This window comes from Flavobacterium sp. 316, from assembly GCF_000967805.1.
In the GTDB taxonomy this organism is placed as follows: Bacteria; Bacteroidota; Bacteroidia; order Flavobacteriales; family Flavobacteriaceae; genus Flavobacterium; species Flavobacterium sediminilitoris.
Window position 1 is genome coordinate 1 of the sequence record NZ_JYGZ01000001.1, and the last position, 57,671, is coordinate 57,671.

Here is a 57,671-nt window from a genome sequence, read left to right on the forward strand (position 1 = left end):
TTTTTTGTTTTTAAAATTTATTGGATCGATTCTTGTGCTAATTTTATTTTCATAAAGTACTGTTTTTATGCCTCTTAGGGTATACATATTTTGGTGTTATTTCACCTCTATCTGAATAAAATATATGATATAGAGTTGTTTTTCTATTATTCTTAGCTATTACCAAGTTTACACATATTATTGTTGAGTAATTTCAACGATTATTTACTATAACATAGGTAGGTAAAATAGGATTAAATAGCAATTGAGAAAGCATTAAAGATGAAATAACCACAAAAATTGTGACTAATTTTGTGGTTATTTCATTCAGAGCTTTTAATAACTAGTGAATGCTTTTTAATAATAAGTCTTTTTACTTATTTATAGGTTTTGTATAAACTCACTATGCTTTTTAGAATACTTCGTTCTAATTTAGTATTTTAAGGTTTATTTGGAGTTATTTTATAAGTTTTATTCTCAAGTATACTATGAATTTTTTTTAATGATGATAATAATGAAGAGTTATTTTTTTATGAATTGTTATTCTATGGTAACATATTATTATATAAAAAAAACAACTTATTTATAAGTTGCTTTTAAGTTTTGAAAGTTAAAATTTTAGAATTGTATCGTAATATTCATGATGTTTTTTGAATTCTTTTATTCCCTCACTAAAAGTTAAATATCTGACACCATTTTTTTTGTTATGTGCGCTTATTTGATACATATATTTAAAATGTCTAGTAAGTTCTTTCCATCCATATAATAATGAATGTTTTGGATCATACATGTGTGTAGGTTCACTAATAGCTCCATTAATCTCTACTATTTGAAAGTTAATACCATTTTCTAAATCTTCATAATTATTGAACATTATATCCATTCTGCCAAAATGAAACCCATTTATTTCATCACAAATTTTGTTAAAGGTATCAATCATTTTGGGCGATATTTTATCACTTGCATCAACAAATTTTGTGCCTCTACAATGATTTCCATAAGGAACTAAATTGATGCTTTTATTTTTAGGTAATAGTTCGTCTATTTTATTAGGATATTCTTTTTCTAGAGCTTTTATTTGGAATTGATATCTTGGATCTTGGTTTAAAAGTTCTCTAATTGTATTTTTTCCATTTCCAGTTATAATTAAAAATTCTTTTTGCACTATTCCAGTAATCGTTCCTGTTCTTTCGTTTGGAAGTTTTACGTAAAATAGTCCTATTTCATTTTGAAATGGGATAAGATTTTGTATCAAAAAGTTAAAATCAGCTCGTTTGATATAATTTGTGAGTTCGGTTTCATTATCTATTTTTTTAACAGCAGTACCTCTTAGTCCAATATCTGGTTTACCAATCAAAGGATAGTTTAATTGATTATTTTCTATTGATTTTTTTACAACTTCAATTGATGTGTTTTTGATGAAAAGTAACGTTTTTGGATAGTATTTTTGAGGTATTAAATCGTAGATCTCTTTTTTTGACTCCATAAAGAATCCTCCATTTTTGATAGTGGGATTTGAAGCATTAAAGAAGAAAAAGGATCTAGCTTTTACTGCATAATATAAATATTGAAAATATACAGGAAAGTATACAATTTGGTAAGGCCAATACTCCCAATTAGTTAACTTATGGAGGAATAATTTTATTTTTTTCATTAATCGAATAAATCAATATATTGTAACGAAATAGTTTCGTTTTTAATTTCTACTTGAGTGATACTAACGGTTTTTAAAATATTATTTCGGTTAATTTGAAGACCAAAATCTTTGTTTGTTGGCTCTGTAAATTGATGGAAATTTAGAAGAGAATTAGCTTTTATTTCTGAGTTTGTTACTAGAAATTTGTTGAACCAGTTATTTCGTTTTTCTCTTATTTCTTCTTCATATAGAGTTGATGAAGACCAAATGTGATTTTCATTACTGTTTAATTCAAGAGTAGTTTTTTCAATTTCATTCCACTGAAATTGATATAGTTTTATTCCGTTGAAATATATTATTGTAAATGGTTCAATGTTGTTTAAATCAATTGAATGCCATTCTTTTAAAGGGTTATCAGTAATTATTAAATCAATTAAAATAAGCCCTCTACTTTTTCTGTAATTCGTTTTTGGAATATGTTTTTCTTTTGCTCCGTTCAGTAGAACTAAGATGTTTTTTTTATCATGGGCAAACCATGTTCCACCTGCTTTTGGATCTTTTGGAAAAACTATTTCTTTATTTTTTATTATGTATTTTGTAGGATGAATAGCTCTTTCTCTAGCAACTTTCTCATCTCGACTTGATGTAATACAAAAACTATCTTTTAGACGGACAAAAGTTACTGTGCACATTGTGTTTTAAATTCTATTGTAGATTTAGCAACACCAAAGTTATGAGAAATTTCAATATTTTGGTTTTTTATTATAGCTACTTTTATTAAGGCTTGATGATGTATACTGTGTTCTAGGTTATATAGAAGTTCTCTAAAATAGTTTGTATCAACACTAAAACGTATTTGTAAAGTTCCTTGTTCAAGAATTAGCTTTTTATTTGGGAGTTCTATTTTTGATAAAATACTATTTATTGCTCTTTTTGCTTCTATAATAGAAGTTTGAATTAATATGTTTCTTGCTCTTTTATCATAATTTATAACTCCAGTATTATAATTATCAATTAAAGCTTGATAAAGCTCAATTATATGTCTAGTATGCTCTCCAATTGTAGCATTACTTAATTCTGGGTGACAAAATATATAGTCTTCATCATTAAGTTGATTAAGTAATTCTATAATTTCTGAAAAATTTTCTCTGATTGAAGTTATTAGCATATTTATATAATATAAGTTTAGATGTTTTTGTTTTGGGCTATTTATTATTTTTGGGAATGAATTTTATAGATACAGAATTTGTACAGAATCGTTTTCCAGTAGTTTCTTTTGGACCATCATCAAAAACATGTCCTAAATGACCACCACATTTTGCACACATTACTTCTGTACGTATCATTCCAAAAGTTAAATCTTCTTTATAAATTACAGAGCCTTTTATAGCCTGATCAAATGATGGCCAACCACAGTGTGATTCATATTTTGTATCTGATGTAAAAAGTTCATTTTCACAAGCAGCGCAGACATATTTTCCTTTTTCAAAATGATTCCAATATTTACCAGTATATGCTTTTTCAGTTCCTTTGTTTCTAAGTACTTCATATTGTTTTTCGGTAAGTTGAGATTTCCATTCAGAATTACTCTTTATTATCTTGAGTTTTATTTCTTTTTTTGTTTGTGATTGACACGATTGTAATGCAATTAAAATTAGAATAAGATAAATTTTCATAATGTTATAATTTTAATACTCAAATGTAATAATTAAAAAAATGAGAAAATGTTACATATCTAACATACAAAAGCGCTATTTATGTGTTCGTCTCTAAGTCATTTATATATTCTTCATGTTCATAAAAAAACCTTTCAAAAGCATCCATTTTTTCATTAAAAAAATCAAATATTTCGTTCCAAGTATTTTTATTATTAATGCTTATATTTCTTTTTTCAACCCAGATTCTACTAACAATTTTACCTGATTCTAAATGATAATCTCGTTCAAATATAGCATCATTTATGAAATCTTCAAAGAGTATAGTCTTTAAAGACTCTATTTTCTCATAATATATTATACGTTTTTTTTCTTCTTTTGGTTCTATTTCTAATAAAACTTGAGCTTTTTTATTGTCTACAAAGAATTTAAATGATACATCTTTAATTTTTGTGTTATATAAAAGCCATTTTCTAGGATATTCTTCGGCAAATTGTATCCAAAAGTCTTTTTTTATTCTTTGTGCTTCTTCTTTACTGTACATTATTCTTTAAAATATTAATTTATATTAAAAAATTGAATTAACTTTATCTGTTCAAAAAAAGAAAAATGTTATTTCAGAATTTTATTAAATATGTTCCAAAAATAGAAAAAGAAAAGTTGTTATCAACAGAAGCTCACTTAAAAATGGCTCCTCTTGAGAGAATTTCTTTTTTGAAAGAAATGGATTATCTTGAAAAGGAACCAAGAGAAGCGGCTGTATTAATGCTTTTTTATCCTAAGAATGCCCAAACACATTTAGCTTTAATTGTTCGAAATACTTACCCTGGAGTGCATTCTTCTCAAATTGGATTTCCTGGTGGCAAGGTAGAAACAGAAGATAAAAACTTAACGGAGACGGCTCTAAGGGAAACACATGAGGAGGTTGGAATTTCTCCAGATAAGATAGAGGTAATTAGACCGTTTAGTAAAGTTTATATCCCGCCAAGTAATTTTTTAGTTTCTCCTTTTATGGGAATTTCTAATGAAGAGTTAAAGTTTATTCCTGATTTTGATGAAGTAAAAAGTGTACTTGAATTTCCTTTATCTTTATTTTTAGATGAACGAACAATTACTAAAGTAAAAATGACTACTTCTTATGCAACTGATATTGAAGTACCTGCTTTTATGGTAGAAAAGTATGTAGTTTGGGGAGCTACAGCAATGATGATGAGTGAATTAAAAGAAGCAATTAAAAATGTAATTCAATTTTAGTAATTGTAATTTAACTTTTAGTTGTTTTTTAATAAATAAGAGATAGGTTTTATTACATTTGTAGCCCTATTTCTAGACTTAAATACATAAAAAACTATGGGATTGATAAAAAGAAATCCTTTTGGACATATATTATTTTTGAAAAAATGGTTAATTCGTATAGCAGGTGTTTTTACTCATAAACGCTATAGAGGATTTAATAAATTACATATTGAAGGATCTGAAATTATTAGATCATTACCAGATACAAACGTATTATTTATATCAAATCATCAGACTTATTTTGCAGATGTTGTTTCTATGTTTCATGTTTTTAATGCCGCATTGAAAGGAAGAGAAAACAATATAAAGAATGTAGGGTATTTGTGGCAACCAAAAATGAATATGTATTATGTAGCAGCGAAAGAAACAATGACAGAAGGATTGTTGCCAAAAGTTTTAGCATATGCAGGAGCTATAACCGTAGAACGAACATGGAGAGCGAAAGGAGAAGATGTTAAAAGGGATGTAAACCCTAATGATACTGAAAATATTAAAATTGCTTTAGAAGATGGTTGGGTTATTACTTTTCCACAAGGTACTACACGCTCTTTTAAGCCTGTAAGAAAAGGGACAGCTCATATTATAATGCAACATAAACCAATTGTAGTTCCTATTGTAATTGATGGCTTTAGACGTTCTTTTGATAGAAAAGGACTTAGAATAAAAAAGAAAGGAATTCTGCAATCTTTTGTTATAAAACCACCTTTAGATATAGATTATGAAAATGACACTGTTGATAGCATTGTAGAAAAAATTGAATATGCAATTGAGCAACATCCATCTTTTTTGAAAGTTATTCCAGTAGAAGAATTAGAAGAACAAGCAAAACTTGATAAAGAAAGAATGTGGAGATATTAATAGAATATCCCGTTATTTTTTGATAACGGGATATTGTTTTTTTATTTAATAGGCTCAACATTATAACCTTGCTTTTGTAATAATTTAATAACACCATTATTACCTGCTAGATGACCTGCTCCAACTCCTATAAATGTTGGTTTTTCTTTTACTACTTTTTCAATAATAGGAATCCAGTTTTTATTTCTTTTTATTAATAATTCTTCAGAAAATTTAGAAGTTATTTTATTATCTGAATCTTTGGTTAGTTTTAGCATTTCTTCAATGTTTTCACTTTTGTAAACCGTTAACATCTTTTGAATTTCTTTTTTATCATTAACTAACCCATTTTTTGCTACTTTCATTAGCTCTTCAATTTGTACTTTATAAGGTATTCTATCAAAAACAGCTAGCTGATCTTCTACAGTTTCTAAACCAAAAGTTTCTTCATTTTGTTCCTTAGATATTTTCATTAGTTCTAAATCTACTGCTTTCATTGGGCAATCGAGTAATTTAGGTAAATACATTGTTGAGACCATGAATGGTTTAAATGTATTGATTAGGCTTAATGAGTATCCAACATTTTTAATTAAAAAAGCATCTAATAGTTTTGCATCATCTTCAGATATTAAAGAAGTAATTGTAATACCATCTTTCATCATAAGCCCATTCATCATTGAAGCTTGTAAGTTTGGATCATCCATATCTAATTCTAAATATAATTGATCGGTTTCTTCAAATGCTTTCATTACATCTTCATCTATATTTGTTTCACAAACAGCATGCATTGTTCCGTATAAGTAAGAAGGTTTTTCTAATCCATTTCCAGAAATTTTCCATAGGAGGCTATTGTCTAATTTCTGAGCATTAGTAACCAAGGCAATAATAAAAGAAGTTATTGTTAAAATGATTCTAGTTGTCATAAGTCTAATTTTTTAAGTTCTTTATAATTGTTGTTTAATCGTTTTAGTAAAATGCCATAAATTAATTTATAGAATAGCCATATTAAAGCTATTATTATTAATGCAATAATTATATAGAAAGCGAATAATAATATATAGAAAATATTTGGATTCATACTTTGTGACGTTTTTTCAATAAGGTTATTTAAATTAGCGTCATATTTAATTTGGAAAGAAAACACTAAAATAAACATCAAAAATGTCATAATAAGGTTGTACCAAACATAGTATGTAACAGTTTTTCGGGTTTTTAAAATAGATTGCATTAATTTTTTTACAGTTTCAGTAGTATTAATATTTTTGAAATTTTTATAAAATAAAAAGATGAAAAATAGTATTACTGAATAATTAATAATGCCTATAATAGGTATTATAATATTTAAATGATATGTTTCAAGTGTTTTAAAATAGTTTTCATCGGATGTTATAAAGCTTAAAGTAGTCCAAAATAAAATTTCTAAAATACTTATAATCAAAATCCATTTCACAATAGAAGAAGACTTCTTGTGTATCATCTTATAGATGTCTGTTTCCGTAAGTTGGTTGAAAGAATGATCTCTTTTTTTCCAATCTTTTTTTAATATATCTAGTTCATCCATTGGTTACGGATTTAATATTTTTTTTAATTTTCCTTTTACTCTGTTCATTTTCACTCTAGCATTTACCTCACTAATACCAAGTGTTTCTGATATTTCGGTATAATCTTTATCTTCAAGATATAAAAAAACTAATGCTTTTTCAATATCATTCAATTCACTTATGGCACTATATAGGAGTTTAAGTTGCTCTTCCTCTTCAAAATTGTAATCTTCTTGTTTTACTTTATGAAAAGTATTATCAAATTCAATTGTATTTAATGTTTTTTTCTTCTTACGATATAATGTAATAGCTGTGTTTAATCCAACTCGATATGCCCAAGTTGTAAATTTAGAATCTCCTCTAAACTTTGGAAAGGCTTTCCAAAGTTGAATAGTTATTTCCTGAAATAAGTCCTTATGTGAGTCTTCATCAGTAGTATATAACCTACAAATTTTGTGGATTATATTCTGATTTTCTTGTAATTGTTTTACAAAATGTTCTTCCGATGTTGAATTCATATTCTATAAGTAGTTATTTTATGAATGTTGTTACAAAGTAACATGAAAAAAAATATTCTTAATTTTAAAATTTAAAAACTTTGTATCTTTGGGACACATAAAGAGTGACTCAAAAATGAATATACCACGTAGTAGTTTCCCAAGAATTGTTATTATTGGAGGAGGATTTGCTGGCATTGCTTTAGCCAAAAAACTAAGAAATAAAAAGGCTCAAGTTGTATTATTAGACAAACATAATTATCATAATTTTCAACCGTTAATGTATCAAGTAGCAACAGGAGGTCTTGAGCCAGATTCTATTGCATACCCTATTCGAAAAGTTGTTCAAGAACATAATGATTTCTACTTTAGATTAGCAGATGTGAAGGAGATTGATGCTAAAAAAAATAGGATAATTGCAGATATTGGAGAATTGAAATATGACTATTTAGTATTAGCTACAGGTTCTAAAACTAATTTTTTTGGTAATAAAGAAATGGAGCGAAATTGTATGGCGATGAAAACAATTCCTCAATCTTTGAATATTAGGAGTTTAATTCTAGAAAATTTTGAGCAAGCATTGTTAACTAATGATATAGAAGAACGAAATAGTTTAATGAATTTTGTTCTAGTAGGTGGTGGACCAACAGGTGTGGAGTTAGCAGGAGCTTTAGCAGAAATGAAAAAAGCAATTTTACCTAAGGATTATCCGGATTTAGATGTTCGAAAAATGGAAATTAATCTTATTCAAAGTGGTGATAGAATTTTGAATACCATGAGCGAACATGCTTCTAAAAAAGCAGAAGAATTTTTAGTAAAACTAGGAGTAAGTGTATGGAAAAATGTGCGTGTTACTGGATATGATAGTAAAACAGTTAGCACAAATTCTGATTTGTCATTTGATAGCGCAACAGTAATATGGACAGCAGGTGTTCAAGGAGCTTTAATAGGTGGTTTAGATGCTAATTCTTTAATTGAAAGAGCAGAAAGAATAAAAGTAAATCAATATAGTCAAGTAGAAGGTTATGATACTATTTTTGCGATAGGAGACATTGCAGTTATGGCTTTAGAAGATTTTCCACAAGGTCATCCTATGATGGCTCAACCCGCAATGCAACAAGGAAGACATTTGGCTGATAATTTAGTTCGTTTGCTTAATAAAAAAGAAATGATTCCTTTTGAATATAAAGATAAAGGATCAATGGCAACTATTGGAAGGAATAAAGCAGTTGTAGATTTACCAAAATATCATTTTAGTGGTGTTTTTGCGTGGTTTGTTTGGATGTTTGTGCATTTGTTTTCATTAATTGGTTTTAAAAATAAAGCAGTTGTATTTTTAAACTGGGTTTACAATTATATTCGTTTTGATAGAGAAGCAAGATTAATTATAAGACCTTATAAAAAGAAGCAAATAGCGAGTTTTACAAGTGATGAAATATAATTTTTATTATATTTTTATAGCTTTACTTTAATTAAAGAATTAACAATATTATATTTTATAAAAAAATCCGATTATGTATAAATCATAATCGGATTAATGTTATTTAATTACCTAAAATTATTTTTTATCACTCCTAGTTATAGGGTTATAGTTTGGATTAGGGTTAGGATTTGCGACATTGTCATCTCCGACAGGACTACTTGATTCCGGATCATTATTAGGATCTGTTATTAAACCTTTACCAGTTATAGTATAAAGTTGATTTTTTTGAATTAGCTTTTCATTGAAATCGCTAATTTTTTTTAGATTTTTTTTCATGATTATTATATTTAAATGTTTAAGATTAAAAAAGTTATTGATATCATTCTTTAATAAATTGCTTTTTATAATTCCCTTTGTCAGTTTCTATATTAATTATGTAAAGTCCTTTTCTTAAATTGCTTAAATTTATTTTTTGCGTGTTAGATTCTGAATGAAATTTACTATTTAGATCAACTGTAAATCCTGTGCTATCATAAATTGTATAGGAAATTATTTTTTCAAATTCACCTACTGTAATTGTGATATTATCTTTAGTTGGATTTGGATAAATGTTTATCGTAGTATTTGTTTTATCATCTTTAAAATTTTCTAAACTAACGCTTATGCAATTTTGTACTCTAAAAAATTGAGCTGGTGCAGAATGCCAAGTTGGACCAACATCAAAAGTTACAATATATAATTTAGTAGGGTCAAATGATCGAGATGTCCATCCATTATTTGCAGAAGGTGTAGAAATTAAGCTTGTTAAGTTTATTGAATTAGGAGCTGTTCCTGAACCAACCCAACCACTGTAATAATCTGCTGGTATAAATTGCCAAGAGTTAAGATTGAACTCAGCAATTCTTATATGATAGCCTTGTTCATTTGTGCTGCAACTTCCATCAATTTCAATTTGAGGTAAACATAATATTTTTACGGATGTAGGTCCATACAAAGATGGTTCAGTTTGTTGACTATAGATGTTTTTAATGGAAAAACAAGCTCTTGGACAGTTTTTTACTGTTATCGTAGTACTCTGTGTTGTTGAGCAACTATATTTTGCACCATTAGTAACTTTGAAAGTATAATTGGTTGTTAGAGTAGGAGAAAGAGTTATAGGATTGGAATAAAAAGTTCCTACTAACGAAGCTCCATTATACACTTGCACAGGCCAATTACTAGTTGAAATGGTAAAAGAAGCACTATCTCCATTACAAATAGTCTGATTAGGAATAGGATTTAAAGTTGGTGCACAATTTAAATAGATTACTTTCGAAGATTCTACCCATTCACAAGAAACATTATTGCTGGTTGCTAGCTTTACTCTATAATATTTATTACAAGGTAAATTTAGACTACTAGGAAAAGTGTATGGAGACGGATTTCCCCAAAGCCATTGATTATGTAAAGGAGAGCCTATTAAAATAGTTCCATTGTAATTACATTCTTGTATTTCCCACATGTGAGTTAATGAATTTTCACCTGAAGGTATTGATCCAGAAAAAGTTAGAGGAGTATTTGAACAATAAAATTTGGAAACATTAATTATTGGATTTATATCTACTTTTTTTAAGGAAACATCATCTAAAAATATTCCATTAACTCCGCTTTGTGCTTTGATTCTAAATTCTATTCTATCATAGTTTTTTGCAGCAGCAGCACAATCAATAACAAATGAACCACCAGACTGTTGCCAGCTTCCCAATGTGTTAATTTGTGTAGAAGTCCACATTACAGCAGAAGATGAATTACATAGATCTGTTGATTTTCTTAAAATAACTTCAATAGTGGCTCCGGGATTGTTTGATGGATATGTTGTGTTAGATCCAGCACAGTATCCTTTTCCTTGCACTTTTGAGCCATAGAATGAAACGTTATATGTTCCTGCGGTTAGAGGTTGATTTAACTCACCAATTATAGACTCCTTTAAATTAAGATTTTGACTATAACCACAATAAACATATCTTGTTGTTCCTGCTGTTCTTACAGGTAAGTTTAATGTATGGTCACTGTTTGGAACTTTCCAATAACAAGCTGTTGCTCCAAGAGTTAATATGTCTGGAGTGAGAAGATTACCTAGAACATTATCAGTGTCACAGCCCTGTCTCCAATAAGGAACATTTTCAGGGAAATTACCAATATAATCTGGAGAATAGGTAGGGATTGTTCCTTGTTCAAAGCCATTATTTTTTATTAATTCTTGACTATAGGTATAATTAATAAAAAGTATAATTGCTATAAAGTATAATATTTTTTTCATCAGTATAATGTATTAAAAGCACTCTCTTTTTAAAATAGAGTGCTTTATTGTTATTATTTTTTTATTATTTTTTTGGTAGTTGTTATTGTATCAGATGTGATTTTTACCAAATAAATCCCTGAATTGTTGTTTTCTAAACTAAGTTCAAAATTCTTTTTACTCTTAAACTCTTCTGTGTAAATTATTCTTCCAGTAATATCTATAATTTCTAGTTTTCCATTACTTTCATTTTGTAATTGAATTGAGAAATCACTTTCTATAGGATTTGGATAAGCGGTCATAAAGTTTTCACCTATTGTATTCTCATCAGATTTACTTACAAATAATTGTGAGCTACGACATGTTTTTACTGTAAAGAATACATCTGTTGAATGCCAAATAGGGCCAACAGCAAGTCTGAAACGATAAACGACACCAGTTTGTAAGTTAAGATTTGTACCTAAGAGTGTGCTAACATTTAAATAATTTGGGACTGTTGTTCCTCCTGGAACCCAACCAGAATACAATGGAGATCCAATATCTGACCATGTTGTTAAATCAAATTTTGCTAATTCTACAAAATATGAGTTCTCATGATGACTTGCTGAACCGTCAATAATAGCACCAGGTAAACAAACTTCAGGAACATTAATTGGACCATACTTTGATGACATTGAATTAATTCGTTCACCGTTAGTAATTGACATTATAGCAGTTGGGTTACAATCTTGTATAGTAACTGTTATGCTGTTTGATGGAGTTTTGCATCCTGACTTTGATATGGTTACAGTAACCGTACTTCCATTTCCAGGAGACATTTGTAATGTAGTGCCACCATTTTGAACAACAATACCATTTATATACCATGTAATTGTATAACCAGAGTTTCCAAATATTTCATAAGGAATTGAAATTGTAGGCATTCTTTCTCCTTTACAAACAACAATGTTACTTCCTAAATTTGGTTGAGGGATAGAGTTTGTAACACTAAAATGATGTGTTTCAGAACAGCCATATTGATTTGTAACTTTTAATAAAAAACTACCATGCACGTTAGGAGTAAAACAAGAACTAGTACTAAGTAATGTTGAACTATTACTTCCTGCTGATGGTCCCCACCATTGATACGAATAATTAGAACCTACAGGTGCTAATGGAGCACAAATCTGTTCAAAATTGTTGCACATTGAAAAGATAGTAGGAAGTGGTATTTTAATACTTTTTAATAAATTAATAGTATAGGTTTTAGAACATTCTTCACCCGAATAGGTCATATAGGTAACAGTAATATTATATATACCAGAAGAGTTTAGTTTCAAATAATAATTACTATCAAAATAATTATTATTTGTTATATTATAATTATCAAAAACAACCAAATTATTAATTGTTATTTTTTTATAATTATAATCAAAAACGCTAATGTCACTTAAATAGGGTAAATTACCTCCACAAACATAGTTGTCAGAAATTAATTCAAATTCAGGTTTAATTATTTTTATTGAAAAACTGCAATTAAAAGAACATGTACCATTACTTAAGGTAACACTGTAATTTGTGTTTTGAGTAGGAGTATTTATTCTAGGATCATTTGGAAGCCAATTTGAAGCTGTTATTCCAGATTCTATTCCTAAAAGCATATTAGTTATTGATTCTCCTTCACAAATGTTCTTATTTGTAATGCAAATAGGTGCTTTTTTTACTTTAATTTTTAATGCTATAACTCTTTGACAACCAGAATTAGAGTTGTAAACTCCAGCAAAATGTCCATTGAGTACAGGCGCAATTAAAATAGTATGATAAGCATATTGTCCGGAACCAGTTGAGTTCGGAATTGTATATGTTATTCCAGTATTATTATTCCATATTTGATTATCAATAATTGTCCCAGAAGTACTCCATGCATTATCAAAAGATAAATTAGGATTTGTTTTATAAGTATATCCTGGTTTAACATCCCATAATGTAGTAGAAGTTAAGCTATAATTCCCAATTGAAGGAAGTAAAGACCCATTTGAAAAATTTTTAATAGTTATTTGATCTCCTTCACAAACAGATTGTGATAAGTCTATTTGTTGAGTATATAAATACCAACTATTTGCATTGTCATATTGAATAGGTGTATTCACTCCTATTTGTGTATTATTTGTATTATAAAATTTAAAACTAAAATTAAATTGAGCAGAAGCAAATAATACTGAGAACAAAAAAAAGAGAAGGACTGTTTTTTTCATGTTAAAATGTTTAAAAGTTTGTAGGATAAAAGTAGTACCTATATCGCATAAAGAAGCTTATTTTAAAGCATTTGTGATTAAACAGTATCTAAATAGTGATGAACAAATTAAGAAATGTGACGAATTGGTATTATAATGTGATAAATGTTTTATATTAAAAAAAGAGCTTTTCAATTTCTATTTCATAACTATTACTTACAGGAAGTTTTTCATCTTTAATTACAATCTCAGTTTTAGATTTTGATTCTACTTTGTCAATTCGGATAATGTAAGAACGATGAATTCTTAAGTATTCTAATGGATCTGGTGTTGAAGAAATGAAATCGCCTATTTTACATCTTATTGTATAGGTTTTGTTCTCTGTTTTAAGGTCAATATAGTTCCCAGAAGACTTAACATATAATATAGTATCTGTTTTGATTCTAATTTCTTTTCCAGCTTCTTTAAAAGCATAATATTTTTCTTTTCTTTTAATTTTTTTCATTAATAATCTTAATAATTCTCTAATAATATCTTGATTATAAACCAGAACTCTTGTTTTGAAAAATAGATAAATTAGAGTAATCAATGAAAAAATAGATAAAATGATAAACCAGCTTGTTTTCCAAAATGGGGCTTTTATTGAGATTGGAATTTTTAAATATTTAATGTTTTTATCTTTAAGAGATGTTAATACTGCAACTTTAAAAATGTAATTTCCGTTTGGTAATGAAGGAAAAGTAATTTTTCTGTTTTTTGTATAATACCATTTTTTATCTAATCCTTCTAAAGTATATTTATATGTTAATTCATTATTGTTTTTAAAAGATATACCTTCAAAAAACAATTCAATTCTGTTTTCATAATAGGAAAGGTTTTTTAAACTTTTTATGGATGAAAGAGAATCATTTACATATACACGATTAATTTTTAAATAATTGTTTTTATCTTCTTTTACATTTTCAAACAATGATTCTGGAGCATAGACTAATCCTTTTTTTGATGCAATCCAAACGGTATCATTAAGAATCTCAACATCATTTATACCATCATTTAGAAGACCATTAGAGCTTTTTAATCCAGTAATCTTATAATGTCCATTTTTATCAAAAAATATTTTATTCAAGCCTGAATTTGTGCAAACCCAAATCTCATTTTTATTTTCAATATGAATTTCATTAACAATATCGCTTAAAAGACCTTCTTTTTTAGAAATTGAATATACATTTTCATTATTCTTGTTATATACAATTAATCCATTACCAATTGTAGCAAAGTACAATTCGTTTCTTTCTTCATTATAATCAACATCATCAACTCTATTTTTAAATAGACTATTTATTTTGGAAAGATCATGGAGTTTTTCATTGCTATAAATGTATGAACCTTCAAAAGTACCAAGATAAATGTCATCATTCCAATAACAAGCATCATGAACCCTAAATGGGAAAGCTATTAATTTATAAGTATCATTATCTTTCCCGCTAACTAATGTTATTCTATTTATATGAGAAAAAATCAATCCTTTTTCACTGGGTTCTGAAACTTTTAATACATAAGCTATATATTTTTGCTTGTTTGTGAAATTTTCATTAATAATTAAATGATTGTGTGATTGCAGATAAATGTTATTTGTTTTAGCATCAAATTCTACAAATGCTCTTAGTTTTTCTTTTGAATTATAAATAATAGAAGAATTCCCTTTAGAATCAATTTTTAAGACTTTTCCATCATTATATCCTACAAAAATTTCATTTTTATTGTTTTTTGTGAGTGAGTTTATAGGTTTTCTTAATGGACTTTGGCTATATACTTTTATTTTGGGCTCTTTTATATAATAAACACCTGAATGAAGAGTTGTTAGCCAATAACCTCCTTCATGATCGATTAAAAAATTACTAATAGATTCATTTTCTAAGAAACTTTCAATGATATTCCCTTTTACATCAACAATTTTCCCACCACCATACAAATATCCAATGAAAAAATGTGTTTCATTCAATGCCTTTATATATAGTGGATTATAATTGGTTTTAATTTCTTTAACCTTGTCTCCATTTTTGTTAAATATAGAAATGGAATTAAGACTTTTGTGAATTAAATAATTATCATTTTTAAGTAGAATAACCTGATTTTTAACATTGTTCTCATTTTTAATAAAATTAAAGTCTTTATTTTTTACTTGAGAAGAATTATTTGATAAATAATAAAAAATAGCATTATTAGGTTTTTTTTCAAAAACAGTATATGTTTTTTCAATTGATAAATATGTGTTTTTTACCGTTTTAGTAGTAACTTTTCCATTATTTGAAATGGATAGTTTTCCATTCATAGATTCACAACCTATGTTTATAGTGTTATTATCATCTATATATAAATTTAAAATGGTTTGATTATTTTTTAAATATTTTGATAATAGGTTATTGTATTTATAAGGTTTAAATCCTGTAAAATTTTCATTAAAATAGAAAAGCTGGTTGTTAAAAGTTGAGCAGTAAACAACACCGTTTTTTTGCGGATAAAGGTTCAGAACAACATTATTTAGAACTCCATCTTTTATTCCAAATGTCTTTATTTCATAGCCATTGTAATTTGCAATACCTCTATCAGTTGCAAACCAAATTATCCCGTTTTTGTCTTGGTAAATATCATAAACTTGAGAACTAGGTAACCCTTCATTTAATCCAAACTCTTTATAAATATAATCCTGAGAGTAACCGAATAGATGTAAAAAAAATAAAGGAAGAAAAGCTATTCTAAAACTCATGTTAAGTTAAAATTTTTCATCATACCTAATCATTAATCCAACAAATTTACTATAGCTTTCTAAACCATCTTTTTGCTGATTTAATTTTAAGAAATTATCATAAAAATATTCAAAAAAAGTATCAATAGGAGTGTGGTGATCTTTCCAAAAAGTTTCATTTTCATCAAAATTTTTTAAAACACCTTTATTTAATTTTGTTAAAAAAATATCGCTTTTACCTTCTTGAATTCTTTCCAGATTTCCTAAGCAATATCGAGTGATGAAATTATAAGCTGAATATTGAAAATAAATGTCATCATTATTAATAGCAGCAATAAAACCAATAAAATTGCATTCACTTTCGCTTCCTATTCCTGTTTGATGTGCCATTTCGTGACAAGTAGTCATTGGGGAGTTAAATTTTGGCTTTAGAACATTTACTTGTGCTTCATTAGTAAAAGGATTTAAATATCCTCCAAAACCCATATAACTTAAAGGATAACTTAAAAGAGAAGCTTTAATACTTTTGTTTGTATATTGAAAACATTTTAAATTTTCAGGCAAATTTTGATACCCATTTACAGCTAAATTAAAGATTTCTGTATCAGAATAAGGTATTTTTACAGCAATAGAATCATTCCCTGTGATTAATTTTTGTAAAGCATTTGTTTTACTAATCATTTTATAGGTAAAAGCTTCTAGCTCATCAATACTATACTCTTTTTTGATATTTAATTTTTCGTTTAGTGGAATTCTATAATAATTCATTCCCCATAAAAAGTGGAATAGAAAATAGAAAATAGAAAACCAACTTAATACTGTTAATCCATTTGTTTTCCAGTTTTTAAAAAATCCTTTTCTATGCTTCCAAATTGAGCGAATTAAAAGAAAAATCAAAATGAAATAAATTATATCTCCAATAGAGAAAGGAATCCAGCCTAATATTCTTCTAGAAAGAAGAGCCATTTTAGGGTATAATCCATTACTATACCATTCTTCAATGAATGTTGGAAATTGTGCTAATGTTTTTACAAGAACAATTTGAAGTACTAATAATAAGGGAAGTATGTGTTTTTTTTGCAAAGCTGTAATATTAAAACGTAAATATAATTAGAAATCATTTATTAAAGAATTTAAACTTTGTAACTTTGGCACTTTATAACTTTTGAAACTATAAAACACAATGAGCCAAGAAGTAAGAAACCTTGAACCAAAAGCCCTTTGGAACAAATTTGCCGATTTAAATGCTGTACCACGTCCATCTAAAAAAGAAGAACGAGTAATTGCCTTTATGATGGAATTTGGTCAAAAATTAGGCTTTAAAACTATAAAAGATCATGTTGGAAATGTTATTATAAAAAAACCAGCTACATCAGGAATGGAAAACAGAAAAACCATAGTAATGCAATCGCATTTAGATATGGTACATCAAAAAAATAACGATACTGTTTTTGATTTTGATACACAGGGTATTGAAATGTATGTAGATGGAGATTGGGTTAGAGCAAAAGGGACAACACTTGGAGCAGATAATGGATTAGGAGTAGCTACTATTATGGCTATTTTAGAAAGCACAGATATTCCTCATCCAGCTATAGAAGCATTGTTTACTATTGATGAAGAAACAGGAATGACAGGAGCAATGGGCTTACAAGGAGGAATGCTTGAAGGTCAGATTTTATTGAATTTAGACACAGAAGAAGATGATGAAATAGATATAGGATGTGCAGGTGGAGTAGATGTAACGGCTGTTGCCGAATATGATGAAGAAGATACTCCTGAAGGAGCGGTTGGATATACAATTACTGTAAAAGGATTGAATGGAGGACATTCAGGAATGGATATTCATAAAGGTTTAGGAAATGCAAACAAGATCATGAACCGTTTGTTATTTGATGGATTTGATGATTTCGGATTGCAAATAGCTTCGATTAATGGTGGAAGTTTACGAAATGCAATTCCTAGAGAGAGTGTAGCTGAGGTTGTAATTGCTAATGTATATGATGAAGCATTTGTATTTGATATGCAAGATGTTATCAACGAAATAAAAACAGAATTAAAAACAACAGAACCAAATCTTCAAATTGTAATTGAAAAATCGGTTATAACACCTAAAAAAGTGATGCCACCTATGGCTCAATACTTTTTAGTACGTGCTTTGTACACTGCTCACAATGGAGTTTATAGAATGAGTGCTGATTTTGATAACTTAGTAGAAACATCAAATAATATTGCAAAAGTAATTGTAGGAGAAGGAAAATTAAGTATTCAGTGTTTAACACGTTCGTCTGTTGAAACAGCTAAGTTTGATTTAGCAAACTCATTGCGTTCAGCATTTGAATTAATGGGTTGTGAAGTAGAATTTTCAGGAAGTTATCCTGGTTGGACACCGAATGCTAACTCTGAAATTTTAGATGTTTTATCTTCAATTTACGAAAAACAAAATGGAACAAAAGCAGATGTTGTTGCTTGTCATGCAGGATTAGAATGTGGTATTTTAGGCACTAATTATCCTGATATGGATATGATTTCTTTTGGACCAACTATAAAAGGAGCTCACAGTCCAGATGAAAGAGCAAGTATTTCTTCTGCCCAAAAATATTGGAAATTTGTATTAGAAATTTTGGCAAATATTCCGGAGAAAAATAAGTAAAGAAGAGAGAGTAGTATATAAAAACCTCGTTTGTAATGAACGAGGTTTTTTATTAGGATTTTGAAAGTAATTAAACTACTTAGCGAATAAATTACTTTTTATAATAGGTATTAGTCACTTTTCCACCTGTTTGTAAATTCATTTCTAAAGTTCCTTTTAATAAAGTACAATCTTTCTTATTTAAAATATATTCACCTGCAACATTATTTTGTTCTAATAATCCAGGTACTCCATCTATTACAGCGTTTACTGAAATGATTATTTTATCTTCAGTTATATCTTTAATTGTGTATGTCGATTTTGTTTTTGTCTTTGTTAAAGGGTTTGTTTTTTCATCTTCCCATTTGCTATTAATAGTTACTTTATCTTTAGGAAACACTAATTGAATGTTGCTAATATCAACAATAGCATCAGAAGAACCACTACCATCTGTATTATAAAAAGGTTTTACAATATTTCCTTTTTCATCAATAAGAATTTCAAATGTTGAATCCAAAGCATTTTTAAATTCATAATGCATACTTTTTTCATCACTAGTCATTAAAGATTCGTCTTTGTTTGAATCATATTCTTCAATTTCGCCAAACATTTTAGTTTCAGATTTAATATTAAGAACATTAGTAGTATAGGTATATACATTTTTGGCATCTTTTGCAGACACTTTAAAACGAGCTATTACTGTACTTTTCATACTCATCTGTTCATTTCCTTTAGTTTCTATCTCAGAAACAATAGTTTGTTCATCACCAACTTTTTGATTAAGAGTTAATATTATTTCTTCCTTATTTTGCGAACAGCTAATAAAAAATGCGATTACAGAGAAAAATGTTAATTGTTTAATTGCTTTCATTTAGATTTGTTTTAATTGTAAATATACTATTTTCGAGTACATTGAAAATAATTTTTTTTAACAATAAAGAAGATTACCATTATTTGAATGTTTAATATTTAGTTTAATTTTTAATTTTTTGTTTAAAAATAACTCAAAGAAATATAATTTTATGCAGAATTTGCGTTGTACTAAAAATGGTTATCTTCAAATGAAAAAATCTTTATTATTAATCCTATTTATCTTAGTTTTTCAATCGTGTTCTAAGTCTAATAAGGTTGAAAATGTGGAACATGCTTTTTATTATTGGAAATCTGATAATTGGCGTTTATCAGAAAATGAAAAAAAAATTATTGATTCGCAAAATGTATCCAAGTTATACGTTAAGTTTTTTGAAGTAGAACACAATGATTTAATGGGAAATATTCCTGTTTCAAAAAATAATTTGTCTATTTATTCTAAAGAAAATTATTCAATCATTCCATGTGTTTATATTCGAAATGAAGTTTTTCTGAAAAGTAAAAAAGAAGAACTTGATGTTTTAGCAGATAATATTATTTTTTTAATCAATAAAAAGAAGGAAGAGCATTTAAGAGATGTAGAAGAAATTAATGAAATTCAAATGGATTGTGATTGGACTCTTAAATCAAAAGAGAATTATTTTTATTTTTTAACTAAACTAAAGCAAATTTATAAGAAGAAGATAAGTTGTACACTTCGTCTGTATCCTTATAAATATCCTGAAAAAATGGGAATTCCTCCAGTTGATAAAGCTACATTAATGTGTTACAATTTAATAAATCCATTAGAAGATAAATCTAAAAACTCTATTTTAGATACTAATGAATTGAGTAAATATTTAAACAAAAATAGAAAATATCCATTACATTTAGATATAGCTTTACCTGTTTATTCATGGATGCAGTTATTTCAGAATAATGAATTTACTAAAGTTATTTATACTGATTTTGAAAAAATTAAACCCATTTTAAAACCAGTAAAGCCTTTATGGTTTGAAGTTACAAAAGATATAACCATAGCAGATGTTTATTTGCGAATAGGTGATAAAATAAAATATGATGAGATCACAGCAAAAGAAATAAAAAAAGCTATTGAAATTATCAAAAAAAACGTGAATTTTGACAAACAAACAACAATATCATTATTCCATCTTGATGAAGAACAATTAAAACAATATTCAAATGAAGAAATCTCTAGTTTTTATTCTCTTTTTACTGAATAGTCTTTCTATTCCAGTTTTTGCATGCGGATTTTATCCTTATGGAGAAGACATCCGATTTTGCTTTTCAAAACCTAATAATTTTGCTTTATATAGTTTTTCCGAATTTGATTATTCGTCAGATTTATTCTATCCTAACAGTGAATTGTTTAGAACAAGTGAAGAAAACCCAAACAATGTATTTTGGCACAACTACTGTAAAGGTAAAGTAAATTATGATGCTATTGAAGAGTGTGTATATAGTATTCCTTTGGAACAATTCAATAATAAATCGGCAAATAAAATGTTGCAATATTTTTATTTAACAAACGATTTAGAAGCTCTTGAATATTTAAAATTTGCAAAACAATGTGAAGTTTTTAATGCTATTTATAATGATCCTTGGGAAAGAAATGAATCGGTTTCGATTCCTGAAAGGGGAAAAATGATTCAGTTAGCAGAAAAGCAAGCACAAAAAGTTAAAAATACCGAATTACAAAAAAGATATGCATTTTTAGCCATTCGATTAGCTTATTATAATGGACAAACAAAAGATATAGTTCGATTATTTGACTCTCATTTCTCAGATGCGAAACAGAAAGATCTTGTTTATTATTGGAGTTTATATTTTAGAGCCATTACAGAGTCAAACAAAGCGTTACAAAGCTATTATGCCGCTCAGGTTTTTGTAAATGCACCTGACAAACGTTTTGCTGTTTTTTATACTTTTGATAAAACAATTGCTATAAAAAACATCTTATCCTATGCTAAAACTAATGAAGAAAAAGCAAATATATATGCTTTAGCAGCAATTAGGAAACATGATCAAGCTTTAGAGTATATCGAAAAAGTATCTGAATTAGATGCTTCAAATGTAACATTGCCGTTTTTGTTATTGCGAGAAGTAAATAAACTCGAAGATTGGGTTTTTACACCTTATTTCTCACTTTATGATCCATCTGTCAACAGTTTAAATGATAACGAAAAATATAGTAACGAATTTTCTTTGAATGCTATCCAATCAAGAATTACAAAAGACAGGCAATATGCTAAAAAAGTATTAGAATTTGCTAGTAAAGTAAAACTTAAAAAAATAAGTAATCCTACAGATTGGAATGTTTTAAAAGTTCAATTGTTATTTATAACAGAAGATTTTGAAACGTGTTTGAAAGAGATTTCAGATTTAGAGAAGACATCCTTTGATAAAGAGTCTCAAATATATAATCAATTACAGCTTACAAAAGCATTATGTTTGGTTTCTAAAGAAAAACAAGGAAGCGCAAAAATTTCAAATGAAATTCATGATATAATAGTAAAAAACAAGTCTAATTCTCAGTTTATTTTTGCAATAGGAAGACTATTAGAATATAAAGGAAACAAAATTGATGCTGCGTTACTATTTTCAACATTACAAGGTAACGTAACTTGGAAATCGTCAAAAAACAAAACAAGATCTTATGTAGATTATTTTTATGATTATTTTCAATATATTAATGTAATGTACTCAGTTGATGAGGTTAAAAGTTTAATTGCAGATATTGAAGAAAATAGTAAATCAAAAGATGCTTTTTCAAATTGGAAATATAGTTTCATTAAAAATGAAATCCCTAGATTATATGATTTAGTAGGAACACAATACATTAGGAAAAATAATTTAGAGAAAGCATTAGTTTATTTTAATAAAGTAGATAATAAACAATGGGATAATTATTATGGCTTATGGCAAAGAATGGATAATAATGGTAATTATTTTGATGAAAATCCGTTTTATACATTAAAATATACTCCCGATTTTATAAAGAAAAAAGAAAATTTTCAGTTAAATAAAAAAACAGTAACAGCAAAACTGATTGAATACATAGAAAAAGCAGAAAAGACAAACAATAAAGATTATTACTATTTTCTAGTGGCTAATTGTTATTATAATATGACTATTCATGGTAATGCATGGATGATGCGTCGTTTTGGGGTTTCTGCTTATGATGTAGAACCTTATCCTGAAGATGAGGCTGAATTTAGAAATGGCTTTTTGGCTAAAAAATATTATCAGTTAGCTTTTAAAAATGCAAAAGATAATAAATTTAAAGCACTTTGTTTACGAATGATAGGACGATGCGAATCTTTCGAAATTATGAATGAGAGTCCGAACATTGATTATAGAGAGAAAAATGCATATAACGATTCTATTTTTAAATTGAATAAAACCTATAAAAAATTAAAAGATGAATATCCAAATTATTATGAAGATTTAATTTATGGATGTACAGCTTTTGAAGATTATTTTAAGGCTAAGAAGTAAAAAAAAACTCATATAACAAACGTAAAGACCTCGTTTATAATTTTATAAACGAGGTCTTATTTTTCATAAAATTCAATAGATAAATTATCGGGATCAGTAATGAAAGTGAAACGGTTATGAGTAAATTTTCAATTTTACTATTTTTATATTACTTTATGAATCCTATTAAGCGGAATAACAACACCTTGTTTTAAAATAATTCTATTATCAGTTACACCCCAAATTGTTGTTTCTGTCATTTTTATACTTTCATCATCTTCAAAATAAATTTTTATCTTAAGATGTTCTAAGTTTCCTAACGATAAAGCTCTGTCAAGATCATTTTTCCTTTGATACACCTCTTCTTTATCCTTTAATACTTCTGTGTTAGGAAAATGCAAAGAACTAATAGATTCTTTGTCTATTATTTGATATTCTAAAGTCATAGTAGAAATTAATTAGGTTAATTAACATAAAAGTAATTAAAAAAAACAATTAAATCATATAAAAAATAGTTAAAAAACAACTATTTAACGGTATTTTTAGTAAAACATAATAAGTTGTATTTGTTTTTATAAACATAAAAAACGGTTTAAAATATTTTAAACCGTTTCTTAAAAGAATTAATAATGTATTTTTAATTTATTGAACTGCTAAAGCTGCGTTTATATTTCCATATCCATAATCTGAATTTTTATTTGGATATAATGATGCTGATTGTTTTAATTTATTTAAGACTTGTGTTTTAGTCCAACTTGGATTTTTTGCCCATACAAGAGCCGCAATACCAGCAGTAGTAGCGGTTGCTACAGAAGAGCCTCCTACATAATCTGTTTGATTTTCATAATAACTTAAAACAGGTGCGCTATTTCCTGAAGATGAACGCTCCATAACAACTGTAAAATCTATTGTGCTTCCAGAATGGCAATTTGAACATTTATTATATCCAGAACCTTCTTTAATACCTGTAACAGCTACAGTCTCACTCATCCAAGCTGGAAAAATAACTCCTACAAAATTTGTAAAGCTAGTGGAAGTTCCTCCTGCACAAAATATTAATTTTCCTCTATTATTCGCATATCTAACACCATCTTCAATTCTACCAACAGAAAATATATGTCCCATTGACATTGAAATTATTTTAACTGATGAATTATTACCCAAACCAACAAATGCATTTTGTACTCCTTTTTGTTCATGATAACCTTCTAAAACCACATTTGAAGCCGCTCTGTATGAAATTAAATTTGCATTATAAGCAACACCTACAGGTAGCCCTTTATTATTTCTAGGTGCAGTAGCAGTAGCAGTCATACTTGTTCCATGACCACATTTATCATTTGGTCCATCTGTTGAAGTTGACCATGGCCAAGCTGAATCTACATAAGTTCCATATTTTTGAACTGATCTACCAGATGAACTCCCATTGTTAAAATTACTTCCTAATAGAGATTGATTTGGAGAAACTCCTGAATCTATAACACCAATCGTTATTCCTGCTCCTGTACTAGTATTCCAAGCTGTTGGTATATTATGTTTATAGAAATTCCAAGGTACTTTTGCGTTAGGTGTGATTGTTGTATAATCAGAAGAACTTAAAGATTCTGATTCATATCCACATCCTGAAGAACCAGAACTTGAACTTTTATTTGTTCCATTCTCTTGCTCAAATTGGAAAAATTTATAATCTCCAGGTTCTATATATCTTACATGATTGTTTTGTCTTAAAAGAGCTAATGTGCTTTGATCTTTTATGATTACATCAATAATATTCAAAACAGGATCTTTATAAATAAGTGTTTTCTCAGAAGAACTAGTTTCATTATCTCTAATGATTTTTAATATTTCTTCTTCAATTCCTATTGCTTTAGAAGATGCTTTTTCAAAATCATTTTGAGAACTACCATAGCCTATAGTCACAATATTTGACCCATGTTGAGTGGCACTCCAAAGCATTTGTAATGATGCGTCTTCCCAATAAAACTGACCTGTTTGCTCTAAAGTACTTTTAATTCCATCATTAATTTGCTTGGTTGTTAATAATTCTTGATTAAGATTTTCAGACTCTAAAACTGAATCTTTTTCATAATTCTCTTCAGAACATGAAAAAAATAAACCTAAAACTGCAAGACTACAGATTTTTAATACATTTTTTTTCATTTTGATAGTTTATTTATTGTTTGTTGTTACGAATATATAAAAAAATACTATCCAGTAATGATATATATATAGTTTTTTAAGTAAAATAATAATAATTTAATAAAACAAAAATAATAGTCCTGTAAAAACAATTAAGATATTTTGATATCACATTTTTCTAAGTACTTTTGTAATCTTATGCAAAAAACGGTTAACATATTAAACAAAAGAGCAAGATTTGATTATGAAATAATCGATAGATATACTGCTGGAATTGTTTTAACTGGTACAGAAATAAAATCTATACGTTTGAGTAAAGCATCAATCGCAGAAAGTTTTTGTGAATTTCATAATAATGAACTTTTCATAATCAATGCTACAATTGAAGAATACCTTTATGGTACACACTATAACCATAGGGCTAAAAGTGAAAGGAAGTTACTTCTTAATAAAAAAGAACTTAAAAAGCTTCAAAAAGATAGTGATAATAAAGGCTTAACAATTATTCCTTTACGCTTATTTACCAATGAAAAAGGATTAGCAAAACTAGATTTGGCACTTTGTCGCGGAAAGAAAAACTACGACAAAAGAGAGACTATGAAAGAAAGAGATACTAAAAGAGATATTGACAGAATTAAAAAATCATTTTAATTCTTATCTTCTAAAAGTGGAACAAAACGAAACTCACCAAATTCATGTTTTTCAAATTGTGTCTCATTTTTACGAACTAACATTGTCATAATTTGATTGTCTTCTCCTAAGGGAATAACTAATTTTCCTCCTATTTTTAATTGAGCCATTAATGGTTGGGGTATAAAAGGAGCACCAGCCGTTACAATTATACTATCAAATGGAGCATATTGAGGTAGTCCTTTATAACCATCTCCAAAAGAAAGATGTTTTGGTCTAATTCCTAATTTAGGAAGTAATAATGATGTTGTTTTAAAAAGTTCATTTTGTCTTTCAACAGAAAATACTTTTGCACCCATTACACACAAAACAGCGGTTTGGTAACCGCTTCCTGTGCCTATTTCTAAAATTTTATGTTCCTTTTTCACTTCTAATAATTGACTTTGAAAAGCAACAGTATAAGGTTGAGATATAGTTTGTCCAGCACCAATAGGAAAAGCTTTGTCTAAATATGCGAAATCCTCAAAACTTGAATTTAAAAATAAATGACGTGGAATTTTTTTAATAGCTTCTAATACATTTTTATCAATAATTCCTTTTTCCTCTAATTGTTTAGCAAGTTGATTTCTAAGACCTTGGTGTTTGGATGTATCTTTCAATTTAATCTAGGTTAGTTTTCGGTAAAAATAGAAAACTAATTATCAAATATCAATTATAAATTATCAATTTATTGCTATTTTTGTTGAAAATACTCTATTATGCTAAAAATTGGTGTTCTAGGTGCTGGACATTTAGGAAAAATACATTTACGATTATTAAATCAATCTTCAAAATATGAATTAGTTGGGTTTTACGATCCTTTCGAAGAAAACGCAATCAAAATAGAAGCAGAATTTGGTTATAAAAAATTTGATTCCATTGCAGCGCTAATTAGTGCAGTTGATGTAGTTGATATTGTTACGCCAACTTTATCACATCATGATTGTGCTTTAGAAGCTATAAAAGCAGGTAAGCATGTTTTTTTAGAAAAACCCATTTCTAATACTGTTGAAGAAGCAGAAGAGATTATTGAGTTAGCAAAAAAACATAATGTAAAAGGACAAGTAGGTCATGTAGAACGATTTAATCCAGCATTTATAGCGGTAAAAGATCAAATTCAAAATCCGATGTTTATAGAAACACATCGTTTAGCAGAGTTTAATCCTCGTGGTACAGATGTTCCTGTAGTTTTAGATTTAATGATTCATGATATTGATGCTATTTTAAGTGTTGTGAAATCAAAAGTAAAGAGCATTAATGCAAGTGGTGTTTCTGTTATTTCCGATTCACCAGATATTGCCAATGCTCGTATCGAATTTGAAAATGGATGTGTCGCAAATATTACGTCTAGTAGAATTTCTATGAAAAACATGCGTAAATCACGTTTTTTTCAAAAAGATGCTTATATATCGGTTGATTATTTAGATAAAATCTGTGAAGTAGTAAAAATGAAAGATGCTCCAGAAATTCCTGGTGATTTTGATATGATTCTACAAAATGCAGAAGGTATAAAAAAACAAATCTATTTTGATAATCCAAATGTAAATGCAAATAATGCTATTTTAGATGAATTAGAAACTTTTGCAGATGCTATCAATAATGATACTACTCCAATTGTAACCCTTGAAGATGGTACAGAAGCATTACGAGTTGCTTATCAAATCATTGATTGTTTTAACAAATAGTTTATGTTTAATAAGATTTTTAACGATACAGAAATTTTAATTGAATTTTCTATAATTTGTGGTTTAACAATTATAGCTTCATTACTTTTTGATCGTTATTTAAATCATTATTTAAGCGGAAGAACATCAACTCTAAATAATGATCCTACTAATTTCTATTTTTTTAAACATCTTTTTAAAGCAATTATTTATCTAATAGGATTTGGTTGGGCTTTATTGACTTTACCTATAACAAAAACCTACGGACATTCATTATTAGCTGGTGCAGGAGTTACAACACTAATTGCAGGTTTTGCATCGCAACAAGCATTAAGTAATATTGTAAGTGGAGTATTTATACTCATTTTTAAACCTTTTAGAATTAATGATTTAATAGAGTTTCAAGGAAAAAAAGGAAAAGTCTTAGAAGTAAACCTTCATGATACTGTATTATTAGATGAATTTGAAAATAAAATAATAATCCCTAATTCTATTTTATCAAATGGAATTATTACCAATTTTAAAAATAACATAAAATGAAACAAATAGCTGTAATAGGAGCTGGAACTATGGGTAATGGAATTGCGCATACATTTGCACAATCTGGATTTACTGTAAAATTAATTGATATTTCTGAAAAATCTTTAGAAAAAGGAATGGCAACCATTGCTAATAACCTTGATAGAATGGTTACAAAAGGAGTAATAACAGAAGATGATAAACATAAAACTATTGCTAATATTATTACTTATACTGATATTAAAGATGGTGTTGTAGGTTGCGATTTAGTAGTTGAGGCTGCTACAGAAAACGTAGCTTTAAAAATGAATATTTTTAAACAATTAAGTGATGTTTGTGATCACAATGTAATTTTAGCATCAAACACATCTTCCATTTCTATTACACAAATTGCAGCACAAGTAGTGCATCCTGAAAGAGTAATTGGAATGCATTTTATGAACCCTGTGCCAATTATGAAATTAGTTGAAATTATCCGTGGCTATAATACATCTGATGAAGTAACTAAAATTATCATGGAATTATCAATTAAATTAGGAAAAATACCAACAGAAGTAAATGATTATCCTGGATTTGTAGCTAATAGAATTCTAATGCCAATGATAAATGAAGCGATTGAAACCCTATATAATGGTGTTGCAGGAGTTTCTGAAATTGATACCGTTATGAAATTAGGAATGGCACATCCAATGGGACCATTACAATTAGCCGATTTTATTGGATTAGATGTTTGTTTGTCTATCTTAAATGTAATGTACGATGGATTTAAAAATCCAAAATATGCACCTTGTCCATTATTAGTAAATATGGTAATGGCAGGAAAATTAGGAATTAAATCTGGAGAGGGTTTCTATGACTATGCTGAAAGCAAAAAAGCAGAAAAAGTATCAAAACAATTTTCAAAGTAAAAATAGGAAACAGCTAAAAGTGATTAGTAACGAGTTATAAACTTTTGCTAATCACTTTTAACTAATCACTGAAACATGGCTAAAATAATTCCTTTTAAAGCAGTTCGTCCTTCACCTGACAAAGTAGGACTTGTTACTTGTAGAAACTATGAAGATTATAGTGCTGCTGAGCTTGCTGCTTGGTTAAACTTTAATCCTTATTCTTTTTTACATGTAATTAATCCTGCTTATGCCAATGTACAAAGTATTAGCTTAGATAAACGTTTTAAAGGAGTTGCCTTAAAATATAAAGATTTTAAAGATGAAAACATTTTCATCCAAGAAGAAAGACCAGCATTTTACTTGTATGAAATTAATACTAAAAATAAAATTTTCACAGGAATAATCGCAGGAACTTCCATTAAAGATTACCAAAATAATCATATTAAAAAACATGAAGACACGTTGGAGTATCGTGTAGAAATGTTTAAAAATTATTTGCATCAAACACGTTTTAACACAGAACCCGTATTAATTACATATCCTGACAGTATTGAATTAACAACATGGATTTTGTTAAAAAAACAAAACGAACCACTTAGTCAGTTTTCAACTACAAACAAGGAAAAACATACACTTTGGAAAATAGACACCCAAAGTGATATAGATTGGTTAGCAGATCATTTTGAAAATATACCAGATTTGTATATTGCTGACGGGCATCATCGTTCTGCATCGGCTGAAATGCTCTATAAAGATGATAAGCACTTAGGAAATCCAAATTTAGATTATTTCATGAGTTTTTTAATTGCCGAAAGTAATGTGAAAATTTATGAATTTAATAGAATAATTAAAGATCTTAATAATTACACCAAAGAAGATTTTCTAAAAAAAATAGCCCAACATTTTATTATTAAAACTAAAGAACAAGAATTATGGAAACCACAAAATAAGTTTGAATTTGGAATGTATTTAGATGGGAATTTCTATGCTCTTTTCTATAAGAATGAGAAAATTAAAAACGATTCGTTTTTAGAAAATTTAGATGCTCAAATTTTATATGATACAATATTAAATCCCATTCTTGGAATTGAAGATTTACGTAATGATGAAAGAATAAAGTATATTCCAGGTAAACAATCTATAACAGCAATTAAAGAAGTTATTGATGAGGGAAACTATAAAGTAGGATTTATGCTATATCCTTCAGATATTTCAGAAATTAAGACTTTAGCAGATAATAATTTAATTATGCCTCCAAAAAGCACCTATATTGAGCCAAAATTTAGAAGTGGATTAATTGTTTATGAATTGTAAGAATAGGATTTATTCTTCAATTTCATTTTAATATTTATAAGCTTAAACACAAAAAAGGAATACACAAATCTTAAAATTTTACAAAGACAAATAAAATGTCAATAGCAATTAATCTTAACGATATAAAATCATCACTTCCTGAGCAAGTTACTCTTGTTGCTGTTTCAAAAACGAAACCTATTAGTGATTTAAAAGAAGCTTATGAAGCTGGTCAGCGTATTTTTGGTGAAAATAAAATCCAAGAAATGACCGATAAATATGAAGAAATGCCAAAAGATATTGAATGGCACATGATAGGTCATGTTCAAACCAATAAAGTAAAATATATGGCTCCTTATGTAAGTTTGATACATGGAATAGACAGCTTTAAACTTTTAAAAGAAATTAATAAACAAGCATTAAAAAATAATAGAATTATTGATTGTTTACTTCAAATTCACATAGCAGAAGAAGAAACAAAATTTGGTTTAGACAAAAAGGAATTAGAAGAAATTCTATCTTCTGAAGAGTTTAAAAACTTTAAGAATATTAAAATAGTTGGTTTAATGGGAATGGCTACTTTCACAGAAAATCAAAATCAAATTAAAAAAGAGTTTTTACATTTAAAATCTATTTTTAATACCTTACAAAATCAATTCGAAACCTCTAATTTAAAGCTAAAAATACTCTCAATGGGAATGTCTGGAGATTATCAGTTGGCAATTTCATGCGGAAGTACTATGGTTCGAATAGGAAGTAGTATATTTGGACACAGAAAATAGAAGAAATAAAGAAAAATATAAACACTTCTAACTAAATTATACTAATTACTGAATACTAAATTTGTACGCAATACTCGACATAGAAACTACAGGTGGACAATATAACGAAGAAGGAATTACTGAGATTGCCATCTATAAATTTGATGGACATGAAATAGTAGATCAGTTCATTAGTTTAGTAAATCCTGAAAAACCAATTCAGCCATTTGTAGTAAAATTAACTGGAATAAATAATGCAATGCTTCGTTCAGCACCAAAGTTTTATGAAGTAGCAAAACGTATTATTGAAATTACAGAAGGTTGTGTACTTGTTGCTCATAATGCTGCTTTTGACTATCGCATTTTAAGTACCGAATTCCGAAGACTTGGTTATACGTATAAAAAATCGACACTTTGCACCATTGAATTGGCTAAAAAATTAATTCCAGAACAGCCTTCATATAGTCTTGGGAAATTGGTTCGCTCACTTGGAATTCCTATTGCTGATAGACATAGAGCAAATGGAGATGCTATGGCAACAATGAAACTTTTTCGATTATTACTTTCAAAAGATAGTGAGAAAGAAATTGTAAAAAGTTATGTAAAAACAGAAGTAAAAGCAGGAATTCTTCCAAAATTACTTGATATAGTTGAATCATTACCTTCAAAAATAGGTATCTATTATATTCATAATGAAAAAGGAGATGTTATATACATTGGTAAAAGTAAAAACATAAAAAAGAGAGTAAACCAGCATTTCACAGGTACTAGCCCTAAGAGTAAAAAAATTCAAAGAGAAGTCTTTACTGTAACTTTTGAGGAAACAGGAAATGAATTAGTAGCTCTTTTAAAAGAAAGTGAAGAAATTAAAATTAATAAACCAATATACAATAGAGCACAACGAAAAACATTATTTCAATGGGCATTGTATGCTGAAAAAGATTCTAAAGGTTATATAATTTTAAAAATTTCCAAATTTGATGGCAGAAAAAAAGAAATCACTTCATTTACTTCTCTTCAAGAAGGAAGAAAAACACTTTTTAAAATAACAGAAGAGTATAATTTATGCCAAAAACTAAATGGATTATATGACACTAAAAAAGGATGTTTTCAATATGATGTAAAAACTTGTTTTGGAGCTTGTATTGAAAAAGAAAAACCAGAAGATTATAATAAAAGAGTAAATGAATTTATAGATCAAAATACTTTTTTAAACAACAATATGATTATTATTGACAAAGGAAGATCTCATGATGAGAGAAGTGCAATATTAATTGAAAATGGAGTGTATAAAGGCTATTGTTTTTATGGTTTAAATTATCAAATTAATAATATAGAAATTTTGAAAAAGCTAATCATTCCAATGCAAAATAACAGAGATACTAAAAATATTATCCAAGGTTATTTAAGAAAACGAAAAGTAATGAAAGTAGTAACATTTTAATTTTTTTAAATTTGTACTATGAAGTCCGAAAAATCAATATTTAAAAAATTTAGGCAAAAAGCACATATCATAATCTATGGTACAAACACAGTTTATGGTAGACTTTTCGATTTGTTTCTATTAGTCGTAATTCTTTTAAGTGTTGTATTAGTAATGCTTGAAACAGTTCAAGGTTTTGATACGAAATATCATGATCAAGTTGTGTTTTTAGAATGGAGTATTACTATTTTTTTTACAATTGAATATTTTTTACGAGTTATTTCTATAAACAAACCATTCAAATATATTTTTAGCTTTTATGGAATTATTGATTTAATAGCAGTGCTTCCTATGTATTTGTCATTATTTTTAACAGGAACAAGCGTATTAACCATAATAAGAGCATTTCGATTAATTCGATTATTCAAAATATTAAATCATCCTCAATTTACAGGACAATCATTGCATCTTAAAGAAGCTATGCTTGCTAGTAGAGGTAAAATTGTAGTTTTTATTTATTTTGTATTAATTAGCACTGTTTTTATAGGTTCAATTATGTATGTTATTGAAGGTCCAGAAAGTGGATTTACAAGTATACCTACAAGTATTTATTGGACTATTGTTACTTTAACAACTGTTGGATATGGAGATATTTCTCCTGTTACTCCTCTTGGTCAATTTGTTGCTTCTTTTGTAATGGTTTTAGGTTACGGAATTATTGCTGTTCCTACAGGAATTGTTACTGCGGAAATGGCAAAAACAAATCGTAAGCATCCTGAAATCAATAAGAAAAACCCTTGTGCAAATTGTGGAACAGAGGATCATTATACTGACGCTGAATTCTGCTATAATTGTGGAAATACATTAAGAAATGACTAATTTTTTAATTACTATAATTGGTCCAACTGCCATAGGAAAAACAGCTTTAAGTATAAAGTTAGCACAACATTTTAATTGCGAAATTTTATCTTGTGATAGTCGTCAATTTTTCAAAGAAATGAAAATTGGCACTGCTGTTCCTAATGATGACGAATTGAAAGCAGCAAAGCATCATTTTATACAAAACAAATCCATCTTTGAGAATTATAGTGTAGGTGATTTTGAAGAAGAAGCTTTAAATAAACTGAATGCACTTTTTAAAGAAAATAATATTCAAATATTAATTGGAGGTTCTGGATTATATGTTGATGCTGTTTTAAAAGGATTTGATGAATTCCCAGAAATAGACACTTCAGTTAGAACAGAAATAAATGAAAAATATGATCAGTATGGATTAATTTATCTTCAAGAAAAACTAAAGGAATTAGATATAGACTATTTTACTAAAATTTCAAATGAAAATCCACAAACACTTCAAAATCCGCAACGTATGAAACGTTTTGTTGAAGTATGTATTGGAACAGGAAAACCATATTCAAGTTTCATTGGAAGACGAAAAAATGAAAGAAACTTCATCCCAATTATAATTGGATTAGAAGCGGAAAGAGAAATTATGTATGATAGAATAAATCAACGAGTAGATATTATGATGAAGGAAGGATTATTAGGAGAAGCTACTCAACTATTTCCAAATAAACATTTAAATGCATTACAAACTGTTGGTTACAGGGAACTTTTTGAATTTTTAGATAAAAAAACTACTTTAGATTTTGCTGTTGAAGAAATTAAAAAGAATACCCGACGCTTTGCAAAAAGACAAATTACATGGTTTAAGCGAACAGAAAACACAAAATGGTTTGATTATAAAACGAATATAAAAGAAGTTACAGACTATATAAAATCGAGAATATAAAAATGCCTATATCATCAAAATTTACATCAATACTTGAACAAGAATATGAAATTAACTTTTTAAACTGCTATCCAAATGGCTATTTAAAATATACCGATTTATGCAATTTATTACAAATAACTGCTGGAAATCATGCAGATTTAGGAGGAATTAGTTTTACAGACATGCAAGTTTATCATCAAGCATGGGTAATGAGTAGAATGCGTTTAGAAATAGATAAACTTCCTAAATGGCGTGATATTATTGTTATAAAAACATGGATAAAAAGTTTAGAAAATTCACGTTCAATTCGATGTATGGAAATGTATCTCAATGATGAAAAAATAGTTGGGTGTGAAACGTATTGGGCAGTAATTAATACAAAAACAAGGCGTCCTGATTTATTAGCGTTGCCACATGAACATTTTGAGAAATTTCAAATTAATGCAACTCAACAATCTACTATTAAAATTGATATTGATGATTCCAAAGTTATTACTACTAAAAAAATAGTTTTATCGGATTTAGATGTTGTAAATCATGTAAATAACGTAAAATATTTAGAATGGTGTTTTGATTATGAAGATCCTAAAAGAGTAATAAAGCAAGAAGTAAAATCATTAGATATTAATTTTATGCGTGAATTAAGTTTAAATGACATTGCCGAAATTAATGTTTTTAAAAAAGAAGCACATACTGTTTATAATATTACTAAAGAGGATAAAAATGCTTATGCATTACAAATAGAATGGAAATAAAAGAAGGCTTAATCAATTAACCTATACAATTAAAATTTCCATTATTTTTTTAAAATTTCAGCACCAAAAACAGTTATTGATGCTGAAATAATTGAATTTTAGTAATTATCAGGTTCTAATTTTCTGCTAGTCCTTTCCAGTTTCTAATGATTCTTGATAAGAAAAATAAAGCTACAATTGATAGTATAAAATTAATTAAAAATATTTCAGAAATATTGTTTTCCAACCATCTATATTCAGGAGATATATATTGTGAATATTCATCAGAGTAGTAATGATAACGTAAATAGTGTTCTCTTACAATAAAATAGAGTATAGGAATGATTAAAGGAAAACACCATAATAGTATATTTAAAGCTATTCTACTTAAATCAAGGCTTCTTTTATTGTTATAAATTAAGAAAAAGTAAAATGAGATTACAAGTATGGTAAATAGTGATAAGTAAAGGTATATGTTGCTTGAAGAACCTAAAGCAGAAAAAATACCTAATATAATGTTTATGATTCCAACTGTTAGTACAGCAATTAACCAACTTTTCCCTGTTGTTACTCTAAATGAAAAGATTAATAATGAAAAACCCAAGGCACCATAGAAATAAGCAAGAATTTCATCGTATTTTATGATAGGATTTGTATAGGCTTCTGAAACAGTTTCGTACTTGTCTTTCAATACATTTTGCTGTACAAAATATTTAGAATATCTTTCATTTTGTTCAGTTGACTGTCTCATTCTTGAATCATTATAATAGTTATAATATCTATTGGTTTCATATTCATTCTTATAGGGAGTTATATATAAAAAATCCTTAAATAAAGGTGATTTGTATGTTATATCTAACCATTCATTTAAAGTAAGATTTGTACTTAAATGATGTTCATTTATCATTCTCAGATAAGCAGACATTAAACTCTTTATTTCTTGTTTGTCATTATTTTGTAGCCAAGTTTTAACCTTAATCTTATTTATAGAGTCTTTTTCATTGCTATTAATTGTAAAGTGAAAAACATTACGATTTAAAAGTGAAAATTCATCGTATTTTTTACCATTAAAAACAATATAATTTTTATAAGTGTAATGCGATATTTGTTCTACTTGTTCTTCAATTTCATTAACATATTCTTCAGTTTTATCAATGGTATTATTGATTGTGGTATCATTTATTTTTGAATGATTTGATTCATCAATTAAATCTGATTTTAATGAATTTATTTCTGTTTGAGAGAAACTTCCATCTATAAAAATATCAGCTAAACTAATTATTTCACATCGTTTTTGTGTTTCTTCATACGAATAATAGTTTCGTTGGTGGAGTTGTTCTCCAAATGAAAACGGTAAGTAAAATGAAATAAGAAATGTACAAATTATAAAAATTTGAAACCATTCATAAAATAGCGCATATTTAGATTTGCTATAAAACGATTTTAATGAATTGTTTTTAAAATAGTTTACTAACCACAATATAGTGAGTATTATAGTGAGTAAAATACCAAACATTACAGATTGAAATTCAATGTCATATTTGCTTTTATTTGAAAAATCTATTGTTCCTTCAAAGTAGCCCAAAATAAAGTAGATAATATGATAGATGATACCAATTATGAGCATTGAAATAAATTTAGTATTCCAAATGAGAGGATATTTTAATAAAAGTTGTTTTTGAATATTTTTAAACATTTTGAATGTGAATTTTTAATTAACGAAGAAACGACGTGTTGAGTTTGAGATATTTCGCATATAATTAATTGAAATATTTTGATTGATTACTGTTTTCATAAAGTTGATTATATCAACATCTTCAGGAAAAATGGCAATATATGTTCCTCCATTTTGTTCTATCGATATTATATTTAATCCTGTAAAAGCTGTTTTCAAATCACTTAGATTTTGTGTGCTTTCAAATTCAATAATACAGTGTTTTGTTATGTCGTTTTCAGTGTTTAAATTCTTTTGAGATCCTTGTTTTAAAAATACAACTTGATTGGATGTTTTTTCTACTTCATATAATTGTTGAGAACTTAAAACAATAGCAATAGGTCTGAAGGGTGAATTAGCAATATTTCTAAAATCATCTAATATGGTTTGTTGTGCTAAAATATCTAGATTAGCTAATGGTTCATCAATTAGTAATATTTTAGGTTTTCTGAGTAACATTCGAGCTAATTCGAATCGCATTTTGTAACCGGAAGATAAACCACTCCAATTATAGTTTCTAAATTTTCGAAGTCCTAATCGAGTGATGATTAAGTCGATTATTAAATTGTTTTCTTCTGGTTTATATCCATAACAACTTGCCGTAAATTCTAGATTTTCATACATAGAGCCTCTCCAAGTATCTGTTCTTTGCGGAATATAAACTAGTTTGGTTCTTAAATCATAAATGTCTTCATATTCAAAATGATATCTTATATAGCCAGATGTAGGTATTAATTCACCACATAAACTACGTAGCAATGTTGTTTTTCCGTTTCCATTTTCGCCTACTAAACCTATTATTTCTCCTGTTTTAATGTCTAAATTTATAGGTCCTAATGCAAAGCTTGAATTATAAACTTTTTTTATTTGTTCTACAGTTATAATAGTTTGATGTATATGACATTCTTTTTGAATTAAGAATGTATAGAGCTCATTAAGTAAGTTTTGTAATTTTTCTTTTTTTTCAGGTGTATTTTGGTCATTAGTATCTAACCAATTTAAAAAATGATTAGTTTTAGTATAAAATGTAATATTTTCAGTATCTAGAGTAAAATCAATAACTCTTTTTATTACTTGATTATAATCTTCAAAGTTTAAAAGTTCTTCTACTTCTATATATTGTTTTTGGAATTCGGTCATATTTTTATTGTATGAAATTTCTTTTTAGTAATGAATAAATTACAGTATCTATAAAATTTCCATTATAATATTCGTTTTCTATTAAATGAGCTTCTTTTATAAAACCATTTTTTTGTAAAACGCGCTCAGAAGCAGTATTTCTAGGATCGATTAATGCTTCAACGGAGTTCATTTTCATGTTATGGAAAGCATAACTTAGTACAGTTTGAATGGCTTCTGTAACATATCCTTTATTTTGATAATCGGGTAGAAGCATATAGCCTATTTCACAACGAAAATGTTCAGGTTTTATTTTATAATGACCTATTATGCCTATCATTTTGTTATTTCCTTTTTCTGTAATAGCCCAATTTATTCCTTCATTTGAATCTATTTTGTCTTGTATCATTTTTATATGATCTAAAGCTTCGTTAATATTTGTAACTAATGGTCTAGGAATGTATTGCATATTTTTAGCATTTCCTCTAAGAGCAATTACTTCATTAACATCTGCTGTTTCTACAGCTCTATAAGTTAATCGATTACTCTCTAAATTAGGAAAAGGAATAAAGTTATATGGAGTCATTAATTTAATCTTAGATTATTAAAATGTTTTAGCAGCCTACACTTGTGTGTTTCCCCATAGGTCTAATTATAGATCCTTGTATGGCAGGTTTTGAAAGATATAATGTGGGACTTGTAGCATTATAATGTGAGGATGTATCAAGTAATAAATCTAATTTTCCATCTCCGTCAATATCTCCAGCGAATAATATTCGGATCATTTGGTAATCGAAGGATGGTTTTGCAACTAGTAATTGAGTATAATCTTTCCCATTTATTGACGCTGTAAGGTATAGTTTATAGTTAGATACAATATAATAATCTAAAATTTGTGAATCTTTTTTTGTATTTCCAGTTGCAGTTAATTTGTAATCTATTCCTAAAAAATTAAAATTCTTTGAATGGTTGGGTAGTAAAGTTTCATTTAGAGTAATGGTTTCTATGCTTTTTTCTTTTATAAATGATAAAGGTTCTATAAGTACAATGCAAGTATCTTCTATTGTAGTTTTTATATTCCAAGCTGTTTTTTCATATTCATTTTCATCTAAAACAGCATCATATACTCTTAATGCATTTAATTTAGTTTTAGCTATTGAGTATCCTTCAGATGTTTTAAAGAGACCTAACCACACTTTTTCATTATCGTCTTTTTCAATTTCGTCATTGTGGAATGTTCCTGTTGTTAATATTTTAGTAGTTAATAATGAATCTACAGGATAGTTATCACAATTATCTTTTATAGCAATACTTTTTTCCTGATTTTTATTTGTAAAAATAACTTTAGCTATAGTATCTTTTACTTCTTGTGTATTATTAGTGATCTGTTGTTTAGGATTGTTGCAGCCTATTAAGCTAAGCACAATCAGTGTTGATAGTGTAGTGTCATGTATTAATTTCATGTTTATGTGTTTGTTGTGTTTATTTGTTTATTTTGATAATTCGTCTAGCCTTCTTTTTTCTTTCGCTGACAAATTGTTTATGCCTTTTTTGTTTATCTTTTCTAATAATTGATTTAGCTCTCTTTCTTTTTCAATTTTAACGGTATTATATTTATCTTCTATTGAATAATACTTTTTATCCTTTTTATAATATGCATTAGATTTTTTATCTAATGAAAAAATATTTGTTTTTATTATTAGTATATAAACTAATATTAAAACAGGTATTATTATTAGGATAGGGTTGAAATCAGAGGAAGATGGAACAATAGGTATAAATATAATAAAGTTCATGTTTATTCTTTAATAATAAATGATATTTTTTTACGAAGATAGAAAAGTTTTTAAAATTAAGTTTAAAGGATATTTTTTTGCTTTTTCTTACTTCTTTTTTAAAGAATCAGATAAGAAAAACTATTTATATTTGAGGGATAAATATCTTGAAAATAAGGGAAGTTATAAAGAATGTTGGCTTTAAGATATTAGTTTGAAATAATCTAAAATGATAATAAAGAAGACATAAAAAATGTAAATAAAATACAATCCATTTATTATATAGAGTAATAAATGGATTGCATTTTTGATGTGACTAAGTATTTAGAAGATATGGTTATAATAAACTATAAAATTCCTCTAGCTTTTATCTCTAAATATTTGTTTATTGTATCTAATGTAAGATGTTCAGGTTGAGTTAATACAGAATAAATACCGTATTTTTTAAGTTCATTCACGATTAGTCGTTTTTCAAAAGCAAATTTTTCAGCAATGACTTTATCATATATTTCCTGTACATTTTCAGCTTTCTTTTGGATAAGTTCGTTTAGTTCAGTATTATTGAAGAAGACTATTACAAGCAGATGATTCTTTGCAATTCCTTTTAAATAGGGAAGTTGTCTATGTAAACCATCAAGCGTTTCAAAATTTGTATATAGCATTATCAAACTTCTATGATTGATATGTTTTTTTATATCTACATATAAACGACTAAAATCGCTTTCAAAGTAATCAGTTTTAATGTTATATAAATTTTCCATGATGTTTTGCATCTGGCTTTGTCTTTTTTCAGCTACTACACGATTTTCTACTTTCTTTGAGAAAGTAAACATTCCAGCTTTGTCTTGCTTTTTGATAATTACATTTGATAAAACCAATGTAGCATTAATAGCATAATCAAGTAAACTTAATCCATTAAATGGCATTTTCATAACACGTCCTTTGTCGATAACCATGTAAACATTTTGAGATTTTTCATCTTGAAATTGGTTTACCATTAATTGATTACGCTTTGCTGTTGCTTTCCAGTTTATTGTACGAATATCATCTCCTTGTACATATTCTTTTATTTGTTCAAATTCCATAGTATGTCCAATTCTTCTAATCTTTTTTAAACCATATTGGAATAAATTATTAGAGAATGCCATTAGATCATATTTACGTAATTGAATATATGATGGATAAGTGGGCACCATTTGATCTTTATTAAAAGTATAGCGCTTAGCAACTAGTTGCAATGGAGATACTGCGTAGAAATTAAGATTTCCAAAGGAATATTCACCACGCTCTGTAGGGCGAAGAAAATATTGGTAATTATCATTTGTAGAAGCTTTTATTTTTCGTTTTACTTCAAAATTTCGTTCTTGAAATTGAAATGGAATCTCATCAATAATTTTTGCAAGAATAGGAAATGTATATTTGTTTTTTATTCTGATAATTATTGAATTTTCATCACCATTTGATAATTTTTCGGGTGTAATTCTAGTAGCTTCAATTTTATTTCCAAATCCGAATAACAATAGAATATCAATAGCTGTAAAGACGATTAATACATATAGTAAATACCAAGCGGCATTGTAAAACATGGGAAAAAAGTATGCAATAGTAAATAGGGTAATTATACCCATGAGGCAATAAAAAAAGAAATTATTGAGATATAGTTGTTTTAAAAGTTGCTTCATTTATCTATTGATTTTTTTATGAATCTATTGAATTCGTTCTATCTAGGAATTTCTACTGAATCAATAATTTGTTTGATAATTTCGGTGCTAGTAATACCTTCCATTTCACGTTCTGGCGTAACTACAACACGGTGTTGTAATACAGGAATAGCAGCTTCTTTAATATCTTCTGGAGTAACAAAATCTCTATTTTTAAGTGCAGCAAAACCTTTAGAAGCATTTAAAATTGCAATAGAAGCTCTTGGCGATGCTCCAAGGTATAAAAATGGATTTTCACGTGTGTTTAATACAATTTTCGCAATATATTCTACTAAATGCGGTTCTATTAAAATTTGCTTTATTAAAGTTTGAAACGTTAAGATGTTACTTTTTGCAATAACTTGAGCAATTGGAGCTAGCTTGTCATTATTTTGTAAAACGTTCTCTTTCTGAAGAATTTGTATTTCTTCTGATAAATTAGGATAGTCAATGTTTATTTTAAAAAGAAAACGGTCTAATTGTGCTTCTGGTAAACGATAAGTTCCTTCTTGTTCTATAGGATTTTGAGTAGCTATAACAAGAAAAGGTAAATCAAGTTTGTAAGTATGACCGTCAGCAGTAATTTGACGTTCTTCCATAACCTCAAATAAAGCAGCTTGTGTTTTTGCTGGAGCACGATTAATTTCATCGATAAGAACAAAATTAGAGAAAATAGGTCCTTTTTTGAACTCGAAAGATGATTTTGATAAGTCAAAAACGGATGTTCCAATGATATCGGAAGGCATTAAATCGGGTGTGAATTGAATACGACTAAAATCTAAACTTAAAGTTCTTGATAACAATTTTGCAGTTATCGTTTTTGCTACACCAGGAACACCTTCTAGTAATACATGTCCATTAGAAAGAATAGCTACTAATAATTGGTCAACCATTTTAGATTGTCCTACAATTACTTTTGCTATTTCTTCTTTTATATTTGTTATACTTTCCTGAAGCGGTGCTAAATTTAAACGGGTTTGAAAGTTTAGATTATCATTTAAATTTTCGTTTACATTTAGATTTTCGTGTGATTCAAAATTATTTTCCATATATTTTTTCTTGACTTAATTTTATATTATTGAGACATGAGTACAGATTTGTATTTTTATAATATCTGTAAAGTCTATATTATTCTTGTTTTATATTCCCAATTTTTCAATGGTATTATTAAATTCTAATAGGTCTTTCTCCGTACTTTGTTCTTGGTTTCTATATTTTTTTATTAAACGAACAAGGTTTTCAATTTCAGCTTTACTTTTTCCGGTTTTTTGATGCAAACGATTGATAAAACTTTCATTTAAATCGAATGTGTCAACTAAGTATTCATTTCTTATTTTTTCAAGAAAGAATTTTATTTTTTTATCAATTATATCTTGATGATTTCCTTCTTGATAATACAAGTTCCCAATAGTTTTTGTGAAATCGACTGTTGTATTTCTTAGTGGCTCTTTTATAGGGATAACTCGTTGTCTTCTTTTAGCGTTGAATATCATGAAGATAAAAATACTGATTAAACTAATATACCAAGCCCATTTTAATGCAGGTTGACTTAGCCAATATCTCATAGGAGAACCTACATTATTGCGATTTCCTTCTAAATACCAAAATATTTTTTCATCTTCAATATAAGAAAGTGTTTTTTCTGCATATTTATAATTTTCTTTATGAAGCAGGTAATAATTGGTAAAAGCGGCTGGTTGTGTATGCAAATAAAAATATCCGTTTACATGTGGAATTCTGATGAAGTTTGGAACAGAATCATTATTGCTGTTTTTTTGATAACCTAGTATTTCTACTTTAGTAGAATCGTATTCTTTAAAATAAACATCATTTACGCCTTTTAAGTACTTGTATTTTTCTTTGTTGTTTAACGAAAATTGTAATGTGTCAGAATAATTATTGGCATAACCATAGTCGAAATGTAAAGTATCTCTAATAGCTCTAGAAAAATCACTAGCACTTATAAATATTGAATTACCATGAGAAGCAAAATATAGTAGTTCATGTGCTGATTCATTATCAATATCACAATTCTCATTTATATATAAAATAGTTCCTTTTGTATTATAAGTACTATCTGTATAGGTATATTTTGGATCTAAAAACTCATATGGAGTAACACCAAATTTTTCTATTTTTTGCCCCTTAAATAAATTATCTATTTCATTGTCTAAAACATAAAGCCCATAAGGAATTTTGTCTTTAACACTATAAGTTGGTGCCCAATTTACTGGTTTTGGTCGGTTTGCATCAATAACTATTACTCCTATAAAAATAAGGACTAATATGAAGATGTATATTTTTATACTTTTTGGCATTTTACTTTTCTTGTATTGCTTTTAAAAATACGGTTTCAGCTTTTAAGAAATCGGGTTCATTAATTTCAAATTCTCCATACCAACTGTAATCGTAGATATATGAGAGGTATTTGAAATTTTCTTTTGTATTTTGAGATTTTAGTTCAGATAAATAATCTGAGTTTGTTTTTTCAATATCCCATTCAATTAGCTCTTTATCAGAATATGATTTTAATAACCATAAATAGTAATATCTAATAGTAAGTCGATAATCTTTTTCTTGTTTTGATTTTTTTATAATCTCATTAAAATTGATAGAATGAATGTTTTCTTCTACCAATTCTGAAACAGTAATTTTTTTATTTTTTTTACCAAATATCCATTGTCCTTCTTTGTTAATAATAACTTTAACAATCATGTAAATAACAAAACCAATAATGATAAAAGCAATAATTTTCATAATTATTTCTAATCCAGATATAGAACGTCCTAAACTTCCAAAATCAAATAATCGTTCAAAGAAATTTTTGATTGCTCTCCAAAAGCGTTCCCATGCTGTTAGCTCTTTATTATCAATTACAGTTTCATATATAAATTCATCATCAGTATATTTTTCTTGAAAATTCGGATCAAATGTTTTTGGAGTAATGATGTAGTTTTCAGTAGAATATAATGAATCTTGATATTCAGAATAAATTTCTTCTTCAAGAGTCGAATTTGAAGAAACTGTTATTGTATCGGATTGTGAAAACCCAATGCATGATAAAAAAAGGATAAAAAGAAATTGTTTATTCGCCATCTTTACCTATTAAATCTATATCACTTTTAATACTATTATTTTCTTCTTCCTCTTTTACGCTATAATAGATTATTCCTTGATTAACGAAGATTAAATTTTGGAGAGTGTAATTTAATATTATAGAAATAACCATAACTGCTGATAAAACAACACTCATTGTAGTAAAAGTTTGATTGGTATTGCTAGCATCTATATCTGTAAACATACTCGCTAGAAAAATGCTATATGGAATGAAAGTAATGATTCCTACAACTACTTGAACTATGATATACATAATTACTGTAGAACCTACTATAGGCCAAAATTTCTTTTTGATTATTTCAAAGGCATTTCCTAATGATTGAAAATAGCCATTTTCTGTTGAGATGTAGTCGTAGTAACTTAATATCATCCAACTCATAATAGTAGGGATGAATATGAATAATAGTGGAATTCCTATTATAATAAATACTAGTAAAAACATTAAAAAACCAAGAATGATTAATAATGGAATGAATATTACAATAGAAGCAAGGAAAAAAATGATGGTTCTTCCTAATTTCAATTTCATTATTTTTAGAATGTTTTCCGTTGTAGTTTCTGTTCTACTTTCAACTAATTTTAAGTAACTTACAGGATAAGTATAATTAACAATGCTAACCAATAATATGGTAATAATTAAGAGAATTCCTAGTCCCATAAAAACCCACATATTATTAAACATGTGATTCATAAGACCATTTGGGTTATTGTCTCCTATAGTTATAGTTGAAAAAATCCCTTCGAAATATACTTTCGTTAGGAAATAAAGCGATATTACCAATAATAGTAGTAATGGACCATTTATGATGAAATAATTCTTGAAATAGTTTTTTCCATGTAATTTTAAAAACTCAAACGTATCGCTTACAAGTTCTCCAAAATTTCTTTTTTTATATAATTGAAACATAAATTAGTTCTTTATTTTTTTATTTACAATGAAAGGATATACTAAATAGTAAAAGCTAATCATTGCTAATGTGATTAATATTATACCAATACTTAATGGTTTTGGCATGTCTATAGAATAACGAGTAATATAACCTTCTAAAAAACCAGCCATTATGGTAAAAGGCATAGTACTTAAAAATATTTTAAAGGAGTTTTGAAACCCAATTTTAAAAGAATTCAATCTAGAAAAAGTTTTAGGAAACAGAATACTAGCACCTAATGCAAAGCCAGCGCCAGCTTCTATAACCATAGCAAAAATTTCCATTGAGCCATGAATCCAAATTCCTCGAACACTTTCCCAAAAAACACCTTCTTGGTAAAAAAAGTATTGAAATGAACCTAACATAATACAGTTTTGAATGAGTACCCAAAAAGTACCAATTCCAAAGAATATTCCATAAAAGTAAGACATTGCACCTACTTTTAGATTATTTAGTGTAATACCAATAAAACTTCCCCAATTACTCCCACTTTTATAAACAGCAACAGGGTTTCCGTCTTTTATGTTTTCTAATGTCATGTTAACATAACCATCTCCTAAAATAAGTCTTACAAATGAATCATCGTTCTTTGCAGAGATTACTCCTATTGAAGTAAGTAAAGTAAAGAGAATAAAAGCGTATAAAATATATCTTCTGTATGAAAATACAATTAAAGGCACTTCCGTTTTAAAGAAATATACCAATCGATTCGTATCTTCTCTTTTCGTTTTATAAATTTTTTGATAGGTTTGTGAAGCTAAGTAATTTAAATACACAACTGTCTTACTTTTAGTGTAGTAAGTCTGTGCGTATGCTAAATCATTTACCAAATGAATATATAAACTTGCTAATTCATCAGGATTTTTCTTAGATTTACCGAAAATTGCTTGTTCAAAATCAAGCCATTTTTCTTTATTTTGTTTTATAAATGCTACTTCTCTCATGAAGTGCTAAAATAAAAAATTATGTCACAATTAGCTATAACAACAACACAAAATGTTACGATAAATTTTACAGCCGCTTCTGTAGGAGATAGATTACTAGGGCAACTTCTTGATACACTGGTTAAAGCCGCTTATATTATTGCTGTGTATTTTGTTATAAATGTATTCGATTTAGATCGTTTTTTTAGAGGAATGGATCAATGGTCTATAATGGGAATATTCTCTATTATAGGTTTACCAATAATGTTTTATTCATTAATTCAAGAAAGTTTATGGGAAGGACAAACCATAGCAAAAAAACTTTTAAAGATGAAAGTAATTAAAATTGATGGTTATCAAGCAGGTTTTGGAGATTATTTGGTACGATGGTTATTTCGTTTAATTGAAGTCTTAATTGGTAGTGGCGTTATAGGTTTAATAGCGATTGTTACAAGTAATAAAAACCAGAGGTTAGGAGATATGGCAGCAGGAACAGCTGTTATTTCATTAAAAAATAATATAAATATTAATCATACTATTTTACAAGAAGTTAATAATGATTATGTTCCAGTTTATCCATTAGTTATTAAATTATCCGATAATGATGTTAGGATTATTAAAGAAACTTTTGAAACTGCTATAAAAACAAGAGATTATGCTACATTGATAAAACTTAGAGAAAAAGTAATTGCTGTAACAGGAATTAAAAATCAATCAGGAAATGATCAAGATTTTATTAGAACATTAATGAAAGATTATAATTATTATACACAGAATATGTAATTATCGAGTTAAGTATAAATAACCATTTAAAGGCTCAGGATAGCTAGGATCATTTAGATATAGAATATAAAAATAAGTTCCTTCTGGTACTAATTTTGAACCAATTCCTTCCTGAACATAACCATTCCAATTTGGTTTGTTGTTATTTCCAGTCCAAAGGTGTTTTCCCCAACGGTTGTATATTTCTAACCTGAAATTCACAAAAATATCTCTTAAACCATCTATAAAAAAAGAATCATTTAGAGTATCATTATTAGCAGAAACAGCATTGTAAACTGTTGGTGGACAGTTTTTTGTTTGTAAATAGAAGGAAGTTATAGCAAAACAATTATCATCTTCAATTCTAATGAAAATTTCTTTTGGAGAAGTAATAACTTCATAATTTGTAGTATTAAAAATCGGATTTACTTCATTAAAAGCATCATCATAGTTTTCATAAAATGTAGCCGTTTGAGAAGGATTTGTTTTTACCTGATATTCATAATCTGAAAAATCAAAAATACCTCTTGTTAATCCTAAATTACAGCTAATAATAGGTTCTAAAATATTAAATTCAGGAGAAACTAAAAGTTGGATAGCAATCGTGTTTGAATTATTGGATTCAACTAGTTCAGTTATTATTCCTGAATTGTTTCCTATATCATCAACAACAGCAGTTAGGTTAAAATTTGTCGAAATATTGCTTGGAATAGTAAGAATAGCATTTCCAGATTCACTTTCTCCAATAGGAATTGTGTTTTGAGTTTGAGAAGTGCCAACTAAAACTCCATCTACATAAAAAGCGATAGGAGTATTGGCTTGTAAAATATCAGTACTATTCACATTATAAACAGTAAAACGAACAGGTAGTTCTCTAATATTACAAGCTAATTGATAATCATCTATTTGGATAGTAGCGTCTGGTAATTGACTATTTAATTTGGTTACAATAGCATTAATCATAACATAATCTCGTCCAGAAGTTAATTCAATAGTAGCATTTGTATCTCCTATAGCAATATTATTTTGAATGCCATAGATATCTAAATCCATATTATAAAGTTCATTAGAATTGGTAATTGAATTAGTACCATTGAAAGCATTATTAGTAGGATTAAGAGGAGGATTACTAAGAATAGTACCATTTATTCTCAATGTTTCATTTATAGCTAATCCAGAATCTCCTTCCCATGCTAAAAAACCTATTTTTGCATCTTGATTATCAATTACATTTAAAGCATCTAAATTAACAGAAAGTGAGTTTTGAGTTCGAGAAACAACTTGCAAACCATCATAAATATTTAGCTGATTCAAAGGAAGTGAACTGTTTTTATAAACGATTATTAAAGCCCATCCTGCGAAATTAGTTTTATTCTGAAAATGTAAACTAATAAAATTAGATACGTCTAAGTCTGAAACAATATAAGTATTATTTCCTGTAGCTTGAACTTGAGAAGTAACATCTGCAAATGCACTAAAAAAATGAAATTGATTATATAAAATATTTGAAAAAGTTCTTTCGGGAACGACATCAACATCGTTTAGCTTTATATCAAAATCTCCTGTTCCGCATCCAGCCCAATATAAATAAGCACGTTCTATAATGTCGTTTGAATTTAAATTTAAAGTGGCAGATGAACTAGTTAAAACACTCGGTGTAGTTTGAAAGGAATTTTCTTGAGAATTTAAAGTGTTCCCTATAAATGTAAAATCATATCGACCATTGATTTGAGTATACAAAGAAATATCTTGTCCAATAGTTAATATAGGAAATAATATAAAAAAGAAGTAACTATAGAGATTACTTTTAGGATTCATTTTTAATGTATTGGGGAATAATCAATGTCAATATAATAAATTATTTGATAAAAAGTTACAGATAGACTATACAACAGTTAAAAAATTAGTAATTTTCGGGACTAATTCCATTTTTTTGAAAACATATTCCGTTAATAAATACACAAAGGGTTATTATAACGTTTGGAATAATTTTATTTCAGATGCTAAAAATGCTACATTTCTATTTCATAGAGATTATATGGAATATCATAGTGATAGATTTGAGGATTATTCACTTTTAATTTTTGATGAAAAAGATAATTTGAAAGCAATTTTACCTGCAAACAGAGTAGGAAATATTCTTTATTCACATCAAGGATTAACTTATGGAGGATTAGTATTAGAAAAGTTTGTTAAATACAACGAAGTTGATTCTTATTTTAATTCCATTTTTACTTTTTTAAAACAAAATAAATTTGATGAGTTGGTATATAAACCAATTAATATTTTTTATCAAATTAATAAATCGGAAGAGTATCTATTTTCTTTTTTCAAGAAAAATGCTGTTTTGATGAAAAGAGAATTAAATTTATGTATACCATTTAAAGACGATTTTAGAATTTCTAAAAGCAAATTAAAACATTATAGAAAAAATTTAAAATTAAATTTAGAAATAGAATCAACAGGTGATTTTTCCACTTTTTGGAATGAAGTTTTAATACCAAGATTAAAAGAGAAACACAATACCAAACCAGTACATAGTATTGAAGAAATACAATATTTAGCAAATAAGTTTCCAAATAATATTTTCCAATATAACGTTTTCTATGAAGGTGAAATAATAGCAGGACTTACTATTTTTAAGTTTAAAAAGGTATTAAAATCGCAATATGGAGCAACAACTTTATTAGGAGAAAAACTAAGAGCCTTAGATTTTCTATATTTTAAACTTATAGAAAAATATAAAGAAGAATTTGATTTTTTTGATATGGGAACATGTACTGAAACTAATGATTTAGGATATAATGAAGGCTTATTAATGCAAAAAGAAGAATTAGGATGTTCTCTGTTTAATCAAGATACATATAAAATTAAATTATGATAAAATTCCTTGATTTACATAAATTAAACAAACCTTTTGAGATTGCATTTCAAGAAAAAATGAAGCAATTCTTAGATTCAGGCTGGTACATTCTTGGAAATGAAGTGAAATCATTCGAATCTAATTTTGCAACTTATTGTGGAACAAAATATTGTATAGGTGTAGGAAATGGATTAGATGCTTTAGTATTGATTTTTAAAGCGTATATTCAATTAGGAAAATTACAAAAAGGAGATGAGGTTATTGTTCCATCTAATACCTATATTGCTAGTATTTTAGCAATTCTTCAAGCCGATTTAATACCTGTTTTAGTAGAACCTAAATTGGAAACCTACAATTTGAATCCAGATTTAATTCAGACAAAAATAACTAATAGGACAAAAGCCATTTTAGCTGTTCATTTATATGGACAATTAGCCGAAATGAATCAGATAAATGAAATTGCAGAAAAAAATAATTTGTTAGTTATAGAAGATGCTGCACAAGCACATGGAGCTATTTTAGAAGATAAAAAAGCAGGAAACTTTGCAAATGCTGCTGGATTTAGTTTTTATCCAGGAAAAAATTTAGGAGCTTTAGGTGATGCAGGAGCAATTACAACCAATGATAATGCATTGGCAGAAGTGCTTTTTTCTATGCGAAATTATGGTTCTAAAGTAAAGTATGAAAATGAAAGAATAGGAACAAACTCTAGGTTAGATGAATTACAAGCTTCATTTTTAAATGTGAAATTAGCTCATTTAGATAATGAAAACGAAAAAAGAAGGCATATAGTAAAACGGTATCTTTCAGAAATTAAAAATAATGAAATAATTCTTCCTTTGTGGAATGAAAGTGAAAATCATGTTTTTCATTTGTTTGTTATTCGAACAAAAAATAGAGATAGGTTAGCCAAATATTTAAAAGAAAATAAAATTGAAACCATGATTCATTATCCTATAGCTCCACATAAACAAGAAGCTTTAAAGTATATGAATAATATGAGTTTCCCTATTTCTGAAAAAATTCATGATGAGGTTTTAAGTATTCCTTTAAATGGAATTTTGAATGATAACGAAATTCAGATTATAATTGCAAAATTAAATTCGTATCATGAATAAACTAATGGCGAAAATTTATTCTAAAGAATTGTATAAAATTTTTTCAGTAAGTGGAGCTAGAATTTTAATTCAGCTATTGGTTGGTTTCTTGTCTAGTAAGGCTATTGCTTTTTTTATTGGTATAGCTGGTATGGGAGCTGTTGGTTTAGTAAGGAATTTTATTTCCTTTTTTAATAATTTCCTTTTGTTAGGTACACAAAATGGAATTGTAAGTAGTTTAGCTTCTCAGAAAAAGATAAAAAATGAAGAAATATTTATAGTTAGTTTATTTTGGTTTTTTTTATTTTTCTCAACATTAATATCGGTTATTTTTTTTATTTTTTTTGATGATATAAATCAGTATTTTTTTGTAAATCAAATCAAGAGCAAATGGAGTGTGTTTTTATTTGCAATCAGTATTCCGTTTCAAGCTATATCGTTACTTTTTAACTCTGTCTTAAATGGGAAAAGTCAATATAGAAAAGTGGCATCTATTGGAATGATAACAAATGTTTTGGCATTGGTTTTTTCTGTTTTTTTAATGAGTGTATACAAACTTCAAGGAGCAATTACTGGATTAATAATTACTTCAGTTATAATGTTTGTAATTTCAACGTATTATTTTCTTAAAATTTATTCATTTAAAATCTTTTTTAAGCCGTTTCAATTTGTTAAGCAAGAAATATTTCCTTTATTAAACTACAGTTTAATGTCTTTAGTTTCTATTGTTATGTCTTTTGCCTTTTCGTATTATGTACGAATAAAGATAGTTGATGAATTTTCATTAGAATATGCAGGATATTATGAAGCAGTATTAAGAATCTCTGGATTTTACATGATTTTTATAAATACTTTTGTTTCATTTTATTATTTACCAGAATTAGCAAAATGTAGTTCAAGACAAGATGTTATTTCATTAACAAAAGAGTATTATAAAAGTATTATTCCAATTTTTTGTATTGGTCTAATCATTCTTTTATTAGGAATCGATTTTTTTATTCCATTCTTTTTTAATAAAAGTTTTTTAGTTATAACACCATTTGTTAAATATCAGGTTATTTTAGATTTAATGAAGGCTATTTGTTTAATTTTAGGCATTCGTTTTTTTGCTTTTGGAAAAACAAAAGGATTCTTATTAACAGAGATTTTTTCATTTGCAATAAATTTTATGCTTTTTGTAATAGCAATGCGTTTTTTCGATTTTAGAGGTGTATGGTATAGTCAAATTGTGAGTAGTTTTCTTTATTTCTTTATTTTAATTATCTCTTTTAAAATTTATTTTAAGAAAAATAATTTATTTTAATTATGCAGCACAATTATTTGGTTTCTATTTTTATACCTGTTTATAACGGAGAAAAGTATTTAAACGAAACGTTACAATCCATCGTAAATCAAACATATTCAAATTTAGAAATCCTTTTAGTCGATGATTCTTCAACTGATAGTAGCTTAGAAATTTTAAATAATTTTGCTTTAAATGATAATAGAATAAAAGTATTTCAGAAAGAAAATGGAGGAATAGTTCCAAAATCATTTAATTATATTATACCACATTTAAAAGGAGAATTCTTTTATTATTCTTCTCAAGATGATATTTTTTCAATAGATTTAATAGAGAAGATGGTTAATAGGCAAATTGAAACAAAAGCAGATACTGTTTTACCAGATATGGAGTTTTACTTTGAAAATGAAAAGAATAATAAAAAAATTATAGGTTTAAATTTAGACAGAAATGCAGTTTTATCAGGTAGAAGAGCCTTAATAGAGTCTTTAAATTGGAATATACATGGTTTTGCTTTATTTAAAACTAGCTTAATAGAAAATGAGTTTTTTCCAGAAGATGCTTTTGATTCTGATGAATATATTACTAGAAAATTATTTATGCAAAGTAATAAAGTAGTCTTTAGCGAAGGCACATTTTTTTACAGACAAGATAATTCTGAAGCCATTACAAAAACATTTTCAAAGAAAAATTTTTACGTTTTAAAAACTTTTGAAAGACTATATAATTTATTAAAGGAAAATAAAATTGAAAGAGAGTATATATATGAAACACAATTTAATTTTCTAAGAGTTTATCTAAGATTGGCTTCAATATATTCTATCTATGAATTTAAAAATGAAATAGATAGAAGGGAAATTAACCTGTTTTTGTCATCTTTTAAGAAATCAACATTTAATACCGCTTTTTATTTTGATAACTTTTTCTATGCAATTAGTAAGATGAAAGTAAAATTTATATTATTCATGCTCATTTTTAAAATACCATTATTTTTTTATATTGTAAAATTTATATATTCTAAAAAATATAATAAAACAATTTTAAAGTAGCTTTAATCTTATTTTTATTTCTAAAAATAATAATTTAAAAAGGCTGTAAAAATCTTTTGAAGCAATAAGTTTATACATTTCAAATCGCATTCGTCCTAAAACAGCTTTGTGTTCTTTTTTAGTTCTGTTAAGAGATATTATTTTCTCAAAAATAAGTAAAGTAGATTGATGTAGCTGTTTTGTTCTCTTATTGTTTTTTTTAAGAAAATGTGAGCTTAAAGAAGTAGAAAGTTCTCTTTTTTTAGCTAAAACTTCTGGAATATATTCAAAGTTATATAATCTAGAAGCTCTTACCCATAAATCTAGGTCTTCATAAGCAAGGTTTTCATCATAATATCCAACAGTTTCAAACACTTCTTTTTTAACCATAGAAGCAACAGAGCAAATTTTTTCACTTCGACTAATAACCATTTCATATATGTCACCACTCTTAGGATTTTCCGTTTTATCGTAATAAATGGAAATGAAATTATTACTTTCATCAAAAAGTTTAATATTAGCATAAACTACTCCTAACTTTTCAAAACTTGAATTTTGAAAAGTTTCAATTTGTCGTTGAATACAGTTTGGTAATAATATATCGTCTGCTGCTAAATCAATAAAATATTCTCCTTTAGCATATTTAGTTGCATTATTAAAGGTTTTAGTATTACCTAAATTAACTTTATTTGGAATGAATAAAATATCAGGATAATGGATTAACCAATTTTTGATAACTTGTTGTGAATTGTCACTACTGCAGTCATCAGCAATAATTAATTCAATGTTTGGATAACTTTGATTCATTACTGAATTTAAAGCTTCTATGACATAATCTTGATGGTTATAAGAAATACAAATGACACTAATTAAAGGAAAATTTTGCATAGAGATAAGTTCAGTTATAGTATATTTGTTGCGAAAGTAAATAAAGAAGTGTGATTGAGCAAAGTAAAAAATATAAAATTGCCATTGTAGCTTATAATTTAGACATAGGAGGATTATCAAAAGTTATACTAAATTTATTTTCGCTTTTAAATAAAGTAACAAGCATTGAGACTAGTTTATTGTTGTTAGATGATAAAACGGAGAGTAAAGTGTTTGGAGGGATAGTTAATTTTGGAGATTTTACGGATAGAAATTCTTCATTTTTAAATAAAATAAATAAGTATATAAAGTTTAAAAAATATTTAAAAGCACAACAGTTCGATTTCATTATAGATATGCGCTATAGGCTTAACCCAATAAGTGAAATTTTTATTACTAAATTTTTATATCCAAAAGCAAAAATCATTTATACTGTTCATAGTTCTAAAATTGAAACTTATCTTCCTAAGAACACTATTTTGACTAAATGGTTGTATAGTAAGGCATATAAAATTGTATGTGTAGCTGAAGCAAATAAAAAAGTTGTTTTGAAAAAACATCAACTTAAAAACACAACAACAATATATAATCCAATAGATTTTAATGATATTAATATAAAAAGTAATGAAGTTGTATCTTTTAACTTTGAATATATTCTAGCGGTAGGAAGAATAGTTGAATTAAAACAATTTGATAAACTAATAAACTCATACTCTAATTCAATTTTACCAAGTAAAAAAGTTAAGCTAGTAATTGTTGGTGATGGACCAGAATTAGAGAAAATAAAAAATAAAGTTATTGATTTAAATATATCAGATAATGTCGTTTTTGAAGGCTTTTCTAATAACCCTTATAAGTATATGAAAAATGCCCGTTTTTTTATTTTATGTAGCCAATATGAAGGATTTGGTCTTGTTTTAGCTGAAGCTTTAGCTTGTGGGACGCCTGCTATAAGTTTTGATTTAGTTTCAGGACCTAGCGAAATTATTACACATGAATTTAATGGATTATTAGTGGAAAATCAAAATTTTGAAAAATTGACTAAGTCAATTGAACTATTGTATAGAGATGAAAAACTATATACTACATGTAAATCTAATGCAAAGTCGAGTGTCCAGAAATTTTCTTTTGAAAAAATCACTGAGGAATGGTTAAATTTGATGCAAATTACAATAGAATAAAATTCTTTATAAGTAAATATCAGTGTAAAAGGCAATATTATTATAACATTACCATAAGAAAACAAGAATATGAATATAGAAATAATTTCCATTCCTAAAATAGAAGACAGAAGAGGTAATCTTTCAGTTATAGAGAATGAAGTACTTCCTTTTGAAATGAAACGTGTTTATTATTTATATGATGTACCAGCAGGAGTAGAACGTGGAGGTCATGCTCATAAAAAATTGCAACAGTTTTTAGTAGCGCTTTCTGGAAGTTTTGATGTGATTTTAAATGATGGAAGAAAAAAAAGAAAAGTCACTTTAAATAAACCTTTTGAAGGATTATTGATTAAAAATGGTATTTGGAGAGAATTAAAGAATTTTTCTTCAGGTTCTGTGTGTTTAGTTTTAGCTTCAGATGTTTTTGATGAAGATGATTATATAAGAGATTTTGATGAGTTTATAAAAGAGTTTAATTGTAAATTGTAAAATCAACTCCTTTATTTCTTAACCAATGTTTTAATTTTAATAGTTTTCTTAATAGAAAACTTGGTAATAGAAATAATATTTTGGTTTTCAAGGGAATATTTGAACGTTTTACATCTCCCAAATAAAAATTAACTAGCTTATTTTCTTTGGCCATTTTATAGTGAATAGCATAAAAAATCCGATGTAAATCAAGAAATTTTTTTAAATCTTTGTTTTTTATTTCCTCACTTCTAAATTGGTTGAAATTCATTAACTTCATTTGCTTAATATCTTTTTTTGAAAGGCTATTGGGAACATAGTAATTATATATAGCAGTAGTCTTATTATGCAAAGCTATAGGGTATTTAATCGCTATTTTTGTCCATAATTCTAAGTCTTGACCATTTGTTATCTCTTTAGAAAATCCGCCTATTTCCAAAAGTATTTTTTTAGGTATGACTTGATTGAGAGTTATATTAATTTTAAAAGGATAATTAGATCTAAAATAATTTGGAATTATACCATAAAAATTATCTGAAATTTCTTTGAAATATGGGTTTTTAAAATTTTCTTTTGTATTTTGAATTTTATATCTAGAGCAGTATGAGCCACAATTTGGAAAACGATAATATAATTTAACTAATTCTTCTAAGTGATTTGGGAACCAATAATCATCAGCATCTAAAAATGCAATTAGCTCTCCGTTTGCTTTTTCAATGCCTAAGTTTCTTGCAGAAGCAGCTCCTTTATTGGACTGATTAAAAAGAAAAATTCTATTGTCTGAAAAAGTGGTTACTATTTTTTTACTATTATCAGTAGAGCCATCATTTACAATGATAACTTCATAGTCAGTAAAACTTTGATTTAATACAGAATCTAAAGTTTCTTTTATTATTAAATCTTTATTGTATAAAGGTATTACAACTGAAATTAATGGCATATTATATTTTTTTAGCTATTAAAATTTTTTCATTATCAGAAAAGCCAAAATATTTATCTCCCTTTAGTTTTAATATTTCAATTTTAAATCCTGTATTTTGTAACCTTTCTTTTAATCCGTTTATAGAATAGATTCTTACATGGTCTTCTTGTCCAAAATGCTTCAATCGTTCTGCTTCAGTAGTTCTGGTGTAATCTTCATAAATTTCTCCTTCTTTAAAGGGAGTTTGTATGAGTACTGTTCCGTTAGGTTTTAAAACGCGATACAATTCAGTCATTGCTTTTTCATCATCTATAATATGTTCCAAAATATGATAGCATACAATTAAATCGAAAGAATTATTGTCTTTGCTAATATTAGTGATGTTATAGGTTGCATCAGCTATAAAATTACCCGATAAATCGCTAGCAGTATAGTGAATGTTTTTTTGTTTTTTCCAATTTCGATAAAGAGATCTTGATGGAGAAAAATCTAAAACAAAAAGGTTGTTTTTTAAATATTTTGTTGAAAGGATGTTCCAAAGCCTGCGATCTCTTGATAAACTTCCGCAATTTGGACACAAACAATCCTTATTTTCAATTATAACCCATTCTTTAGACTTGAATCCACAAATTATACATTCATGTTTGCTGCCGTGTTTATTTATAGTATAACATTTTCTTAGGAACGGTTCAATTTTAAAAAGCATTTTTTTTGTAATGAAAATACTAACAGTCCTTTTTAAAAATGAATATATACGATTACTTTTTTGAGACATATCTACACCTTTAAACTATACTTATTACAATCCTATTTTTAAAGTACTAATGTAACCAATTCTATACAGGTTAAATAAAAAAAGAGAGGGATTATTACTTAAAACTTGCTTTTTTAGTAAACTTTTAGAAAGAATAAAAAAAAGCTGTACTGGAAAAATTAATTTAGTTTTTTTTAAAAACACATATAGTTTTAGGATAGAAACAAAATTTGAATCTAATT

Annotated in this window: 56 protein-coding genes (1 of these 56 running past the window's edge); 23 read left to right on the forward strand and 33 right to left on the reverse strand. The window is 27.2% G+C overall.

What is annotated here, in order from left to right:
• Nucleotides 1-589: 589 nt before the first annotated feature.
• From SY27_RS00005 to SY27_RS00025, 5 genes are all read right to left on the reverse strand, one after another.
• Complete coding sequence (locus SY27_RS00005) at nt 590-1,633, reverse strand: hypothetical protein (protein ID WP_045966269.1); 1,044 nt, start codon at nt 1,631-1,633, stop codon at nt 590-592.
• A complete protein-coding gene (locus SY27_RS00010) occupies nt 1,633-2,307 on the reverse strand; it encodes a hypothetical protein (RefSeq protein ID WP_045966271.1) in 675 nt (224 codons plus the stop codon). Before SY27_RS00010 ends, SY27_RS00005 begins: the two co-directional genes overlap by 1 nt.
• Nucleotides 2,295-2,783 (reverse strand): hypothetical protein, encoded by a 489-nt coding sequence (locus SY27_RS00015; protein WP_045966273.1) that lies wholly within the window; start codon nt 2,781-2,783, stop codon nt 2,295-2,297. The genes SY27_RS00010 and SY27_RS00015 overlap by 13 nt, the downstream gene beginning before the upstream one ends.
• 37 nt (nt 2,784-2,820) lie before the next feature.
• Complete coding sequence (msrB, locus tag SY27_RS00020; RefSeq protein WP_045966275.1) at nt 2,821-3,291, reverse strand: peptide-methionine (R)-S-oxide reductase MsrB; 471 nt, start codon at nt 3,289-3,291, stop codon at nt 2,821-2,823.
• 79 nt (nt 3,292-3,370) lie between these two features.
• Nucleotides 3,371-3,814 (reverse strand): DUF4268 domain-containing protein, encoded by a 444-nt coding sequence (locus SY27_RS00025; RefSeq protein WP_045966277.1) that lies wholly within the window; start codon nt 3,812-3,814, stop codon nt 3,371-3,373.
• A 65-nt stretch (nt 3,815-3,879) separates the two neighbouring features.
• On the opposite strand from SY27_RS00025, the gene SY27_RS00030 reads away from it, so the two are divergent.
• Both SY27_RS00030 and SY27_RS00035 read left to right on the forward strand, forming a co-directional pair.
• Nucleotides 3,880-4,524 (forward strand): CoA pyrophosphatase, encoded by a 645-nt coding sequence (locus SY27_RS00030; RefSeq protein ID WP_045966279.1) that lies wholly within the window; start codon nt 3,880-3,882, stop codon nt 4,522-4,524.
• 96 nt (nt 4,525-4,620) lie between these two features.
• Nucleotides 4,621-5,424, forward strand: a complete 804-nt coding sequence (locus SY27_RS00035; protein WP_045966281.1) for a 1-acyl-sn-glycerol-3-phosphate acyltransferase — start codon at nt 4,621-4,623, stop codon at nt 5,422-5,424.
• Between the two features lie 41 nt (nt 5,425-5,465).
• On the opposite strand, the gene SY27_RS00040 is transcribed toward SY27_RS00035, so the two are convergent.
• From SY27_RS00040 to SY27_RS00050, 3 genes are read right to left on the reverse strand one after another with little or no spacing between them, the layout of a single operon-like run.
• On the reverse strand, nt 5,466-6,326 hold the full coding sequence (locus tag SY27_RS00040; RefSeq protein WP_045966283.1) for a TraB/GumN family protein: 861 nt from the start codon (nt 6,324-6,326) through the stop codon (nt 5,466-5,468).
• On the reverse strand, nt 6,323-6,964 hold the full coding sequence (locus SY27_RS00045; RefSeq protein WP_045966285.1) for a hypothetical protein: 642 nt from the start codon (nt 6,962-6,964) through the stop codon (nt 6,323-6,325). The genes SY27_RS00040 and SY27_RS00045 overlap by 4 nt, the downstream gene beginning before the upstream one ends.
• 3 nt (nt 6,965-6,967) lie before the next feature.
• On the reverse strand, nt 6,968-7,462 hold the full coding sequence (locus SY27_RS00050) for an RNA polymerase sigma factor (RefSeq protein ID WP_045966287.1): 495 nt from the start codon (nt 7,460-7,462) through the stop codon (nt 6,968-6,970).
• Nucleotides 7,463-7,577: 115 nt separating this feature from the next.
• On the opposite strand from SY27_RS00050, the gene SY27_RS00055 reads away from it, so the two are divergent.
• The gene (locus SY27_RS00055) at nt 7,578-8,882 is read left to right on the forward strand and encodes an NAD(P)/FAD-dependent oxidoreductase (RefSeq protein ID WP_045966289.1); all 1,305 of its coding nucleotides are present in this window, start codon (nt 7,578-7,580) and stop codon (nt 8,880-8,882) included.
• A 117-nt stretch (nt 8,883-8,999) separates the two neighbouring features.
• Here SY27_RS00055 and SY27_RS00060 read toward each other — a convergent pair whose 3' ends face one another.
• The 5 genes from SY27_RS00060 to SY27_RS00080 all read right to left on the reverse strand — a co-directional run bounded on the left by SY27_RS00060 (nt 9,000) and on the right by SY27_RS00080 (nt 17,184).
• A complete protein-coding gene (locus SY27_RS00060; RefSeq protein WP_045966291.1) occupies nt 9,000-9,200 on the reverse strand; it encodes a hypothetical protein in 201 nt (66 codons plus the stop codon).
• A 43-nt stretch (nt 9,201-9,243) separates the two neighbouring features.
• Nucleotides 9,244-11,163, reverse strand: coding sequence for a T9SS type A sorting domain-containing protein (locus SY27_RS00065; protein ID WP_045966293.1), 1,920 nt, complete (start codon nt 11,161-11,163; stop codon nt 9,244-9,246).
• A 53-nt stretch (nt 11,164-11,216) separates the two neighbouring features.
• On the reverse strand, nt 11,217-13,376 hold the full coding sequence (locus SY27_RS00070) for a T9SS type A sorting domain-containing protein (RefSeq protein WP_045966294.1): 2,160 nt from the start codon (nt 13,374-13,376) through the stop codon (nt 11,217-11,219).
• Between the two features lie 154 nt (nt 13,377-13,530).
• Complete coding sequence (locus SY27_RS00075) at nt 13,531-16,122, reverse strand: LytTR family transcriptional regulator DNA-binding domain-containing protein (protein WP_045966296.1); 2,592 nt, start codon at nt 16,120-16,122, stop codon at nt 13,531-13,533.
• Nucleotides 16,123-16,128: 6 nt separating this feature from the next.
• Nucleotides 16,129-17,184: a DUF3810 domain-containing protein gene (locus tag SY27_RS00080; protein WP_045966297.1), complete on the reverse strand. Its 1,056-nt coding sequence runs from the start codon at nt 17,182-17,184 to the stop codon at nt 16,129-16,131.
• 100 nt (nt 17,185-17,284) lie between these two features.
• Here SY27_RS00080 and SY27_RS00085 point away from each other — a divergent pair, with 100 nt between their 5' ends.
• Entirely contained in the window at nt 17,285-18,754 is a 1,470-nt protein-coding gene (locus tag SY27_RS00085; protein WP_045966299.1) for an aminoacyl-histidine dipeptidase, read from the forward strand.
• 91 nt (nt 18,755-18,845) lie between these two features.
• Here the strand turns inward: SY27_RS00085 and SY27_RS00090 are convergent, their stop codons facing one another.
• On the reverse strand, nt 18,846-19,604 hold the full coding sequence (locus SY27_RS00090) for a DUF6263 family protein (protein WP_045966301.1): 759 nt from the start codon (nt 19,602-19,604) through the stop codon (nt 18,846-18,848).
• 190 nt (nt 19,605-19,794) lie between these two features.
• Here SY27_RS00090 and SY27_RS00095 point away from each other — a divergent pair, with 190 nt between their 5' ends.
• Nucleotides 19,795-20,826 carry a hypothetical protein gene (locus SY27_RS00095; RefSeq protein WP_152640661.1) on the forward strand — a complete coding sequence of 344 codons (1,032 nt, stop codon included), beginning with the start codon at nt 19,795-19,797 and terminating at the stop codon, nt 20,824-20,826.
• Nucleotides 20,786-23,101: a hypothetical protein gene (locus SY27_RS00100; protein ID WP_045966305.1), complete on the forward strand. Its 2,316-nt coding sequence runs from the start codon at nt 20,786-20,788 to the stop codon at nt 23,099-23,101. Before SY27_RS00095 ends, SY27_RS00100 begins: the two co-directional genes overlap by 41 nt.
• A 143-nt stretch (nt 23,102-23,244) precedes the next feature.
• On the opposite strand, the gene SY27_RS00105 is transcribed toward SY27_RS00100, so the two are convergent.
• Together SY27_RS00105 and SY27_RS00110 are read right to left on the reverse strand one after the other, a co-directional pair.
• Complete coding sequence (locus SY27_RS00105; protein WP_045966307.1) at nt 23,245-23,526, reverse strand: hypothetical protein; 282 nt, start codon at nt 23,524-23,526, stop codon at nt 23,245-23,247.
• Nucleotides 23,527-23,722: 196 nt separating this feature from the next.
• Nucleotides 23,723-25,240, reverse strand: coding sequence for a S8 family serine peptidase (locus tag SY27_RS00110; protein WP_045966309.1), 1,518 nt, complete (start codon nt 25,238-25,240; stop codon nt 23,723-23,725).
• A 177-nt stretch (nt 25,241-25,417) separates the two neighbouring features.
• On the opposite strand from SY27_RS00110, the gene smpB reads away from it, so the two are divergent.
• Nucleotides 25,418-25,870 carry an SsrA-binding protein SmpB gene (gene smpB, locus SY27_RS00115; protein WP_045966311.1) on the forward strand — a complete coding sequence of 151 codons (453 nt, stop codon included), beginning with the start codon at nt 25,418-25,420 and terminating at the stop codon, nt 25,868-25,870.
• On the opposite strand, the gene SY27_RS00120 is transcribed toward smpB, so the two are convergent.
• Nucleotides 25,867-26,508 (reverse strand): protein-L-isoaspartate(D-aspartate) O-methyltransferase, encoded by a 642-nt coding sequence (locus SY27_RS00120; RefSeq protein WP_045966312.1) that lies wholly within the window; start codon nt 26,506-26,508, stop codon nt 25,867-25,869. The genes smpB and SY27_RS00120 overlap by 4 nt on opposite strands.
• A gap of 99 nt (nt 26,509-26,607) precedes the next feature.
• On the opposite strand from SY27_RS00120, the gene SY27_RS00125 reads away from it, so the two are divergent.
• The 9 genes from SY27_RS00125 (at nt 26,608) to SY27_RS00165 (ending at nt 34,967) form a co-directional block, all read left to right on the forward strand.
• The gene (locus SY27_RS00125; RefSeq protein ID WP_045966313.1) at nt 26,608-27,573 is read left to right on the forward strand and encodes a Gfo/Idh/MocA family protein; all 966 of its coding nucleotides are present in this window, start codon (nt 26,608-26,610) and stop codon (nt 27,571-27,573) included.
• A gap of 3 nt (nt 27,574-27,576) precedes the next feature.
• Nucleotides 27,577-28,092: a mechanosensitive ion channel family protein gene (locus SY27_RS00130; protein ID WP_052705036.1), complete on the forward strand. Its 516-nt coding sequence runs from the start codon at nt 27,577-27,579 to the stop codon at nt 28,090-28,092.
• Nucleotides 28,089-28,979, forward strand: a complete 891-nt coding sequence (locus tag SY27_RS00135; RefSeq protein ID WP_045966314.1) for a 3-hydroxyacyl-CoA dehydrogenase family protein — start codon at nt 28,089-28,091, stop codon at nt 28,977-28,979. The genes SY27_RS00130 and SY27_RS00135 overlap by 4 nt, the downstream gene beginning before the upstream one ends.
• 75 nt (nt 28,980-29,054) lie before the next feature.
• Nucleotides 29,055-30,275 (forward strand): DUF1015 domain-containing protein, encoded by a 1,221-nt coding sequence (locus SY27_RS00140; RefSeq protein ID WP_045966315.1) that lies wholly within the window; start codon nt 29,055-29,057, stop codon nt 30,273-30,275.
• A gap of 95 nt (nt 30,276-30,370) precedes the next feature.
• The gene (locus SY27_RS00145; protein WP_045966316.1) at nt 30,371-31,036 is read left to right on the forward strand and encodes a YggS family pyridoxal phosphate-dependent enzyme; all 666 of its coding nucleotides are present in this window, start codon (nt 30,371-30,373) and stop codon (nt 31,034-31,036) included.
• A gap of 61 nt (nt 31,037-31,097) precedes the next feature.
• On the forward strand, nt 31,098-32,459 hold the full coding sequence (locus tag SY27_RS00150; protein ID WP_045966318.1) for an exonuclease domain-containing protein: 1,362 nt from the start codon (nt 31,098-31,100) through the stop codon (nt 32,457-32,459).
• An 18-nt stretch (nt 32,460-32,477) separates the two neighbouring features.
• Nucleotides 32,478-33,317 carry an ion transporter gene (locus SY27_RS00155; protein WP_045966320.1) on the forward strand — a complete coding sequence of 280 codons (840 nt, stop codon included), beginning with the start codon at nt 32,478-32,480 and terminating at the stop codon, nt 33,315-33,317.
• Entirely contained in the window at nt 33,310-34,230 is a 921-nt protein-coding gene (miaA, locus tag SY27_RS00160; RefSeq protein ID WP_045966322.1) for a tRNA (adenosine(37)-N6)-dimethylallyltransferase MiaA, read from the forward strand. The genes SY27_RS00155 and miaA overlap by 8 nt, the downstream gene beginning before the upstream one ends.
• Before the next feature lie 2 nt (nt 34,231-34,232).
• Nucleotides 34,233-34,967, forward strand: a complete 735-nt coding sequence (locus SY27_RS00165) for an acyl-[acyl-carrier-protein] thioesterase (protein WP_045966323.1) — start codon at nt 34,233-34,235, stop codon at nt 34,965-34,967.
• Between the two features lie 115 nt (nt 34,968-35,082).
• On the opposite strand, the gene SY27_RS00170 is transcribed toward SY27_RS00165, so the two are convergent.
• The 11 genes from SY27_RS00170 to SY27_RS00220 form a co-directional block, all read right to left on the reverse strand.
• A complete protein-coding gene (locus SY27_RS00170; RefSeq protein ID WP_045966324.1) occupies nt 35,083-36,642 on the reverse strand; it encodes a hypothetical protein in 1,560 nt (519 codons plus the stop codon).
• 15 nt (nt 36,643-36,657) lie between these two features.
• The gene (locus tag SY27_RS00175; protein ID WP_045966331.1) at nt 36,658-37,800 is read right to left on the reverse strand and encodes an ATP-binding cassette domain-containing protein; all 1,143 of its coding nucleotides are present in this window, start codon (nt 37,798-37,800) and stop codon (nt 36,658-36,660) included.
• Nucleotides 37,801-37,804: 4 nt separating this feature from the next.
• On the reverse strand, nt 37,805-38,365 hold the full coding sequence (locus SY27_RS00180; protein WP_045966333.1) for a GNAT family N-acetyltransferase: 561 nt from the start codon (nt 38,363-38,365) through the stop codon (nt 37,805-37,807).
• 28 nt (nt 38,366-38,393) lie between these two features.
• The gene (locus tag SY27_RS00185; RefSeq protein WP_045966335.1) at nt 38,394-39,242 is read right to left on the reverse strand and encodes a VCBS repeat-containing protein; all 849 of its coding nucleotides are present in this window, start codon (nt 39,240-39,242) and stop codon (nt 38,394-38,396) included.
• Between the two features lie 27 nt (nt 39,243-39,269).
• The gene (locus SY27_RS00190; protein WP_052705037.1) at nt 39,270-39,575 is read right to left on the reverse strand and encodes a DUF6576 domain-containing protein; all 306 of its coding nucleotides are present in this window, start codon (nt 39,573-39,575) and stop codon (nt 39,270-39,272) included.
• Nucleotides 39,576-39,901: 326 nt separating this feature from the next.
• A complete protein-coding gene (locus SY27_RS00195; RefSeq protein WP_200894121.1) occupies nt 39,902-41,236 on the reverse strand; it encodes a DUF58 domain-containing protein in 1,335 nt (444 codons plus the stop codon).
• A 38-nt stretch (nt 41,237-41,274) separates the two neighbouring features.
• Nucleotides 41,275-42,303 carry a MoxR family ATPase gene (locus SY27_RS00200; RefSeq protein WP_045966338.1) on the reverse strand — a complete coding sequence of 343 codons (1,029 nt, stop codon included), beginning with the start codon at nt 42,301-42,303 and terminating at the stop codon, nt 41,275-41,277.
• Nucleotides 42,304-42,393: 90 nt separating this feature from the next.
• Nucleotides 42,394-43,572, reverse strand: a complete 1,179-nt coding sequence (locus tag SY27_RS00205) for a DUF4350 domain-containing protein (RefSeq protein WP_045966340.1) — start codon at nt 43,570-43,572, stop codon at nt 42,394-42,396.
• A gap of 1 nt (nt 43,573) precedes the next feature.
• Nucleotides 43,574-44,350 (reverse strand): hypothetical protein, encoded by a 777-nt coding sequence (locus SY27_RS00210; RefSeq protein ID WP_045966342.1) that lies wholly within the window; start codon nt 44,348-44,350, stop codon nt 43,574-43,576.
• A complete protein-coding gene (locus SY27_RS00215; RefSeq protein WP_045966344.1) occupies nt 44,340-45,278 on the reverse strand; it encodes a hypothetical protein in 939 nt (312 codons plus the stop codon). Before SY27_RS00215 ends, SY27_RS00210 begins: the two co-directional genes overlap by 11 nt.
• 3 nt (nt 45,279-45,281) lie before the next feature.
• Nucleotides 45,282-46,244: a stage II sporulation protein M gene (locus SY27_RS00220; protein ID WP_045966346.1), complete on the reverse strand. Its 963-nt coding sequence runs from the start codon at nt 46,242-46,244 to the stop codon at nt 45,282-45,284.
• A 21-nt stretch (nt 46,245-46,265) separates the two neighbouring features.
• On the opposite strand from SY27_RS00220, the gene SY27_RS00225 reads away from it, so the two are divergent.
• Nucleotides 46,266-47,006 carry an RDD family protein gene (locus SY27_RS00225; RefSeq protein WP_045966348.1) on the forward strand — a complete coding sequence of 247 codons (741 nt, stop codon included), beginning with the start codon at nt 46,266-46,268 and terminating at the stop codon, nt 47,004-47,006.
• On the opposite strand, the gene SY27_RS00230 is transcribed toward SY27_RS00225, so the two are convergent.
• Nucleotides 47,007-48,803 carry a gliding motility-associated C-terminal domain-containing protein gene (locus tag SY27_RS00230; protein ID WP_045966350.1) on the reverse strand — a complete coding sequence of 599 codons (1,797 nt, stop codon included), beginning with the start codon at nt 48,801-48,803 and terminating at the stop codon, nt 47,007-47,009.
• 115 nt (nt 48,804-48,918) lie between these two features.
• Here SY27_RS00230 and SY27_RS00235 point away from each other — a divergent pair, with 115 nt between their 5' ends.
• The 4 genes from SY27_RS00235 to SY27_RS00250 are packed head-to-tail and all read left to right on the forward strand — an operon-like array spanning nt 48,919 to nt 53,276.
• Nucleotides 48,919-49,866, forward strand: coding sequence for a hypothetical protein (locus SY27_RS00235; RefSeq protein ID WP_045967411.1), 948 nt, complete (start codon nt 48,919-48,921; stop codon nt 49,864-49,866).
• Complete coding sequence (locus tag SY27_RS00240) at nt 49,863-50,966, forward strand: DegT/DnrJ/EryC1/StrS aminotransferase family protein (RefSeq protein WP_045966351.1); 1,104 nt, start codon at nt 49,863-49,865, stop codon at nt 50,964-50,966. Before SY27_RS00235 ends, SY27_RS00240 begins: the two co-directional genes overlap by 4 nt.
• Nucleotides 50,959-52,248, forward strand: a complete 1,290-nt coding sequence (locus SY27_RS00245) for an oligosaccharide flippase family protein (RefSeq protein WP_045966352.1) — start codon at nt 50,959-50,961, stop codon at nt 52,246-52,248. The genes SY27_RS00240 and SY27_RS00245 overlap by 8 nt, the downstream gene beginning before the upstream one ends.
• Nucleotides 52,249-52,250: 2 nt before the next feature.
• Nucleotides 52,251-53,276 (forward strand): glycosyltransferase family 2 protein, encoded by a 1,026-nt coding sequence (locus SY27_RS00250; RefSeq protein ID WP_045966353.1) that lies wholly within the window; start codon nt 52,251-52,253, stop codon nt 53,274-53,276.
• On the opposite strand, the gene SY27_RS00255 is transcribed toward SY27_RS00250, so the two are convergent.
• A complete protein-coding gene (locus SY27_RS00255; protein WP_045966354.1) occupies nt 53,268-54,143 on the reverse strand; it encodes a glycosyltransferase in 876 nt (291 codons plus the stop codon). The genes SY27_RS00250 and SY27_RS00255 overlap by 9 nt on opposite strands.
• Nucleotides 54,144-54,193: 50 nt before the next feature.
• On the opposite strand from SY27_RS00255, the gene SY27_RS00260 reads away from it, so the two are divergent.
• A complete protein-coding gene (locus tag SY27_RS00260) occupies nt 54,194-55,303 on the forward strand; it encodes a glycosyltransferase (RefSeq protein ID WP_045966356.1) in 1,110 nt (369 codons plus the stop codon).
• A 69-nt stretch (nt 55,304-55,372) separates the two neighbouring features.
• Complete coding sequence (locus SY27_RS00265; protein WP_045966358.1) at nt 55,373-55,774, forward strand: FdtA/QdtA family cupin domain-containing protein; 402 nt, start codon at nt 55,373-55,375, stop codon at nt 55,772-55,774.
• Here the strand turns inward: SY27_RS00265 and SY27_RS00270 are convergent.
• The 3 genes from SY27_RS00270 to SY27_RS00280 all read right to left on the reverse strand — a co-directional run.
• A complete protein-coding gene (locus SY27_RS00270; RefSeq protein ID WP_052705039.1) occupies nt 55,758-56,693 on the reverse strand; it encodes a glycosyltransferase family 2 protein in 936 nt (311 codons plus the stop codon). The two genes, SY27_RS00265 and SY27_RS00270, sit on opposite strands and share 17 nt — an antisense overlap.
• A gap of 1 nt (nt 56,694) precedes the next feature.
• Nucleotides 56,695-57,381, reverse strand: coding sequence for a class I SAM-dependent methyltransferase (locus tag SY27_RS00275; RefSeq protein ID WP_235270869.1), 687 nt, complete (start codon nt 57,379-57,381; stop codon nt 56,695-56,697).
• Nucleotides 57,382-57,474: 93 nt separating this feature from the next.
• On the reverse strand, nt 57,475-57,671 hold the end of the coding sequence (locus tag SY27_RS00280) for a glycosyltransferase family 2 protein (protein WP_045966360.1). Its footprint extends 694 nt past the window's final position; only the last 197 of its 891 coding nucleotides appear in the window; its start codon lies beyond the right edge, outside the window; the stop codon is at nt 57,475-57,477.

What these genes read in the sequence shown, in the direction of transcription:
- SY27_RS00195 (WP_200894121.1), bottom strand. Translation starts at nt 41,236, where the DNA reads ATGAAGCAACTTTTAAAACAACTATATCTCAATAATTTCTTTTTTTAT.
- SY27_RS00175 (WP_045966331.1), bottom strand. Translation starts at nt 37,800, where the DNA reads ATGACCGAATTCCAAAAACAATATATAGAAGTAGAAGAACTTTTAAAC.
- SY27_RS00210 (WP_045966342.1), bottom strand. Translation starts at nt 44,350, where the DNA reads ATGGCGAATAAACAATTTCTTTTTATCCTTTTTTTATCATGCATTGGG.
- SY27_RS00010 (WP_045966271.1), bottom strand. Translation starts at nt 2,307, where the DNA reads ATGTGCACAGTAACTTTTGTCCGTCTAAAAGATAGTTTTTGTATTACA.
- SY27_RS00100 (WP_045966305.1), top strand. Translation starts at nt 20,786, where the DNA reads ATGAAGAAATCTCTAGTTTTTATTCTCTTTTTACTGAATAGTCTTTCT.
- SY27_RS00095 (WP_152640661.1), top strand. Translation starts at nt 19,795, where the DNA reads ATGAAAAAATCTTTATTATTAATCCTATTTATCTTAGTTTTTCAATCG.
- SY27_RS00265 (WP_045966358.1), top strand. Translation starts at nt 55,373, where the DNA reads ATGAATATAGAAATAATTTCCATTCCTAAAATAGAAGACAGAAGAGGT.
- SY27_RS00215 (WP_045966344.1), bottom strand. Translation starts at nt 45,278, where the DNA reads ATGTTTCAATTATATAAAAAAAGAAATTTTGGAGAACTTGTAAGCGAT.
- SY27_RS00015 (WP_045966273.1), bottom strand. Translation starts at nt 2,783, where the DNA reads ATGCTAATAACTTCAATCAGAGAAAATTTTTCAGAAATTATAGAATTA.
- SY27_RS00200 (WP_045966338.1), bottom strand. Translation starts at nt 42,303, where the DNA reads ATGGAAAATAATTTTGAATCACACGAAAATCTAAATGTAAACGAAAAT.
- SY27_RS00035 (WP_045966281.1), top strand. Translation starts at nt 4,621, where the DNA reads ATGGGATTGATAAAAAGAAATCCTTTTGGACATATATTATTTTTGAAA.
- SY27_RS00155 (WP_045966320.1), top strand. Translation starts at nt 32,478, where the DNA reads ATGAAGTCCGAAAAATCAATATTTAAAAAATTTAGGCAAAAAGCACAT.
- SY27_RS00145 (WP_045966316.1), top strand. Translation starts at nt 30,371, where the DNA reads ATGTCAATAGCAATTAATCTTAACGATATAAAATCATCACTTCCTGAG.
- SY27_RS00105 (WP_045966307.1), bottom strand. Translation starts at nt 23,526, where the DNA reads ATGACTTTAGAATATCAAATAATAGACAAAGAATCTATTAGTTCTTTG.
- SY27_RS00125 (WP_045966313.1), top strand. Translation starts at nt 26,608, where the DNA reads ATGCTAAAAATTGGTGTTCTAGGTGCTGGACATTTAGGAAAAATACAT.
- SY27_RS00190 (WP_052705037.1), bottom strand. Translation starts at nt 39,575, where the DNA reads ATGAACTTTATTATATTTATACCTATTGTTCCATCTTCCTCTGATTTC.
- SY27_RS00025 (WP_045966277.1), bottom strand. Translation starts at nt 3,814, where the DNA reads ATGTACAGTAAAGAAGAAGCACAAAGAATAAAAAAAGACTTTTGGATA.
- SY27_RS00060 (WP_045966291.1), bottom strand. Translation starts at nt 9,200, where the DNA reads ATGAAAAAAAATCTAAAAAAAATTAGCGATTTCAATGAAAAGCTAATT.
- SY27_RS00090 (WP_045966301.1), bottom strand. Translation starts at nt 19,604, where the DNA reads ATGAAAGCAATTAAACAATTAACATTTTTCTCTGTAATCGCATTTTTT.
- SY27_RS00065 (WP_045966293.1), bottom strand. Translation starts at nt 11,163, where the DNA reads ATGAAAAAAATATTATACTTTATAGCAATTATACTTTTTATTAATTAT.
- SY27_RS00185 (WP_045966335.1), bottom strand. Translation starts at nt 39,242, where the DNA reads ATGAAATTAATACATGACACTACACTATCAACACTGATTGTGCTTAGC.
- SY27_RS00130 (WP_052705036.1), top strand. Translation starts at nt 27,577, where the DNA reads ATGTTTAATAAGATTTTTAACGATACAGAAATTTTAATTGAATTTTCT.
- SY27_RS00220 (WP_045966346.1), bottom strand. Translation starts at nt 46,244, where the DNA reads ATGAGAGAAGTAGCATTTATAAAACAAAATAAAGAAAAATGGCTTGAT.
- SY27_RS00205 (WP_045966340.1), bottom strand. Translation starts at nt 43,572, where the DNA reads ATGCCAAAAAGTATAAAAATATACATCTTCATATTAGTCCTTATTTTT.
- SY27_RS00240 (WP_045966351.1), top strand. Translation starts at nt 49,863, where the DNA reads ATGATAAAATTCCTTGATTTACATAAATTAAACAAACCTTTTGAGATT.
- SY27_RS00255 (WP_045966354.1), bottom strand. Translation starts at nt 54,143, where the DNA reads ATGCAAAATTTTCCTTTAATTAGTGTCATTTGTATTTCTTATAACCAT.
- SY27_RS00245 (WP_045966352.1), top strand. Translation starts at nt 50,959, where the DNA reads ATGAATAAACTAATGGCGAAAATTTATTCTAAAGAATTGTATAAAATT.
- SY27_RS00165 (WP_045966323.1), top strand. Translation starts at nt 34,233, where the DNA reads ATGCCTATATCATCAAAATTTACATCAATACTTGAACAAGAATATGAA.
- SY27_RS00225 (WP_045966348.1), top strand. Translation starts at nt 46,266, where the DNA reads ATGTCACAATTAGCTATAACAACAACACAAAATGTTACGATAAATTTT.
- SY27_RS00045 (WP_045966285.1), bottom strand. Translation starts at nt 6,964, where the DNA reads ATGGATGAACTAGATATATTAAAAAAAGATTGGAAAAAAAGAGATCAT.
- SY27_RS00135 (WP_045966314.1), top strand. Translation starts at nt 28,089, where the DNA reads ATGAAACAAATAGCTGTAATAGGAGCTGGAACTATGGGTAATGGAATT.
- SY27_RS00050 (WP_045966287.1), bottom strand. Translation starts at nt 7,462, where the DNA reads ATGAATTCAACATCGGAAGAACATTTTGTAAAACAATTACAAGAAAAT.
- SY27_RS00140 (WP_045966315.1), top strand. Translation starts at nt 29,055, where the DNA reads ATGGCTAAAATAATTCCTTTTAAAGCAGTTCGTCCTTCACCTGACAAA.
- miaA (WP_045966322.1), top strand. Translation starts at nt 33,310, where the DNA reads ATGACTAATTTTTTAATTACTATAATTGGTCCAACTGCCATAGGAAAA.
- msrB (WP_045966275.1), bottom strand. Translation starts at nt 3,291, where the DNA reads ATGAAAATTTATCTTATTCTAATTTTAATTGCATTACAATCGTGTCAA.
- SY27_RS00110 (WP_045966309.1), bottom strand. Translation starts at nt 25,240, where the DNA reads ATGAAAAAAAATGTATTAAAAATCTGTAGTCTTGCAGTTTTAGGTTTA.
- SY27_RS00005 (WP_045966269.1), bottom strand. Translation starts at nt 1,633, where the DNA reads ATGAAAAAAATAAAATTATTCCTCCATAAGTTAACTAATTGGGAGTAT.
- SY27_RS00075 (WP_045966296.1), bottom strand. Translation starts at nt 16,122, where the DNA reads ATGAGTTTTAGAATAGCTTTTCTTCCTTTATTTTTTTTACATCTATTC.
- SY27_RS00055 (WP_045966289.1), top strand. Translation starts at nt 7,578, where the DNA reads ATGAATATACCACGTAGTAGTTTCCCAAGAATTGTTATTATTGGAGGA.
- SY27_RS00040 (WP_045966283.1), bottom strand. Translation starts at nt 6,326, where the DNA reads ATGACAACTAGAATCATTTTAACAATAACTTCTTTTATTATTGCCTTG.
- SY27_RS00270 (WP_052705039.1), bottom strand. Translation starts at nt 56,693, where the DNA reads ATGCCATTAATTTCAGTTGTAATACCTTTATACAATAAAGATTTAATA.
- SY27_RS00085 (WP_045966299.1), top strand. Translation starts at nt 17,285, where the DNA reads ATGAGCCAAGAAGTAAGAAACCTTGAACCAAAAGCCCTTTGGAACAAA.
- SY27_RS00070 (WP_045966294.1), bottom strand. Translation starts at nt 13,376, where the DNA reads ATGAAAAAAACAGTCCTTCTCTTTTTTTTGTTCTCAGTATTATTTGCT.
- SY27_RS00170 (WP_045966324.1), bottom strand. Translation starts at nt 36,642, where the DNA reads ATGTTTAAAAATATTCAAAAACAACTTTTATTAAAATATCCTCTCATT.
- SY27_RS00275 (WP_235270869.1), bottom strand. Translation starts at nt 57,381, where the DNA reads ATGCTTTTTAAAATTGAACCGTTCCTAAGAAAATGTTATACTATAAAT.
- SY27_RS00180 (WP_045966333.1), bottom strand. Translation starts at nt 38,365, where the DNA reads ATGACTCCATATAACTTTATTCCTTTTCCTAATTTAGAGAGTAATCGA.
- SY27_RS00250 (WP_045966353.1), top strand. Translation starts at nt 52,251, where the DNA reads ATGCAGCACAATTATTTGGTTTCTATTTTTATACCTGTTTATAACGGA.
- SY27_RS00030 (WP_045966279.1), top strand. Translation starts at nt 3,880, where the DNA reads ATGTTATTTCAGAATTTTATTAAATATGTTCCAAAAATAGAAAAAGAA.
- SY27_RS00230 (WP_045966350.1), bottom strand. Translation starts at nt 48,803, where the DNA reads ATGAATCCTAAAAGTAATCTCTATAGTTACTTCTTTTTTATATTATTT.
- smpB (WP_045966311.1), top strand. Translation starts at nt 25,418, where the DNA reads ATGCAAAAAACGGTTAACATATTAAACAAAAGAGCAAGATTTGATTAT.